We start from the raw sequence: 56,408 nt of genomic DNA on the forward strand, positions 1-56,408 counted from the left end.
TTACCCGCCGTAAGGGCGGAAAGGTGAATAAGCGTCGACATCACAAATGAATGCGCCTACAACTTTCAAAACCACCTAACAACAACCCTCAGATCACAAACCCCCAACGCCCCGCCAAGAACAGATAATCAACCCAAAACACCTGATGCACAAAAACAATCCCCCAGAACACCACCTGATAGGCAACCTTCCGCGTCTTGTGCCGAAACACCTGCTGCGCCAGCAACGCCCCCGGCCATCCCCCCAGCAGCTCGCTGGCATGCAGCACCTTCTCCGGCGTGCGCCAAGCCTGGTTCCGCGCCTGCTGCTTGTCCTGCCAGTACAACAGCAGGCTGACCAGGCTCACCAGCGGATACATCGCCAGTGGCAGCCAGGTCCCATCACTCAACCCCATTCGCAGGCCACCCACCACCGGCAACAGGCAAAGCACCATCAGTACCAGCCATTTCAGGCGTGCATGGTGCACGCCCTCCTCGCCCCGAGGCGCACGCTGCATACGGGCCATGTCAACCGTGCGCCGTCGACCAGTCGACCCAACCGAACTCCCAGGTCGCCAGGATCAGCAGGCCAAAGGCAATCCGGTACCAGGCAAACACCGCATAGCTGTGGTTGGCAATGAACTTGAGCAACCCACGCACGGCGATCATCGCGAAGATGAACGACACCACGAAACCGAGGGCGAACACCGGCAGGTCGCCCGGCTGGAACAGCTCACGGTACTTGTACCCCGAATACACCGCCGCGCCGACCATGGTCGGCATGGCCAGGAAGAACGAGAACTCGGTGGCCGCCTTGCGCGACAGGCCGAACAGCAGGCCGCCGATGATGGTCGAACCAGAGCGCGAGGTGCCCGGAATCATCGCCAGGCACTGGACGAAACCGATCTTCAGCGCATGGCTCCAGCGCATGTCGTCGACATGATCGACTTCCACCCGATGCTGGCGACGCTCGGCCCACAGCATGATCACCCCGCCCACCACCAGTGCGGCGGCCACGGTAATGGGGTTGAACAGATACTCGTGGATCAGGTCGGCGAACAGCACGCCAAGGACCACCGCCGGGAAGAAGGCGATCAGCAGATTGGCGGTAAAACGCCGTGCCGGCACCTGTGTGGGCAGGCCCAGCACCACGTCGAAGATCTTGCGTCGAAACTCCCACACCACCGCCAGGATCGCGCCCAGCTGGATGATGATGTTGAACGCCATGGCACGTTCGCCGCCGAAGTTGATCAGGTCGGCGACGATGATCTGGTGCCCGGTACTCGAAATGGGCAGGAACTCCGTCAGCCCCTCGACCACGCCCAAGATGATTGCCTGCAAGGCACTCCAAAAATCCATCTTTCCCCCAAGTGCGACGCTGCGCGTGGCAGGCCGCTTGTTTTGATTGACTCAATGATGCCGCACGCGGCGCGTGCTTTTTACAGCGACAGTGGCTCCCAAGGCCAGCTGAAAAGCCCAGCAGCCTAAAGGTTTCATCTGGCGCGGCCGAAATCCTAGCAGAGCCTGTGTTTCAAGGCTTGCGTTACCTGCTACACAGGATGTCAAGAAAGACTCATTAGCCGTTGGTCGAGTGGGGGCCGGCGGCAAAGCATGCTTGGATGCCCTGGATAAAAAGAACAAAGACTGGAGTAACGCATCATGAAGACCCTGAGGTCGATGTCGATCAGCCGCCGTCTGTGGCTGATCCTGCTGGTGGCCGTGGCCATGCTGCTGGTGTTGGGCCTGCTGATGCTGCGCCAGCTCCACGGCGACCTGTACCAGGCCAAGGCCGAAAAGACCCGCCACGTGGTGCAGACCGCCGCCGGCATCCTGACGTATTACCAGGGCCTGGAGGCCGCCGGCACGCTCACCCGCGAAGCCGCGCAGCAGCAAGCCCTGCAAGTGGTGCGCGGGCTGCGCTACGACCAGAACGACTACTTCTGGATCAACGACCTGCAACCGAAGATGGTCATGCACCCGGCCAACCCCAAGCTCGATGGCCAGGACCTCTCGGCCATCCGCGACCCGGATGGCTTTGCCGTGTTCAACGAGATGGTCGCCCTGGCCCGCAGCCAGGGTGCGGGGCCGGTCGACTATCGCTGGCCCAAGCCCGGCGCCAGCGACCCGGTGGAGAAAACCTCCTACATCCAGCTGTTCAAACCCTGGGGGTGGATCATCGGCTCGGGCGTTTACGTCGACGACGTGCAGGCCGAGTTCGCCCGCCAACTGCGCGACGCCTCGCTGCTCGGCCTGGGCATCGCCCTGCTGATGGCCCTGCTGGTGATGCTGATCGCCCGCAGCATCGCCCGCCCGCTGCAGGAGGCGGTACAAGCCATGGGCACCATCGCCAGTGGCGAAAGCGACCTGACCCGGCGCCTGGACACCCATGGCCGTGATGAAATCACCCTTCTGGGCGAACACTTCAACCGTTTCAACGGCAAGCTGCAGGGGGTGGTCGGCCAGTTGCAGGGCGCTGCCCATCACCTGGCCGAATCTGCCGGCCATGTCGGCGACAACGCAGGCGCCGCCCAGGCCCGCAGTACTCAGCAATCGCTGCAGATGGACCAGGTGGCCACCGCGATCAACGAGGTTTCCTACGCCGTGCATGACGTGGCCAAGCACGCCGAACAGGCCTCCAGCGAGATGCGCAACGCCCAGACCCAGGTCGGCCATGGCCAGCAGGCGATCCACGGCAGCCTGCAGCAGATCGACCGGCTTTCGGCAACCATCGAGCAAGCGGTGCAGGTGATCCGTGAACTGGCCAGTCACAGCACCAAGATCGGTGGCGTGCTCGAGGTAATCCGCTCGATCGCCGAGCAGACCAACCTGCTCGCCCTCAACGCCGCCATCGAGGCCGCCCGCGCCGGCGAGCAGGGCCGCGGCTTCGCCGTGGTCGCCGACGAGGTGCGTCTGCTGGCGCAGCGCACCGCTCAGTCGACCGCCGAGATCCAGACCATGATCGAGCACCTGCAGGGTCAGTCCGAGGCCGCAGTGCGGGCCATCGACACCAGCAGCGAAGCCTCGCGCCAGACGGTCGAGCAGGCTCGCGAGGCCGGTAGCAGCCTCGATGCCATCAGCCAGGCGCTGGGCAACCTCGGTGCGCTCAATGCCTCGATCGCCAGCGCCACCCTGCAGCAGTCCCACGTAGTCGAGGAGATCAACCGCAACGTCACCGAAACCGCCGACCTGTCGCAACAGACCGCCGAGGCCGCGCGCCAGTCCAGCGACGCCGGAGTAGCCCTGGCGCGGCTGAGCGAGGACCTGGAGCAACTGCTGCGCCAGTTCAGGGTTTAGTGGCGGCAAGCGACAAGCTGCAAGCGGCAAGAAAGAGCGCCCCAGCAGTGTCCCCGCCACTGCAGCTTGCTGCTTGCCGCTCGAAACTTGTAGCATCCCGCCCTTTCCCCGCCCAAGGATCGCCGATGTCCGGCCTCGAACTCTTCGCCGCCGCGCTCGGCGTCATCGCCGTCTGGCTCACCGTCAAGCAGAACCCCTGGTGCTGGCCGATCGGTTTGGTGATGGTGGTGCTGTACAGCTGGATCTTCTACGAGGTGAAGCTGTACTCGGACATGCTCCTGCAGTTGGTCTACGCGGTGCTGCAGCTGTACGGCTGGTGGCAGTGGACCCGACCTGACCGTATCGAGGATGCCCGCCAGGTGACCCGCCTGGCCCCTGCGCCGATGCTCAAGGGCCTGGCGGCCGGCCTGCTGGCCAGCTTGCTGCTGGGCGCGGGCATGGCGCACTGGACCGACGCCGCCCAGCCCTGGCTGGACGCCGCCCTCACCGGCTTCAGCCTGGTGGCGCAGCTGTGGATGGCGCAGAAGCGCCTGCAATGCTGGGCGTTGTGGGTAGTCGTGGACGTGATCTTCGTCGGCCTGTTCCTGTACAAGGGTCTGTACCTCACCGCCGCGCTCTACGCTCTGTTCACCCTGATCGCCGTGCGCGGCTGGCTGGAGTGGCGCCGCGACCCGGCGCTGGCAACGGTATGAAAGTGCTGGTGCTGTGTGGCCCGGAGTCCAGCGGCAAGAGCTGGTTGAGCGGCGAAATCCAGGCGCATTTCGGTGGCATGCTGGTCGGCGAGTACGTCCGCCATTTCATGGAGCGCGAACAACGCGACACCTGCTATGCCGACATCCCCACCATCGCCCGCGGCCAGCTGGCCTGGGAAGATCAAGGCCGAGAGCAAGCACCGGCACTGCTGATTCTCGATACCCACCTGCTCAGCAACATCCTCTGGAGCCGGGCACTGTTCGGTGACTGCCCCGCCTGGATCGAAGAAGCGCTGACGGCGCGCCATTACGACCTGCACCTGCTGCTGCGCCCTGAGGGCGTCGAATGGGTCGGTGACGGGCAACGCTGCCAGCCCCGCCTTGAGGAGCGCCAGGCGTTCTTTGACGACAGCCTGGCCTGGTTGCAACGCCATCAACAGAACGTGCAGGTCATCGACGGAGACTGGCCACAGCGCAGCGTCACGGTACTGGGCGCGGTGCAACGCTTGCTTGACGGAAAATGCCCGGCCATCCCCACTGAATGTTAAACCGCTGATACACATCGACTGGCCTTAGTCCCCGGATTTGCGCGTATTGCCGCAGATTCGGGGGCAGTGTCACATCGCTGATACACCGCCGTCGCCTCCCCTTCGAAGCCCGATAATACGGGCTTCGCCCCCTCCCTGGCCCGGGATCTGTCTCAGCACTGATACACCAACTCTCTGACGCACGAGCGCTTCCCACACAAGCTCCTGATTCTCAAGCAATAACAAAAACCGGCACAGCTTCTGCTCTCCTTCTGGCAACGCGGCCCCTGGCCCAAACGCCGAAGAAGGAATTGCCATCGTGGGGAAACCAGAAAAAGGCAAGATCTGTCACCTCCTGCTGCTTGGTTGCGCTTTGGGATCCAGCTTCAGCCTGCCCGCCCAGGCAGACAACGGCATCGTCGTCATCACCCGCGAAGTGCAGACGCGCAGCGCGATACGCGCCCCCATGATGCCCGACCCCAATCCGGTCACTGTCAACACCAACCCGTCCGCGCACATCCTCAGGCAGACCAGTGAGCTGAGCGACGGCGACTTCGCCGGCATCACCAGCGGCGCCGGGATCAACTCGCTGATCACCCAGCAGACCAACACCATCGGCAGCAACATCGGCAACCAGACCCAGTTGCCCAACATCGCCGGCGGACGTGGCTCGGGCTCGGGCGGCAACGGCATCGCCAACATGGTCAACTCCAACGTCCAGCAAGGCCTGGGCGCGTTGAAAGTGCTCGGCGGAGGCCAATGACATGAGGCATTCGCTGCTGATCCTGGCCACGCTGTGCAGTGCTTCGGCCTTCGCCCAATCCCCCGTGATCAACAATGCCACCATCGACAGTTCCGGCGCGCAATACCAAGGCAACCTGGGCGTCAACCAGGCAGCCGGCGACCAACAGCAACAGGTCAACGCCCGGGCCATCGCCATCGGCCACGACGCCAACGCCAGCACCCAGATCCGCCAGCGCCTGCGCACCCATGTCGACCCTGCGCTGGACGCCCAGTCCAGCATCCAGGGCACGGCCTTCAGTCATGGCAACGGCATCCTCGGGGTCAACCAGAGCGCCGGCGCCAGCAACCAGCAAGCCAACGCACTGCGCATCAGCGTCAGTGCCCAACCGCAAAGCATCGACGACAGCGTCCTTCTGCAACAGAACGTGGCGCTGGTCAACAGCTCGGATCCAACTGCCCAGACACCCGGCCATCGCCAGGTCAGCACCAGCGACCAGGCATTCACCGGTAGCCGTGGCGTGGTGCAGTTGAATCAGAGTGCCGGGGTGGGAAACCGAACGGCCAACACCCTGAGCATCCGGGTCGCGGATTGACCCAAACAGGTAACAACAACACTTAACCTAAAATAAAGTACGGAGAACCACCATGAAACCCTCGATGGCACTCAAGCCTCTGGTTTTCGCAATTGCTGCGATCATGGCTGTGGCTGTACAAGCTGGGCAGAATGATCGGCGTGGCAACGACCATCACAATGGTCATCACAACAACGGTCATCACACCCCTCCTCCTACCAAGATCCCGGTGTATGCAACCGCCAATGCCTGGGACAAGCAAAGCAGCACCAACAACCGCATCAGCAATGAAGGCACCGTGAACGAAGCCGAAATGAGCAGCTCGGCTTCCGGCACCAGCGGCAACGTCGGTGTCAACGTGGCCGCCGGCGCCGGCAACCAGCAGGACAACGCCGCCGCCATCGCCAACGCCGGTGCCGACTCGAGCCTGGATAACACCTTCGTGTTCGGCTCCGCCTCGGCCACCGCCGATGTGCGTCAGTACAGCAACAACAACAAGGTCAACAACTACGGCGTCACCAACTCCGGCATCATGAGCGGCTCGGGCAACAACGGCAGCGGCAACATGGGCATCAACATTGCCGGTGGCGACCTGAACCAACAGAAAAACACCATGGCCATTGCCAACTCCAATGCGCCACTGGGTAATGCCACCGCCACCGCCTCCGCCGACCAGAACGGCCCAGGCCTGGTCGTGAACAACAACGCCGACCGCACCTTCCGGGTCGATACGCTGACCTTCACCACCACGAAAAGTGGCAGCGCCTCGTACGACAAGGACTCCAGCTTCAGCAAGGAAGGCAGCTCCTCGTCGAGCTGGGAGGCCGCCGGTGCCAACAGCTGGAGCGCCAGTGGCTCGAAGAGCTCGGACGCCAGTGGTTCGCGTAGCCATGAGTCGAGCTCCTCGGCCAGTGGTTCTCTGAACGCTTCGCTGGATGCCTCGGCAAGTGGCAGCGTGACCCACACCCAGGACTTCGGCCGCCACGAGCGCAGCCGCACCGATTCGTTCGATGCGTCGCTGAGCGCCTCGATCGACGCCTCGTATGACAAGTCGCGCGACAAGTCTTCCAGCTCTTCGTTCGAGAAGTCCTACGACTCTTCGTTCGAGAAGGCCTACGACTCTTCGTTCGAAAAATCGGGTAGCAAAGCCTCCGAGTACGCCAAATCCGGCTCGAAGAGCTACAGCGAGTCCAGCTCGTACGACCTGAGCAACACCGTGTCCTTCCAGGTGCTGACGCCTACCGGCTGGGCTAACCCTGTGACCAACACCGCCACCCTGAGTGGCTCGGTGAATGGCGGCAGCGGCAACCTCGGTGTCAACGTGGCAGCCGGTGTGGGCAACCAGCAAAGCAACTCGCTGGCCATCTCCAACACCTCGTTCTGACAGCTGTGACCTTGAGGCCCCCTTCGGGGGGCCTTTTCCTCAACAGGATCGGGGGACAAGACCATGCGTATGATCGCCTTGGCGTTTTTGCTGTGCATGGCCAGTTACAGCGAAGCGGCGCAGATGCCGCTTTCGGTTTTGCCGGGGGGCGCGGTGATCTACAAGCCCATCCAGAGCATCCGCGAGCGCAAATTCGCCGACCTGGTACAACAGAAGACCGACTTCAGTTGCGGCGCCGCAGCGCTGGCAACCATCCTGCGCCAGGCCTACTGGTTGGACGTGGACGAACACACGATCATCGAGGGCATGCTGGCCCACGCCGACCAGGACCTGGTCAAGGTCCAGGGCTTCTCGATGCTCGACATGAAGCGCTATGTGGAAAGCCTCGGCATGCGTGCCCGCGGCTACCGGGTCGCCGCCGACACCCTGACCAGCGTGCGCATTCCCGTGGTGGTGCTGATGGACATCCGTGGCTACAAGCACTTCGTGGTCCTGCAACGGGTCGACAAAGGCTGGGTCTACATCGGCGACCCGGTGCTCGGCCACAAACGCTACAAGGTCGAAGATTTCCTCAAGGGCTGGAACGGCATCATCTTCGCCGTGATCGGCCAGGGCTACGACAAGACCAACGCCTTGCTCGACCCGCCCCTGCCGCTGAGCGCCAAGGACCGCATCAATTCCTTCACCCCGGTCAAGGATGCCGAACTGATGGACTTCGGCTTCATCCGCAGCGACTTCTTCTAATGATAATCGAGCGCGACGCGTCGGGAGCATCCCATGAAGACTCCAGCCTGGCTTACCCTGATCTGCCTGGCCACCGCCCTGCCCATCCAGGCAGAGACGTTCAAACCCATTGAACTGAAGGATCAGGAGTTGGCCAACCTGCGCGGTCGCTATGTGCTGCCGGGGCGGATAGTCAGCTTCGGCGTGGTCATGAGCAGCACCTGGCAGAACGCCAATGGCGATGTTATCGGCGCGAAGACCTCGATGCAGGTGCAGCAGTCGACCATCAAGCCGCAGTTCTACGTGTCCATGATCGACGAGAAAGGCAGTGGTTCGTCCAGTTCCAAGGGCACCGGCACCGTCACCGGTGGCGGTGGCCTGGACACCACCGTCGGCGTCACCCAGGTGGTGCGCGCGGCCGGTGACAACAACATGGCCAACAACAACGTCGACATCAACGTCACCAAGGCCAACCAGGCCCCCGAGGCGCCACAGCAAGGCCAGGTGCTGGCTGCGGGCTCGACATTGGTCGGCAGCAATGCCGCAGGCTCCCTGAGCGTCTCCGCGAGCGGTACCGGCGTGCAAATGAACGTCGTGGCCAGCAACAACCAGGGCAGCACCCTGCAGCAGATCGCCCAGGGCGGGCTGATGCAGAACGCCACGCTGCTCGGCAGCGGCAACCAGGTCAGCAACCTCACTTCGCTCAACGTCGTGTTGCGCGACAATGTCCCTGCCGCCGCGCTGAACGGCAATCTTGACCAGCTCAAAGGTCTTCGCGCCCTCGGATACTGATCTACGCTCAGTCTCATCGTATGTAGTCAGAAGGGACGGCTAACCCATGCAACGATCGTTGACGTTCAGAGCTGTAATCTGTTTGAGTACATTGGCCCCTGCGACAATGCTTAACGCGGCTCCGGACCCTCAGGTCGAGGCACTGAAGCAGGAATTACGCGAACTGAAGCAACGCTACGAAGCCCAGCAGAATGCCCTGATGGTGCTTGAGCAGCGTGTGCGCCAGGTCGAGGAAACCCCGGCAGCCCCGCCGCCCAAGCGCCTGACCAAATCCCCCTCGTCACCGGCCAAAGGCGCACAGACCGTGGCATCCGGCGCACCGGGCAGCACTGGCAGCTCCTACGGCCAGTCGCTCAAGGACGATTCGGAACCCGCGCAAAGCGTTTCCAACCTGTATGACGAGGCCAGTGGCTTCTTCGGTGGCGGCAAGTTCAGCGTCGAGACCGGCATCACCTACACCCACTACGATACCCGCGCCCTGACGCTCAACGGTTTCCTCGCCCTGGACTCGATCTTCCTCGGCAACATCAACCTGGACCGGATCAAGGCCGACAACTGGACCCTGGACCTGACCGCCCGCTACAACATGGATCAACGCTGGCAGTTCGATATAAACGTACCCATCGTTTATCGCGAATCGACCTATTCCTCCGGCGGCGCCGGCGGTGCCGGCCCGGTCACCTCCGATGCGTCGGTCACCCGCGACCCGGCCATCGGCGACGTCAACGTTGGCGTGGCCTACAAATTCCTCGACGAATCGGAGAACTGGCCCGACGCGGTGTTCACCCTGCGGGTCAAGGCGCCCACCGGCAAGGACCCCTATGGCATCAAGCTGGTCGAGGACCCGACCAACAACAACCTGTCGGTGCCGGAGAGCCTGCCGACCGGCAACGGCGTCTGGGCGATCACGCCGGGCATTTCGCTGGTCAAGACCTTCGACCCGGCGGTGCTGTTCGCCAGCCTGTCGTATACCTACAACATGCAGGATTCGTTCAGCGATATCAGCCCCCAGGTCAACAGCAAGGTCAAGGGGGACGTGAAACTGGGCGACTCCTGGCAGATCGGCGGCGGTATCGCCTTTGCCCTCAACGAACGCATGAGCATGTCGTTCTCGGTCACCGACCAGTTCGCCAGCAAGAGCAAGATCAAGCCGGACGGCGGCGACTGGCAGTCGATCACCAACAGCGACTACAACGCCGCCAACTTCAACATCGGCCTGACCTTCGCCGCCACCGACAACCTGACCATCGTGCCCAACCTGTCCATCGGCCTTACCGAGGACTCGCCGGACTTCTCGTTCAGCCTGAAATTCCCCTATTACTTCTGACCCTTCCGCCGGGCCCGATCCAGGGCCCGGGATTTGGTTACCGGTTTTGTAGCGACCGACTTTCCCGGCATCGGCCTGTTATCATCGCGCACAGTTTTGTGACGATTTAATGGCATTAAGGAAAGTTTCGTGAACAACCTGCTCGGTCACCCTCGCGCCCGCCTTGCCACGCTGGCAATCCTGGTGCTGGTGATTCCGCTGACCGCGCGTGCCCTGCTGGGCTGGTCCAACCCCTTCGGCTACCTGTCCGACCTGGCCATCGGCAGCCTGCTGTTGCTGCTCGGGCAGCGTCGCGCCTGGTGGCTGGCCCTGCCGCTGCTGCTGGCCTGGGGCGGCCTGTGGGTGGCCTCCGCCGAGCTGGTCAGTGCCGTCGGCCGGCTGCCCACGGTCGACGACCTGGCCTATCTGGTCGACCCGCAGTTCATGGAGAACTCCACCGCCGGCGCCCTGGCCCATCCCTGGCTGCCCGCCCTGTTGGCCGCCGGCCTTGGCGGCTGGCTGGCGAGCGTATGGCGCTCACCTGTCGGCGCGCCATTGCCACGACGCCTCTGGGCCGTGCCCGTGGTGCTGTTCGGCCTGCACTGGGGCGGCCAGCAGTTGACCCCCTCCGATGCCGACCAATGGCGCCAGTACGGTCTCACCCACCAGGCGCTGTCGGCGGCGGTGGGCAAACTCCAGCACCAGGCCCTGAGTGGCATGGGCCAGGCGCCAACGGTTACGGCGCTGTCCAGCGCCGGCCTGACCCAGTCCGACCTCAATGGCGTCAAACTGCTGGATGCGCCAGGCAAGGCGCGCAACCTGCTGATCATCACCGTCGAGGGCATCCCCGGCGCCTACCTGCGCCCCAACCGCGAGGCACTGGGCAGTCGCTTCGAGCAGGACCTGATGCCGCGGCTCAGCCAGTGGGCCGAGCGCGGCATGAACACCCCCGACTATGTTCTGCACACCCACCAGACCATTCGCGGTCTCTACGCGATGCTCTGCGGCGACTACGACAAGCTGGCCAACGGCACGCCCAAGGGCGTCGAGCTGCTGACCCAGCAGCGACGCAACCAGGCCTGCCTGCCGGCCCAGCTGCGCGAGGCCGGTTTCGCCACCCATTATCTGCAGGGCGCCGGCCTGCGCTTCATGGCCAAGGACCGGATCATGCCGCACATCGGTTTCGACTCGGTGCATGGCCTGGAGTGGTTCGCCAACGACAACTACCTGGAGTTCCCCTGGGGCAAGGACGACCGCGCCTTCTTCGAAGGCGCGCTCGACTACGTCGGTGAGCTGCGCAAGCAACCCCAGCCGTGGATGCTCACCCTGCTCACGGTTGGCACCCACCAGCCCTATTCGGCGCCTGACGCCTACCTGCAACGCTTCGATACGCCAAAGCAGGCCGCGGTGGCCTACCTCGACGATGCCTTGGGCGGCTTCCTCGACAGCCTCGAGAAACAGGGCGTGCTGGAAGATACCCTGGTGATCGTCACCTCGGACGAATCCCATGGCATCGATGGCGTGCGCCTGGCCTCGGCCTGGGGCTTCAACCTTACGTTGGCGCCGGAACAGGCCCAACTGCCCAGGCTCAAGCAGGGCACCTACGGCCATATCGACCTGAGCACTTCCCTGCTCGACTACTTCGCCCTGCCGATCCCGGCAGCCCTGGGCGGACGTTCGCTGTACCGCGATTACGACAGCGGCCGCGAGATGATCTCCTTCACCAATGGCATGCTGCGCTACCACGACGGCCAGGGCACCTTCAGCGAGTGCGACTTCCAGCAACGCTGCCGACGCTATGCCAGCAGTGGATTCATTGCCGACCAGGCCAAATTCCTCGGCCGTGGCGACGACAGCCTAGGCCCACAACTCAACCTGCTGGCCGCCAGCCTCGACCAGTCGCTGCTGCAGACCCCGCTCAACCTGCGCTACCAGTTCGGTGGGCCCTCGCCCATCGCCCTGGCCGAGCGCATCAAAGATGACTGGGCGGACAACCTGATCGGCGCGCAGTACCTGGAAATGCCTGAGGGCTCCCGCACCCGCGTACGCTTGAAGGTACGGGCGCTGGATCCCCGGCATGCGGCGTACATCCGCCTCAAGGCCAAGGAACTGGAGCAGGACGTGCAGCTCGGGCTGCCTGAAGAGATGCGGGTGACGGCCGACGAACCGCTGGAAATGGAGTTCGACTTCGACAACCCTACCGTCCGCAAGGCGTTTTCCTTCCACCTGCTGGGGTATGGCGGTGGCGAGGTGGAGGTCAGTGACTTCAGCGTGATCACTGCACTGCCGGATGAGCCGGAGACGGTGGAGGAACTGGCGGATGGGCATCTTGCCCAGTCGAGTTGAGGGATGGTTGTAACGGTCATCCCTTCAAGGATTTTGCATTTATTGCCGGGGTCGCTTTGCGACCCTTTCGCGGCACAAGGCCGCTCCTACAGAGGACCGCGCCCCCTGTAGGAGCGGCCTTGTGCCGCGAAGAGGGCTGCAAAGCAGCCCCTGGCGTCAACGAATCTGATGCTTGTGCAACAACCGATAAAACGTCGGCCGCGACACCCCAAGCACCTTGGCCGCGATGCTCAGGTTGTCGCTGTGCCGGTTCAGCACATCGCACAGCGCCTGACGCTCGGCCCGGTGCTTGTAGTCCTCCAGCGTGCCCAATGGCTGGTCCTGCTCCTGCAGCTCTTGCAAGCCCAGGTCCTGCGCTTCAATCTGCCGCCCCTCGGCCAGCACCAGACCGCGTCGTACCCGGTTGGCCAGCTCACGAACATTGCCCGGCCATTCATGGCGCCCCATGGCCGCCAGGGCACCGTCGCTGAACGAGCGCGGCCGCCGGCCCGTTTCGGCGCTGTAGAACTGGGAAAAGTGACTGGCCAGCATCGACAGGTCGCCATGCCGATCGCGTAGCGGCGCGGTCACTACCTGCAGGACATTGAGCCGGTAGTACAGGTCTTCACGAAAGCGCGCCAGCGCGATGGCCTTCTCCAGGTCCACATGGGTAGCCGCCAGAACCCTGACGTCCACCGCGATAGGCTGATTCCCCCCTACCCGCTCAATGTGCTTTTCCTGGAGAAAACGCAGCAGGTTGGCCTGCAGCTCCAGCGGCAGGTCACCGATCTCGTCGAGAAACAGGGTGCCGCCATTGGCCGCCTCGATACGCCCCACCTTGCGCTGGTGCGCACCGGTGAACGCGCCTTTTTCATGGCCGAACAGCTCGGACTGGATCAGGTGCTCGGGGATGGCGCCGCAGTTGATGGCGATGAACGGCTTGTCGCGCCGTTGCGATTGCCGATGCAGGGTACGCGCCACCAACTCTTTACCCGTACCGCTTTCGCCACGGATCAGCACCGGCGATTCGGTTGGCGCCAGCTTGCCCAGCAGCTTGCGCAACTCGCGGATCGGCCGGCTCTCACCCAGTAGTTCATGCTCGGGCTCATCCACCCGTACCGCGCCCTTGCCGCGCAGCCGCGCCATGCCGAAGGCGCGGCCCAGGGTAACCTGCACTCGCGAGACATCGAACGGCAGGGTGTGGAAGTCGAAAAACCACTCGCAGACGAAATCGCCGACATTCTGCAGGCGCAGCTCTTCGGCGCTGAGCACGGCGATCCATTCGGTATTGCTGCGCTTGATCAGGTCCTTGAGCGCTTCGGGGTGCAGCAGGTGCGAGGCCTGCAGGCGTACCAGGCCGACGTCGCAGGGCTGCTCCATTGCCGCCTCGAGCGTGCTACTTCGCACATCCCAGCCGACACTGCGCAGGCCCGGTAAAAGGCGGTGGCAATCATCGCAGGGGTCGACAATCAGCAAGCGGCGTAGGGATGCGGTATCGAGCATGACCTTTCCTTGGCGCCAGATTTAGGTTTTTTAACTATAAACAGACAGTTGCGACGCCCGAATTAACAGTAGCAATGAACTTGACGCCCCCCACTACCGTTGGTCAGCCCGCTAAGAAAGCGTCATGCCGCGCCGGGAATTTTCCAACTCAATTGCCGTCTTAGGTGCGCTGGGCAGGCAGGAAAACATCATCGATATAAAAAAATTTCAACGGCCATGTGACTTGAACCCTGATCTGGAGCATCAGTACAAATAACCCCGCGCTGTACACTTTTGTGGAATAACACCGCGGCACCTTATTTCGCTGTTTGGGACCATGAGAGAGACCGAACCATGAACGCCCCGCTCCGTGTCAACGAAGCACTGCTGATCGCCGACCACGCCTTCGAACCCTTCCAGTGCGTAGCCTGGGATGCACCCAACGGTACTGGTGAACTGAGCCTGGCAGTGATCGACCGGACCAGCACCCGTATCGGCAGCAAACAAGTGTCCTCGCGCGTCTATTCCGACCCGGCGCAATGGGCCAGCCTGATCGAGGAAGTGCGCGCCGAACTGTCCGGCAAAGGTTACGACCTGCAACCCTGGTCAATGCCGAAGTAAAAGAGCACTGTGCCGCCAGTGCGTGGTTGCCACGCACTTGTGCAAGTTTCCCCACTTTCGGGGATAACTTTTTCTATTGCGACATCCTGTCGCAGTTACATCCTTATTTGACCACCGCGAACTGCTCGATATGCCGATAGTCGGCCTGCAGTTGTTCGGCAATTTGACGTGCCCGGCCCACGCGCACCGCCGCTGTTTCCATATCCACCAGCAACGTCACGCAAGGTAGTGGCTGCAACACAGGGCCCTGTTGCAGGCGACCATCGGTCAACACCAGGCAGCGCTGGGTTTCATGGGGAAGGCGCTTGCTCCGGGCCAGCAACCACTGACGCGCCTCTTCCAGTGCCGCCGGCAACGGTGTACCGCCGCCCGCCCCCAGCGCCTGCAACCAGGGCTGCAAGGCCGCCGAGGCTTTCAGGCCGTGGCGTTGCCATTGCGGACGGTTGCCACTGGCTGTCAGCAAGGCCAGGCGTGCGCGCTGACGGTAGGCCTCATCGAACAACCCGGCCAACAGGCCCTTGGCCTGGGCCAGCGCCTGATTGCGCCGGGTCGAAGCCGACGCATCGACGATCACCAGCCACAGTTCCGGCGCCTGTGCCTGGCGCTGCTGCCAACACAAGTCGCGGCGCTGGCGTGGCCGCCCTTTGAGCAAGGTTGCCAGCCAGGCGATGCGCCCGCTATCGCTGGTGCGCGGGCGGCCCTGGGAAGTCCCCGTCAAATGACCGACGCAAGGCCTGGCATCCGCCACCCGATCATGGGGCGAACGGATGCTCAGGGCTTTTTTGCCCAGTTCGGCACCTCGCGCCGAGCTCCCGTGGCCACTGGCTGGGCAGGTAATGCCCCCCAGTCACCCTGACCGCCCGGTGCCTCCTGCGCACTCGCCTGCCCGCCCGCCGAAGTGGCCTGGGGTGGCGGTGCCTCAGCACGGCGCCGATGGCGCAAGGCAAACTCGGCAACCGTCTGTACATCCACCTCCTCGATCACCGAATTACCCCGCCAGGCGGCGTGGGCCCGCGCCGCGCGCAGCCAGACCAGGTCGGCACGCAAACCGTCCACACCGGCGGCGAAGCAGCGCTCGGTGATCCACGCCAGGGCCTGGTCGTCCAGGGCGATAGATACCAGGCGCTCACGGGCCGACCGGCAGCGTTCGCGCAACGCCGCCTGCTGCCCGGCCCATTGTTCGCAGAACGCCATTGGATCGCTGTCGAAAGCCAGCCGGCGACGAATGATCTGCTGACGCGCCTCCGGCGCCGGCAAACCTTCCAGGGCCACGTTGAGGCCAAAGCGGTCGAGCAGTTGCGGGCGCAGTTCACCCTCCTCCGGGTTCATGGTGCCGATCAGCACGAAACGGGCCGCGTGCCGGTGGGAAATGCCGTCGCGCTCGATGCGGTTGGTGCCGCTGGCGGCCACGTCCAGCAGCAGGTCTACCAAGGGGTCGGGCAACAGATTGACCTCATCGACGTACAGCACGCCTCCGTCGGCATGGGCCAGCACGCCCGGTGAGAACCGCACTTGGCCCTGGCCGAGCGCGACATCCAGGTCGAGGGTGCCGACCAGGCGCTCCTCGGTGGCCCCCAGCGGCAGGGTCACGAACGGGCCGTCGCCAAGCAGATCGGCCAAGCCCCGGGCCAGGGTGCTCTTGGCCATGCCACGTGGGCCTTCGATCAGCACGCCGCCGATCTTCGGGTCGATGGCTGTCAGGCACAGGGCCAGCTTGAGGTCGTCGGCGCCAACCACGGCGGCCAGGGGGAATTGCACGGGTTCGCTCATGTTCAGCTGTCTTCCTCGCCGGCGAGCAACTGCTGCTCGAGGCTTTCACGATAGTCGCCCGGCTCCTGCCACAACCCGCGCTGCTGGGCTTCCAGCAGGCGCTCGGTGAGGTCACGCAGGGCTTCGGGGTTGTGCTCGCGCATGAAATCACGGGTGGCCGGGTCGAGCACATAGGCATCGGCCAGCCCTTGGTAATGATGATCGTCGATCAGGTGGGTGGTGGCGTCGAAGGCGAACAGGTTGTCGACCGTGGCCGCCAGCTCGAACGCACCTTTATAGCCATGGCGCTTGGCGCCGTCGATCCACTTGGGGTTGAGCGCCCGGGCGCGAATGACCCGGTTGAGTTCTTCCTTGAGGGTGCGCACCCGCGGCCGGTCGGCCTGGCTATGGTCGCCGTGGTAGCTGGCCCGCGAGGTGCCGGCCAGGGTTTCGGCGGCCGCCAGCATGCCGCCCTGGAACTGGTAGTAGTCGTTGGAGTCGAGCAGGTCGTGCTCGTGGTTGTCCTGGTTTTGCAGCACTGCCTGCACCTGCGCCAGGCGCTGGGCGAACGCGGCGCGGGCCGGGGTGCCTTCGTCGGCGGCGCCATAGGCGTAGCCACCATGGTTGAGGTAGACCTCGGCCAGGTCGTCGCGGCTGTGCCAAAGGCGCCCGTCGATGGCGTTCTGCACACCGGCTCCGTAGGCGCCGGGCTTGGCGCCGAACACCCGCCAACCGGCCTGTCGCGCCGCCTGTTCGGGCTCGATGCCAGCGCCGAGCAGCGCTTCACGCTCGGCGCGCACCCGTGCGGCCAGTGGGTTCAGCTCGCCTGGCTCGTCCAGCGCCGCCACCGCCTGCACGGCGGCATCGAACAGGCGGATCAGGTTGCCGAAGGCGTCGCGGAAGAAGCCCGACACCCGCAGCGTCACGTCCACCCGTGGCCGGTCGAGCAGGCTCAGCGGCAGGATCTCGAAGTCATCGACCCGTTGGCTGCCGGTGGCCCACACCGGGCGCACGCCCATCAACGCCATGGCCTGGGCGATATCGTCGCCGCCGGTGCGCATGGTCGCCGTGCCCCACACCGACAGGCCCAGCTGGCGCAGGTGATCGCCATGGTCCTGCAAATGGCGTTCGAGGATCAGGTTGGCCGAGGCGAAGCCCAGGCGCCAGGCCGTGGCCGTGGGCAGGTTGCGTACATCGACGGTATAGAAGTTGCGCCCGGTGGGCAGCACGTCCAGCCGCCCGCGGCTGGGCGCGCCGCTGGGTCCGGCGGGGACGAAGCGCCCGGCCAGGGCCGCCAGCAGGCCATCGATCTCGGCAGCGCCGCAGGCATCCAGGTCGGGGGCGACCTGCTCGACCAGTGTGCGCAGTACCGCGCGCACCGCGTCCCACCCTGCTTCGTCCGGCAGCGCGACAGCACCCTGCAGGGCCTGCTCGATCAGTGACAAAGCCAACAACTCCAGGCGCTCGCGGGTATCGCCGCAGGTTCGCCAGAGGCTGGCGTCGAGTTGTGCCAGCAGGTCCGGGCGTGCCCCGTTCCAGGTCTGCCCCAGATCACAATCCAGCGGATCGAAGCCCAGCCCCAATGCCCTGGCCAGTTCACGGATCAGGCTGGCGTTACCGCCCTTGCCATCGCCCCGTGCCACCCGCAGCAACGCCAGCAGCGTATCGCTGCGCAAACGCCCCTGCGGCGATTGGCCGAACACGTGCAGGCCGTCGCGGATCTGCGATTCCTTCAGGTCGCACAGGTAGGTGTCCAGCCGCGGCAGCCACACCGCCGCGTCCTCCATCTGCCCTTCGAGCTGCAGCTCGCGGTCGATATGATGGGTCTTGACCAGTTCAAGGATGTCCCGTTGCAGCTCGCGGGCGCGGCGCGGATCGAGCAACTGCGCCTCGTAGTATTCGTCGGCCAATTGCTCCAGGTGGCGCAGCGGGCCGTAGGTCTCGGCACGGGTCAGCGGCGGCATCAGGTGGTCGATGATCACCGCCTGGGTGCGGCGCTTGGCCTGGGCGCCCTCGCCCGGGTCGTTGACGATGAACGGGTAGATGTTGGGCAACGGGCCGAGCAAGGCATCCGGCCAGCACTCGGCGGACAGGCCCACGCCCTTGCCCGGCAGCCATTCCAGGTTGCCGTGCTTGCCCACATGGATCACCGCGTCGGCGGCATAGCCGTTGCGCAGCCAGAAGTGGAACGCCAGGTAGCCATGCGGTGGCACCAGGTCCGGGTCGTGGTACACCGCGCTGTGGTCCACCTGATAGCCCCGCGCCGGCTGTATGCCGACGAAGGTCAGGCCGTAGCGCAGGCCGGCGACCATCATGCGCCCACTGCGGAACATCGGATCCTGCTCGGGCGGCCCCCAGCGCTCCAGCACGGCGCGTTGGTTGGCCTCGGGCAAGGCGGCAAAGGCGCGCTGGTAGTCGGCCAGGGCCAGGCTCTGGGCGCAGGGGCGCTGGTCGAGGTGGTCAAGGTCGTTGGTAACCCCGCCGAGCAGTTGGTGAATCAGCTCGGTGCCGCTGTCGGGCAGCCCGGCCACCGGGTAATCCTGCGCTTGCAGGGCCCTGAGGATATTGAGCGCCGCGCCCGGCGTGTCCAGGCCGACGCCATTGCCGATGCGCCCGTCGCGGGTCGGGTAGTTGGCCAGCACCAGGGCCACGCGCTTTTCCTGGTTGTCCAGACGCGCCAGGGTCACCCAGCGCCGTGCCAGTTCGGCGACGAAGTCCATGCGCTCGGGATGGGCCCGGTAGCAGACCACATCGGACTGGCTGCGCTCGCTGCGCCAGGCCAGGTCCTTGAAACTCACCGGCCGGGTGATGATGCGCCCGTCAAGTTCCGGCAGGGCGATGTGCATCGCCAGGTCGCGAGCGCCCAGGCCCTGTTCGCTCTGCTCCCAGCCAGGCTGGTTGTCCTGGGCGCAGATGGCCTGCAGCACCGGTACATCGCGGCGCAGCGGGCGCAGGTTGGGTTGCTCGGGGCTGGACAGGGCGAAACCGGTGGTGTTGATCACCACTTCGGCCTGCACCTCATCGAGCCAGGCCTCGACCTGGTCCAGGCAGGCGCGCTCCTTCAGGCTGGCCACGGCGATGGGCAATGGGTTCAGACCGCAGGCCTGCAGGCGCTGGCAGAACACATCGATGAACGCGGTGTTGGCCGCCTGCAGGTGCGAACGGTAGAACAGCAACGGCGCCACCGGATGCTCCGGGTTCCACTCGGCGTACCAGTCCTCGGGACAAGCCGTGCCCTTGGCTGGATGATAGACCGCCGTGCGCGGCAAGGGCTGTGGCTCGTCCCACGGGTAATCGCGCCCCAGCCACTGGCTGGCCAGGCAGTTGAACAGGTTCACCGCGTTGGCCTTGCCGCCCTGGCGCAGGAAGTGCCAGAGGCGTTCGGCCTGTTCGCCGCGAACCGTGCCCAGGTCGGTGAGCTCAGGGTCGGGGCGGTCGTCGCCGGGCACCAGGATCAGCTGTACCCCTCGCCCCGCCAGTTCGACCAGTTGCTCGACACCATAGCGCCAGTAGCCGACGCCGCCATGCAGTGATATCAGGATCACCTTGGCGTGGCGCAGCACCTGGTCGACATACAGGTCGACCGAGGCATGGTTCTGCACCTGCATCGGGTTGGCCAGGCGCACGCTGGGGAAATCCGCCGGCAACTGCTCGGCGGTTTCGGCGAGCAGCGCCAGGTGTGAATCGCCGCTGCAGAGGATCACCAGGTCGGCGGGGGTCTGGCCGAGATCGGCGATGCTGTCGTCCGGCACGAAGCCGCCGGGCTGGGTCCGCAGCAGGTGCATGGATCAGGCGCCCAGGGCCTGGCGCAGGCGCGCTTCCAGCTGCGCCGCGTCGAGATCCTGGCCGATCAGCACCAAGCGGGTGATCCGGGGCTCGTCGCTGCGCCAGGCACGGTCGAAATGCTTGTCGAAGCGGGTGCCCACACCCTGGATCAGCAGGCGCATCGGCTTGCCGGGGATGGCGGCGAAGCCCTTGGCGCGCAGGATGCCGAACTCGGTGACCAGCTGGGTCAGGGCATCGAGCAGCAGGCTCTCGTCGGCCTCGGGCAGGTCGATGGAGATCGAGTCGAAGGCGTCGTGGTCATGGTCGTCATGGTCATCGCCGTCGTGATGCGAGTCGTGATGGGTACGGCGACCGTCGATATGCGCCTCGGATTCGGCGCCCACGCCCAGCAACACTTCCAGCGGCAGGCGGCCGCTGCTGGCCTCGATCACCTTGACCGCCGGCGGCAGTTCCTCGGCCACCTCGGCACGGACCTTGGCCAGGCCCTCGGCGTCGATCAGGTCGGCTTTGTTCAGCACCACCAGATCGGCGCTGGCCAGCTGGTCGGCGAACAATTCATGGAGCGGCGACTCATGGTCGAGGTTCGGGTCGAGCTTGCGCTGGGCGTCGACCTGGTCCGGGTAGGCAGCGAAGGTGCCGGCGGCCACGGCCGGGCTGTCGACCACGGTGATCACCGCGTCGACGGTGCAAGCGTTGCGGATTTCCGGCCACTGGAAGGCCTGTACCAGCGGTTTGGGCAAGGCCAGGCCGCTGGTTTCGATAAGGATGTGGTCGAGGTCGCCGCGCCGGGCCACCAACTCGCGCATCACCGGGAAGAATTCTTCCTGCACGGTGCAGCACAGGCAACCGTTGGCCAGTTCGTAGACGCGGCCATTGGCCTCTTCCTCTGTGCAACCGATGCTGCACTGCTTGAGGATCTCGCCGTCGATGCCCAGCTCGCCGAATTCGTTGACGATCACCGCGATGCGGCGGCCCTGGGCGTTGTCGAGCATATGGCGCAGCAAGGTGGTCTTGCCTGAGCCGAGGAAGCCGGTGACGATGGTGACGGGAAGCTTGGCCAGTGTTTTCATGTCGCGATGCCCTTGGCAGCAATGGCGCGGGCATGCAGGACGACAGCCACGGCCATGCCGGCCTGGCGCGTTCGCCACCGGATCACCCCGCCCGGTTGAAAGTCGAAAACGTCACGAGGCAGGTCTCCTGGCTTGCACCGCTGCGGCTCGCTGGCCGGTGGGCCGGCGCCTTCCCGCGCGCCTGCGCAGTGGCTGTGCCGAACCCTTCAGTGCTTACAGTTGCGGGGGCAGCCGCGGCTTGTACCGCGTTCCCGTCTTAGCTCGGGCCAACGCCCGAGAACCTCGCAGCGGCAAGGCTACGCAGTGCCTGCCTGGCGGTCAACCGCCGCGGCGATTGACGCGGGCCCGGCCCCGTGATTTGCTAGCGCATTGCGTTCAGGTGCCCCCACGGGGGTGAAACGGGAAACCGGTGCGTCGCGTCTCCATTCCAGGAGCCGACAAGGCCGGTGCTGCCCCCGCAACGGTAAGCGAGAGAAGCGTCCGGACCACTGTGCCAGCCTCAAGGCATGGGAAGGTGACGCCATGGAAGGAGCCTTGCTCCACCTCGCGAGCCCGGAGACCGGCCTGACGTGCTCACAGTACACCCCGCGGTGGGCGGGCGTCGTCGTATCACTCGGGCCAGCCGTGCCCGGGGTCGTCGCGCATGCCCGTTGCCACAACAAAAGCAGCAGAGGAACGCGTCATGCCCATCACCAGCGCCAAACACAGTATCGCCACCCCCGTCAGCCTCAGCCAGCGACTGATCGTCGCGGTCGGCGCCAGCCTGCTGGGGCTGTGCCTGGTGTACTTCGCCGGTTTCTCGCACATCGAGGCGGTGCACAATGCCGCCCACGACACCCGCCACAGCGCCGCCTTCCCTTGCCACTGAGTAAATCCGCATGATTACGCGCATCGCCCGTACCGCGGGTTTCAGCGGCCTGCTCGCGGCCCTGTTGCTGACCCTGCTGCAAAGCTTCTGGGTCGCCCCACTGATTCTCCAGGCGGAAACCTACGAATCCACTGCCCCGGTCGCCGAACAGCATGAGCACGGCGACGCCGCAGCGCCCCATGAGCATGAACACAGTGCCGAGGCCTGGGCGCCGGAGGACGGCTGGCAGCGCGTGCTGTCCACTACTGGCGGCAACCTGGTGGTCGCCGTCGGTTTTGCCCTGATCCTGGTCGCCCTCTACAGCCTGCGCGAACCGAACCGCGTGGCCACCGGCGCACTGTGGGGCCTGGCCGGCTTCGCCGTGTTCTGCCTGGCACCGACCCTGGGCCTGCCACCGGAACTGCCCGGCACCGCCGCAGCCGACCTTGGCCAGCGCCAGACCTGGTGGATCGGCACCGCCGCAGCCACCGCCGCCGGCCTGGCGCTGCTGGTGTTCGCCCGGCACTGGTTGTTCAAGGTGCTTGGTGTGGCCCTGCTGGTGATCCCGCACCTGATCGGCGCGCCGCAACCCGCAGTGCATGAAAGCCTGGCGCCGGAAGCCCTCGAGACCCAGTTCAAGATCGCTTCCTGGCTGACCAACGCCGCGTTCTGGCTGGCCTTGGGCCTGCTCAGCGCGTGGCTTTACCGTCGTTCCAGCCAGGCCTGATGCGCGATCTGCCCGTGCAGCCGGCGATGTTCGCCGGCTTTGGTTGCCGCCGTGGTTGCCCGGTCGAGACACTGGCGGTGCTGCTGCGCCAGACGCTCACCCGCCACGCCCTGCCCCTCTCGGCCCTGCGCGCCATTGCCAGCATCGAGCCCAAGGCTCGCGAACCCGGCCTGCTGGCATTGGCCGAGCGCCTCGGGCTGCCTTACATCTGCTTCGACGCCACGCACCTGACGGTCTTCGAGCCGCTGCTCAGCCATCGTTCGGCCACGGTGTACGCCCAGACCGGCTGCTGGGGCGTCGCCGAAAGCACCGCCCTGGCCCTGGCTGGTGAAAACGGCCGCCTGCACGTGCCCAGGCAGGTACTCGGCGGCGCTACCCTCGCCTTGGCGATCGGCGGATAATCCGCGCCATATTTCTGCAAGGAACCCCCATGACGGTTTATTTCATCGGTGCCGGACCCGGCGATCCGGAGCTGATCACGGTCAAGGGCCAGCGCCTGATCCGCCAGTGCCCGGTGATCATCTACGCAGGCTCCCTGGTCCCCGCCGCTGTACTGGAAGGTCACCAGGCGCACACCGTGATCAACAGTGCCGAACTCCACCTGGAACAGATCGTCGAGGTGATGCGCCAGGCCCACGCCAATGGCGAGGATGTGGCCCGCGTGCACAGCGGCGACCCCAGCCTGTACGGCGCCATCGGCGAACAGATCCGCCACTTGCGCGAACTGGGCATCGGCTACCAGATCGTCCCCGGCGTCACCGCCACCGCCGCCAGTGCCGCGCTGCTCGGTTGCGAGCTGACCTTGCCCGATGTGGCACAGACCGTGATTCTCACCCGCTTTGGCGACAGTTCGCCGATGCCGGCCGGTGAACAATTGGCCGACCTGGCCCGCCACGGCAGTACCCTGGCCATCCACTTGGGCGTGCGCCACCTGGCCCGCATCGTCGAGGAGCTGCTGCCACACTATGGTGTCGACTGCCCGATCGCGGTGGTCCATCGTGCCACCTGGCCGGACCAGGACTGGGTCAAGGGCACCCTGGCGGACATCGGCGAACGCGTGGCCGCCAAAGGCTTCCGACGCACCGCGCTGATCCTGGTCGGCCATGTGCTGGGCGACGCGCCGTTCGCCGACTCGGCCCTGTACCGCGCCGGTCATGCCCACCTCTATCGCCCAGGCTCGTGAAACGATTGCCGACCGGGGGCGCGGCGTAGCACACTGGATTTTCCAACTGGACGGAAACCAAGCCCATGCTCGAACTGCGCCCCAACTGCGAATGCTGCGACACCGACCTGCCCGCCAATAGCCCGGATGCACTGATCTGCTCGTTCGAATGCACCTTCTGCCGTGCCTGCAACGACCAGCACTTCCACAACCGCTGCCCGAACTGCGGCGGCCAGCTGGTGATCCGCCCCACCCGTGTCGGCAAGGTACTGGACAACAATCCCGCCTCGACACAACGTGTGCACAAGCCGCACGCACCCTGCGCCTGAACCTTCCTTGTAGGACTTTTCTACAGGTTGGTGCAGGTATTTCAACACACCTATACTCGCCTATTACCAAGGCTCCTGAATATCCGTAAGGTGCGCGCTGCCCAGCAAGTCCGCTGCCCAGCGCCTGTAATCGTAGGCTGGAAGCGCGCTGCACTTTGACAGGAGTTACCTGAATGACATCCGTGCTGTTGGTCGATGACCATCACATTGTTCGACTTGCCGTACGCATGCTGCTCGAACGTGAACGCTTCACCGTCGTGGGGGAAACCGGTAAAGGCAAGGAAGCCGCCCGTTTGGCCGAGCAGACCAAGGCGGATGTGGTCATCCTCGATATCGGCCTGCCGGACCTCGACGGCATGGAGGTGATCAAGCGCCTCAAGCTGATCGACCCGCCGCCGCGGATCATGGCCCTGACCGGCCAACCCGCCGACCTTTACGTGCGCCGCTGCATGGACGCCGGCATCTCGGCCTTCGTCAACAAGGACGAAGACCTCGACGCCCTGGTCTTCGCCCTCAAGGCCCTGGTCAAGGGTTACTCGACCTTCCCGCAGATGGCGGTCAACAGCAACACCCTGGAAAGCGAGACCGAGCGCCTGAGGCTACTGTCCAACCGGGAAGTGGAAGTGCTGCGCCGGCTCAGCGCCGGCCAGAGCAACAAACTGATCGGCGAGCAGATGAACCTCAGCGCCAAGACCATCAGCACCTACCGCGGCCGGATCATGGAGAAACTCAAGGTCGAGTCGCTGGTGGAAATGGTCGACCTGGCCAAACGCAACAACGTGGCCTGAGCCATGCACCAGGGGACATCGCTTTGCCTGCTGCTGGTCGCGCTGCTGTCGCTGCCCACCCAGGCGCAAGTGCACAGCGAGCCCCGCCACCTGCTGGCCCGCGCCCTGAGCGTGGCGCCGCCGCTGGCGGTGGCTGCTTCCGACCGCCAGTGGCTCAATGAACGCAGGCGCCTGGTACTGGGCAGCTCGCACCCGGACTACCCGCCCTTCGACATCAACATCAGCCAGGCCGACTACGAGGGCCTGAGCGCCGACTACGCCGGTCTGATCGCCGAACAACTGGGTGTGCCGATCGAGGTGCGCCGTTATACCAGCCGCGCCCAGGCCCTCGACGCGCTGCGTGCGGGCGAAATCGACCTGCTGGGCAGCTCCAATGCCTTCGAAGCCAGTGATGCCGACCTGGTACTGAGCACGCCCTATGCCGACGACCTGCCGGTGATCGTGTCGCGACAGAACCAGAGCCTGCCCGAGGGTGACGACCTGGAAGGCCTGCGCCTGGCCATGGTCGACCATTACCTGCCCATCCACACGGTGCAGCAGCTCTACCCACGCGCGCAGTTGAACCTCTACCGCTCCACCCTCGCCGGTGTCGCCGCGGTGGCACTGGGGCAGGCCGATGTCTACCTGGGCGATGCGATCAGCGCCGACTACGCGATTGCCAAGGGTTTCCAGGAACGGGTCAAGGTCGATCACTTCGTCAAGGCGCCAACCAGCACTTTCGCCTTTGCCCTGGCGCGCGACAACCAACGCCTGCTGCAACTGGTCGACCTCGCCCTGGGACGCATCGCCGACAGTGAGCGACTGAACATCCTGCGACGCTGGACCGGAGGCAGCACCAGTGTCCTGCTCGACCGTCGCCTGGACGCCCTGACGGCCGAGGAGCGCGACTGGATCGCCCGACACAGGCAGATCAAGGTGATGATCAACACCTCTCTCGCGCCGCTGAGCTTTACCGATGCCCAACAGCAACCACGGGGCATCGCCCTGGACTTGCTGGAGCGTATTGGCCTGCGCACCGGCCTGCGCTTCCAGGTCGTCGAGTCGGAATCGTTCGAGGACATGGTCGAGCAGGTTGCCCAGGGCAAGGCCGACATGATCGCTGCCATCGGTTACGGTGTGCTTCGCGCCCAGCGCATGCGCTACAGCCGCCCCTACATGATCAGCCCACGGGTCCTGGTCACCCGCCAGGACGCGCCAGCGCTGGACGCCGTGCAACCTCTGCAAGGCCAACGGGTGGCGTTGCTGCGCGGCTCGCCTTCGCTCGAAGGGCTCGAACGCCAGTACCCAGGCCTGCGCACCGTCGAACGGGAAAACCCCCTGCAACTGATGGAGGCCGTGGCCAACGGTGACGCCGATGTCGCCCTCAGCTCGCAGATCAATGCCACCTACTTCATCAACCAGGTGTTCAACGGCCGGCTCAGGATTGCCGGGTTGCTGGGCGACGAACCGGCGCTGGCGACCTTCGCGGTAAGCCCGACGGAACACCAGTTGCAGGCGATCCTCGACAAAGCGTTGCTGAGCATTCCACCCGACGAGTTGGAGCAACTGGTCAATCGCTGGCGCACCAACACCGTGGTCAGCGACAGTCCCTGGCGCAACTACCGCACCCTGGCCCTGCAGGTCCTGGTACTGGCCGCCCTGCTGCTGACTGGCGTGGTGTTCTGGAACACCTACCTGCGCAAGTTGATCCACCAGCGCAGCGAGGCCCAGCGCGCGCTGCAGGAGCAGCTGGCGCTCAGCCGCGGCCTGCTCGAACAATTGCGCCAGGCCAAGGACGATGCCGAACAGGCCAGCCGGGCGAAGAGCACCTTCCTGGCGGTCATGAGCCATGAGATCCGTACGCCCATGAACGCCGTCATCGGCCTGCTGGAAATGGCCCTGGAGGACAGCCGGCACGGTCATAGCGATCGCCAGGCCCTGGAGGCGGCCCACGACTCGGCGATCGGCCTGCTCGAGCTGATCGGCGATGTGCTGGACATCTCACGCATCGAGTCCGGCCACATGACCCTGCAACCGGTGGCCATCGACCTGGTCGAGCTGATTCGCTCCACCCTGCGGATCTTCGAGGGCAGCGCCCGCCTCAAGGGGCTGGCACTGCGTGCGGTGCTGCCTGCCGCCCCGGCCTGGGTGCTCGCCGACCCGCTGCGCCTCAAGCAGGTGCTGTCGAACCTGCTGAGCAATGCCATCAAGTTCACCGACCACGGTCAGGTCGACGTGTCGTTGCTGATGACCTCGCTCGATGGCGGCCTGCAGCAGGCCAGCTTGCAGATCAAGGACAGCGGCGTAGGCATCGGTGCCAGCGACCAGGCGCGGCTGTTCACCACCTTCTCCCAGGTCGATGGTCGACAGGCGCGCCAGGGTGCCGGCCTGGGGCTGGTGATCAGCCGCGAGCTGTGCGAACTCATGGGGGGCGAGCTGACCCTGCACAGTATCGAGGGCCTGGGCACCCAGGTCGATGTCCGCCTCACCCTGCCCGGCGCCGAGCCCAGCGCCGACGCGATGCCCGACAACGCGCTGGTCGCAGCCCTCAGCGGGCCGCTAAAGGTCCTGGTGGTGGACGACTACCCGGCCAACCTGCTGCTGCTGGACAAACAGCTGCGCTTGCTGGGCCACCAGGTGAGCCTCGCCGACCAGGGCAAGGCGGCGCTGGCACTCTGGCAGGCGGATCATTTCGACGTGGTGATCACCGACTGCAGCATGCCGGTCATGGATGGCCATGAGCTGGCCCGCGCCATTCGGGCGCAGGAGCGCGAGACTGGCTCATCGGCCTGTCGCATCATCGGCGTCACCGCCAACGCCCAGGCCGAAGAGCGTCAACGCTGCCTGGACAACGGCATGGATGAATGCCTGTTCAAGCCGATCGGCCTGCAGGCGCTCAAGGCCTGCCTGCCACTGGCTGCCGCGCCCCAGCCTGACCCGGCTGGGGAAGCGCCGCGCTCCAGCGGCTTCGACCTGGCCGAGCTGCGTCACCTCACCCAGGACGACAACCAGCTGATCAGGCGCCTGCTGGAGCAACTGGCACGAAGCAGCGCCGAAGACCTGCAAGCACTGCAGGCGCTCGGCGCCAATCCGTTACCCGAGGCCCTGGTGCCCGTGGTCCACCGGGTCAAGGGGGGCGCCAAGATGCTCAAGGTCAGGGGCGTGAAACAGGACTGCGAGGCCCTGGAGCAGGCCATCGCCCAAGGCGAACCGGTGGACCGGCTGCTCGCCCGGCTCCAGGCCAGCCTGCGCAGCCTGGAGCTGGAACTGCGCCAGAGCCTCAGTGCAATTGAAGGGTCGAACTGATCTGGCTGATGGCGTCCACCACGTGCCGCGAACCCTGCTGTATCTCCATGATCACCGTGCCAGCCTCGTTGGCCAGCTCCACGCCAAGCCCCGTACGGGTCAGGCTCGATTGCATGCTGGCCACTGCGGTCAGTGACAGGTCATGATTCTGTCGCACCACCTCGACGATCTCCAGGGTCGCCTTGCTGGTACGCGCCGCCAGGTTACGCACCTCGTCGGCGACCACGGCGAAGCCCCGGCCATGCTCGCCGGCCCGGGCCGCCTCGATGGCGGCGTTGAGTGCCAGCAGGTTGGTCTGGTCGGCGATGCCGCGAATGGTCAGGACGATCTGGCCGATCACCTCGGACTGCTTGCTTACCGCGTCGATGGTGCGGGCGGCATCGTTCAGCTCGGATGAAATCTGCTCGATCACCTCCACCGCCTGCTGCACCACCTGGGTGCCCTTGCGCGCGCAGGCGTCGGTCTGCATCGAACTGGCGTGGGCGGCGTCGGCGGCGGTCTGCTGGGTGCTGATCTGACGGGTGATGTCGCTGGCGAACTTCACCACCTTGTACAACCGGCCCTTGTTGTCGAAGATCGGGTTGTAGGACGCCTCCAGGTATACGGTCTGGCCTTGCTTGTTGACGCGTTCGAAGCGGTGCGAATGGTACTCGCCGCGATTGAGCGAGGCCCAGAAGTCGCGGTACTCGGCCGACTCGCGCTCATGGGGCAGGCAGAACAGCCCATGGTGGCGCCCGACCACCTCCTCCAGGCGATAGCCCATGGTGTCGAGGAAGTTCTGGTTGGCCTTGATCACCCGCCCGGCCGGGGTAAACTCGATCACCGCCATGGAGCGGCCAATGGCCTTGAGCAGGCTTTCGCTCTCATGCTCCTCGATCACGTGGCGGGTGATGTCGGAGGCCACCTTGATCACGCTGGTGACCTGCTGGCGCTCGTCGATCACCGGCATGTAGCTGGCCTCCAGCCACACCTCGCGACCGGCCTTGTCCAGGCGTTCGAAGGTGCCGCTGATGGCCTTGCCCTCGCCCAGCTCGCGCCAGAGCTGCTGGTACTCGGCGCTCTTGGCGTAGGTCGGGTCGCAGAAGATCCGGTGGTGCTTGCCACGGATCTCGTCGGCGTTGTAGCCCATGGTCTTGCAGAAGTGCTCGTTCGCCTCGAGGATCGTGCCATCCGGCGCGAACTCGATCATCGCCATGGAACGGCTGATCGCGGCCAGCTTCGCCTCCATGCCCGCCAGGGCCTGCCGGGCGCGCTGAATTTCGACCAGATCGGACTTGCGATGGTATTCGAACATGGGCCGGGGCTCCTGTATCCACGGGATGCCCTGAGCATAGATCGGCCCAAGCGCCATGCAAGCGATCTGATATCACTTTTGGATTAGGCATTTGTACCGTTTGTCTGCCCGTAGCTTTTCTGTGCGATTACGCCTCGACTTACGTGCGACCCAGGCAGATGTGCATCGCCCGGCAACCGACAGTCCAATGCGGACCTGCCAGGTAATAACGGCATTCCAGGCCCTGACTCTTGGTTCAGTGCCAACCAGCTTCGGCAGAGGTATCATGCATGCCTCCCTGATACATGAGGCAAGTCCACACCGTGACCAACGAAAAGGAAGTCAAAGCTAAAACCATCGTCGCACAGGGCTTGCGTGACTGGCGAGGCACATACACTGCATTTCAGGAGTTCGCTGCACAACTGCTCGGCAGCAGGAAACGAATCACCACTGTCGATAAACGAGAGGATGCGGTCCGTAAAGCGCTTAAGGCCCGAAAAAGTGATTTCTTCGTTCAAGAGGTCGCCTTTAACTTCAGCCGAACAATGCCCATTGAAGGCATCTCGAATGCGCCTGACGATACGCCAAGCTCCAAGGCGCAACAGCAACGCTCAGCGGAAAACGAGTACAAGCTCAATCGGCATCTGCACCAAGTCAACACCCGTAGGACCCATGCCTTCGTGGTCAAAAACGACTCGCCGACGCCAGCCAACGTCCTGCTGGTCATGATTTTCAAGACGCATGGCACCAACACTCGGGAGTTGTTAAGCAACCACAGTGTCGCCACTATCAGCTTTCACTGCTTGGAACGCATCGTCGAGCGCCTGGGTGTGGAAACCATTGAAGCGGCAATCAAGGAAATCCTTCCCGCACTCGTCTGGCTCGAGAGTTCGGGAAGCGAACTCGCTGTTCGTCCCGCTTACAGTTTTGCCGCAGGTGGCATGAAGAGGCACATCCCAACGCCAAACGGCGCTCTGCTGCTAACTACAGCAGTTGCGCCCAGCTATCACGGCAAACCGCAACAGGACTGCACGCTGGTCACCTGGATACATGAGAAACAGTTCAAGAAGTCTCAGCGAGTTACGCGCCGAGAGTTCATTTTCACCCATATGGTCAATTATTGGCTCTCTGACCCCAATCGCACCGGGTCCCTTGAAGGATTGCGCAATGACATCCTTGCTATCGAGTCGAGCCACGGTGTGGAGGAAGTGACTATCAACCTTCACGGCGAAAGATTCCCGGCCAGAGAGTTCTTGGCGGCACTCGAAAAAGGGGAGTATCTGGACTATGTCATCGACTTCGAGCGAGATGCCCCGGCGAAACGCACTGCTTGACCGGCATCCTGCACAGCAGATCACCTGAAGTATGCTTTGCTTGAAAGAGGAATAAACGGAGCAAGTCTGATGAAGATCGTGGTCACCAGCATCCTCGTCGACGATCAGGCCAGGGCCCATGCCTTCTACCACCATGTCCTGGGTTTCGAACCCAAGCACGACATCCCCATGGGCAAGCACCGCTGGCTCACCCTCACCTCCCCCAACGACCCCAACGGCGTCGAGCTGCTGCTCGAACCTGACGCCCACCCTGCGGCGAAGACCTACAAGGCCGCGCTCAAGCAGGCCGGCATTCCCGCCACCTCGTTCGGCGTGCGCGATATCCAGGCCGAGTATGAGCGGCTGTGCAAGGCCGGCGTGAAGTTCACCCAGCCGCCCACGGCCATGGACGCTGTCACCGTGGCCGTGTTCGACGACACCTGCGGCAACCTGATCCAGATCGCCCAGCGGCATTGATCAGCCCTGCTTCACCGGAAAACGCAGCGTGGCGCAAAGGCCCCGTGGCGAGCCATTGCGCAACTGCACGCTAGCGTCCAGGCGCTGGACGATGGTGCGCACGATCGACAGTCCCAGGCCGGCGCCATTGGGCGCATCCTTGCTGTAGAAGCGTTCGAACACGCGCTCAAGATCCGCCGCCTCGATACCCGGCCCTTCGTCCTCGATCACCAGGACCAACGCATGGTCCTCGCAGCGCAGCGTGACACGTACCCGTCCACCCGGCGGCGAATGGTCCACCGCATTGGTCACCAGGTTCTGCAAGGCAATGCCCAATGCGCCGGCATCGCTGTACAAGCGGTAATCAGCACCCTCGGCAATGTCCAGGGATGGCTCCTGGCCGCGCTCGAGCATCCAGGGTGTCAGCTGCGCCAAGGTCTCGACGACCAGCGCGGCCAGGTCGAGCTCGGCCCAGTCGCGCTGCGCCAGACGCGGCTCGAGCCGCGCCAGGGTCAGCAGCTGGTTGACCACCCGGGTCAGGCGATCGACGCCGCCGATCAGGAATCCCAGGGCCTTGTCGCGCTCGGCCGCGCTGGTGGCGGCCTGGGCGTTCTGCGCATGCAGGCGCAGGATCGCCAGTGGCGTGCGCATTTCGTGGGCGGCGTCGGCAATGAACCGGTGCTCGCGGCGCAGCAGTTCGTCGATCTGCGCCAATAACCGGTTGATCGCCGCCTGCATGGGCTCCAGCTCCTTGGGCAGCGGCACCAACTGCAGGGGCTCAAGGGACTCGGCATGTCGCCCGCGGATCACCCGGGCCATGTTCTGCAGCGGCTGCAGGCCCCAGCCGATCGCGGCCCAGACCAGCAGGGCCAGGGCCAGGCTGCCGAGCAGGAACGGCATCAGGGTATGGCGCACGATACGGTCGATGAGGTCGTAGCGCACGTCATTGCGCTCCCCTACCCAGATCAGCCAGCGCTTCTCCGGCACCGGCAGCACGAAGCCGCGCCAACGCTGACCCTGCACCTGCATGTCGGCAAACCCCGGCGTGCTCGGTGGCGTGGTGAATGCAGGCGCACTGGGCGTGTGCACCAGCAGGTTGGCGCGGTCGTCCCAGACCTGGAAGGCCAGCTTGCTCTCATACGGGTGGCCGACCCGATGGCGCCCCGCCTTGCTCAAGGCCTCATCGAATGCCTGGTACAGCGCCTGACGGTTCTGCTCCTGCACCGGCAGGCTCATGACCCCTTGCAGCAGGCGTGCGTTCTGCGCCAGGTGGGCGTCGTAGACTTCGGTGATCTCATGACGGCTGTCGTGGTAGTTGTACAGCGCCAGCAGGCCACTGCCGACCAGCAGCAACAGCATGACCCGCCAAAGGGTTCGCTGACGCAGCGAACTCATGCACGCCCCTCCACCAGGTAGCCGATGCCACGCACGGTGCGGATCAGGCCATTGAACAGCTTCTTGCGCAACTGGTAGATGTTGACCTCCAGGGTATTGCTCTCGGGCTCTTCGTCCCAGCCGTAGAGCAACCGGGTCAGGCGCTCGCGGGTGAAGACCTTGCCCGGCTGGGCGAGCAGTTCATGCAACAGCAGGTATTCCTTGGGCGTGAGCACCACCGGCTGGCCCTTGTAGCGCACCTGCTGGGTGGCCGGGTCGAGGCTGACGCCGGCATGTTCGATCAGCACCCTGGCGCGGCCGGCGCTGCGCCGCAGCAAGGCGCGCAGACGGGCCTTGAGTTCGTTGAGATCGAAGGGTTTGACCAGGTAGTCGTCGGCGCCGGCATCGAGTCCGGCGATACGGTCCTCGAGCGCGTCGCGAGCCGTGAGGATCAGCACCGGCATGGTGTTTTCGGTCGCCCGCAGGCGTCGCAGCAGCTCGAGGCCGTCCAGCCGCGGCAGGCCCAGGTCCAGGACCAGCAGGTCGAAGGTCTCGACGCCCAGGGCGTGCAGCGCGCTCTGGCCATCCTGCAGCCAGTCGAGGGTATAGCCCTCCAGGCGCAAGCCATCGCAGATCCCCTCGCCAAGGGCGGGGTCGTCTTCAACCAGCAGCAGGCGCATGCTCAGTCCTGTTTGTCCCTGATGGCCTTGAGTAAAGCATCGATTTCCCCGCGCCGACCCTCGTCGGCCAGTTCGCGCCCCGGACGTGGCGCGGCGCGCAGCGCCTTGTCCAGGGCGGCGCGGGCCTCGGCGTAGCGGTTCTGCCGGTACAGGTGGTCGGCCCAGAAGTAGTTGCTGTCGATACCGTCGGGGTTGATCGCCAATGCCTGGCGCAGCATGGCTTCGGCCTTGTCCTTGTCGCCGAACCCCAAAGGCCAGCCCGGCACCCGGTCGTACAATGCGCCGAGGCTGGTGTAGGCCGAGCCTTGCAGGGCCTTGGGGTCCATCGCCAAGGCCTTCTCCAGGCTGGCGCGGGCGGCCTTGACCTTGCCCAGTGCGCCGAGCCCACCCGTGGCACCGGCCCAGCTGCTGTCGACGATACCTTCCCAGATCAGCGGCTGCGCCGAGCCCGGGTACTGACGAACCAAAGCCGCCGCGTCCGCCGCCAGGGCCTCGAAGGCTTTGCTGCGCTGCGCCTCGGGCAGTTTGTACTGGATCTGCGCCCAGCGCTGCTGCACCTCGTTCAGACGTTGGCTGCCGGCCTGGTCCAGAGCCCAGACAACCGGCGAGAAGGCCAGCACACCGGCCAGTAACAGACGTTTCATTTGCCTGACTCCTTGCCCGAGTGGGCGCTGTAGCGACGAATCAGCGGCAGTTGTTTGCGCAGGGCACGATCGACCAGCCCGGGCAACATGCCGTTCAAACGCACGAAGAGTTTTTCCGGCCAGCCCAGGTACAACTCGCTGCGGTCGGCCTGGACCGCGGCAAGCACGGCCCGGGCCACATCCCCCGGCTGATCCACGCCGACCTTCAACGCCTGGTTGAGCGCCGTCGCGGCACTGCTGTTCATCGCCGTGCGCGTTGCCCGTGGCGCGGCGTACAGCACGTTCACCGAGGTGTCGGCCAATTCGCGGCGCAAGGCCTCGGAGAAGCCGCGCAGGGCGAACTTGCTGGCACAGTAGGCGGCATAGCCGGGGTAGCCGATCGAGCCGTAGGTGGAGCCGACGTTGACCACCAGCGCCCGAGGCTGCAGGCGCAGCAATGGCAGGCAGCCACGGGTGAGCTGCACCGCGGCCTTGAGGTTGATGTCCAGCAGTTCGTCGAGGGCGGCCTCGTCGAGCTGGTCGAGCAAGGCGAAGCGGTTGATCCCGGCGGCATTGATCAGCACATTGACCCCGTCCATGGCCCGGGCGGCGCTCAGTACCGCCTGGCGACCCTCGGCGCCGCGCAGGTCGGCCGCCTGCCAGCGCAACTGTTGCGGGTAGCGGTTCATCAACTGCGCCAGCCTGCCCATGTGCCGGCTCACCGCCAGTACCCGCGCACCGGCGGCGCACAGCTGTTCGGCCAGTTCCAGGCCGATGCCGCCACTGGCACCGGTCAGCACCACCACGCATTCAGGCAAGCGCATGGCGCACCTCGGTCTGGCCGGCCCGCGGCAAGCCCTGGAACATTTCGGTGTACAGTCGGTACACCACCTTGGCGGCGTGGATCACCGCCTGCTGGTCGTCGCTGTCCTCCAGGCGGTCCATGAGGCCGCGATACGTCAGCATGTGGTCCTGGTCGAGGGCGCCATGGGAGCTGAGGTAGCTGAACGCCTTGTCCGGCAGTCCCAGGCTACCCTGGATCCTGCCGGCGGCCTGGGTGGCCAGGGCGATGCTGGTCCCTTCGAGCACATTGACCATGCCGAACAGCCCTACCGGATTGCCCCGGGCAATCAGGTCGTAAAGGTAGGCCACCATCAGTTCGATCGGCAGTGCCGGCCGGCCGTCACGGGCAGTGGCCGGGTCGGCGCCGCAAGCGGCGATGTCGTCGAGGATCCAGCGCTCATGGCCGTACTCCTCCTCGATGTACTCGCACACCGCGCCGCGCAGCCATTCCAGGCGCGACGGCATCCGCGCGCCGCAGGCCATCATCAGCGGCACGGTATGGCGAACATGGTGGTAGGCCTGGGTCAGGAAAGCCACGTAGCCCTCAAGGCTGACCACCCCGCCCAAGGCATCGCGGATCACCGGGACGCTGAACAAGGCTTCACGCTCCCTCGCAGTCTGCGCTTGCAGGATTTCGAAAAAGGACATGGCGTACCTCACGGATGCTGAAGGTCGGACAACAGTGATTGGTAATGCCGCAGGATCACGTCGCGGCGCGGACGGCCATTGGCGGTCAGGGTGCCCGCCTCGGCGCTGAAAGGTTCGGGCAGGCGTCGCCAGGCATGCACCCGGGCGTAATCCGGCAGGCCGTCATTGCACTGGCGGAGCGCCGTCGCGATCTGCCCATCACTGGCCTGCGGGTCCAGGGGCCAGAGCAGGGCCAGGTTGCCCGGCAGGCCCTCGCCGTGCACGAAGGCCTGGCCAATCACCCCACCCTGGGTCAGTTCGGCCTCGACCCATTCCGGGTTGACGTTGCGGCCGAAGCTGGTGATGAACTGGTTCTTCTTGCGCCCGGCCAGGTGCAGGTAGCCGTCACGGTCCAGCTGGCCGAGGTCGCCGGTCGGCCACCACTGGCCGGTGAACGCAGGCTCGCCCAGATAGCCGAGCAGCGCCGTACCCGCCACCAGCACCTCGCCATCCTCGGCGATGCGCACCTGCACATGGGGCAGCGGTCGTCCGACGCTGCCCGGGCGCAGCGCCCCAGGCCGGTTCAGGCACACCACCGATGCGCACTCGGACAACCCGTACCCCTCGTACACCGGCAACCCCACCGCCGCGGCGCGCGACAACAGGCTGTCGGCCACCCGGGCGCCCCCCACGGCAACAAAACGCAGCGGACCGACCCGCATCGCCCCCCGTTCGATAGCCGTGACCAACCCCAGCAGCAGCTGCGGAACCAGGATCAGGCTCTCGGCACCGCTCAGGGCGATGGCCCCGAGCAGACGGCTGAAATCCACCTGGCTGGCGCCGCCAATGCCCAGCTGTGCCTGTGGGTAGAGCACTACGCTGGCGCCTGCCAGAAGCGCCGCGTACACCCCCAGGTTCTCCAGCAGTACCGCCAGCGGCAGCACCGCCAGGTATTTGCCCGGCGCCGCCGCGCGGCTGGCGACCTCCAGTTCGTGGGCCACCCTGACCAGGGCCGTCGCGCCCAGGCACACGCCCTTGGGCGCCCCGGTGCTGCCGGAGGTGTAGGTAATCTTGGCGGTGCCGTCCGGCAGGGGCGGCGACGCGACGCTGTCCCGGCTCCAGAATCGCGCGTCCCGGGTGAATCCGCAGTCGCTCAGTTCCGCCGCCAGGCCGGCATCGGCCAGCACCCGTGTCACGCCACCTTGCACCAGGCAGTGGCGTCGCTGGGCCGCACTGAAGAAGCCCGGAAGCAGCAGGCACGGACGCTCGGCCATCAGTGCCGCCAGATCCCACAGCAGGGCTTGCGGGCCGTTTTCCAGGGCCAGGGCGAAGGTACCGGGCGGTTGTTCGCGCAGCCAGCCCGCCCGCTGCCGAACCTCGCACAGCAGTTGCTCATAAGTGAAACTTTCGCCAGCGCCCTGTACCGCTGGCTGGGCACCGCGGTGTCGGCCATGGACCTGCAGCGTTTCGAAAAAGCTCTGGATGTCATGCGGCATGACCGGCCTCCTGGCGGATTGTCGGCAGGCCCAGCCGCTCGAACACGCCGGCATGGGCCAATGCCGCATGGCCCTGGTCGATGCTGCCGACGAACACCTGCGGGTGATGTGCGTAATAACTGCCCCAAGCGCCGGAGTCATCGTCGATACGCCGGGGGTCGGCTTGAGCAACTACCGTAGGTTCCAGGCCCAGTCGGCGAAAGCTGTTGAGCAACGTCGCCGCACCGGTGAAGGCCACCCAGCTCAGACCGCGGGCAGCCAGCAACCAGGTCACGGCGATGATCATGATCCGCGCGCTGCCGGCACTGAGTGCGGCCAGGTTGCCCACCTCCACCAGTTGCTCGCGGGGCACCGGGCTCCCCGCCACACCCGCCACGGCGCGTTCCAGCGGCATATCGAGGTAGCGCTCCAGAAACAGCGGCGCAGCGGCGGCCAGGCGCAGGCCGGCGGCGGCCATCAGCCGGCCATGGCGGTCCTGCAGGCCCAGCAGCTGCGGCAGGTAGTGATGGACATCGGCATGGTGGACACAGGCGAAGCGTGCGTGGATGAACTGCTCTATGGCAGCGCGACCGGATGTTTCCGGGTCGTGCAGCGTGAGCCGCGCCTGGTGGGGCGCATGGTTGCCAATAGGCAAGGGGAACAGGCTGTTCCAGGTCGGCTCGGTCATGACAGGCCCCCGCAGGTTACAGTGCAGGCAGTATCGGCGGCGAATCTGAAGGCAGCCTGAAGTGACCCACTCGATAGGTGATGGCGGGCCTTGCCAGGACTGCTACATTGCTGACTTCTCCGGCGCAGCCAGAACAAGGACTACCCATGCGCTACGAATTCAGCGAAGTGCTCAACGACCTGATCGACTATTTCCTGCTTGGTGATATCCAGTTGCTCGAACAGTTCAAGGAAGACCACGACCTGCCCGACGACCTCGCCCGCGCCTTCACCCGCACCGACAGCGGCGACCTGGCGGTGGCGCAAGGGGTGATCCTGCCCCTGGCCGGAATCGATAACCTGCCTTATCGCATCCTGTTCACCCTCGACGAGCGCACGCCGGCACTGCTGGAGCCCGGCAGCCGTCTCAAGCATCGTCGTGCGGGGTATGTGCTGCGGGTCGAGAACCGTGCGCTGATACTGTTCACCTGGCGCGTCCTGCAGCACTTCACCAACAAGACCCTGGGCGACCTGCTGGCGCGCTACCAGGAGCCGGGGCGGCCGATCATCGAGCTGGACAACGGCTGGTACGTGGTGGAGGTACTGGCGGGCGCCGTGGTGCGCGACGGGTTGTACGAACCGGCGATCGAGTTCGTGCTGAAGAGAACCTATGCCAAACCGCAGATGGCGGCGGTGGATGTCGGGTACCGATTTACCTTGCGTGGGTACTTCGACTGATCAACCGTCATCGCGGGGCAAGCCCGCTCCCACGAGCGTGTGGAGCGGGCTTGCGGGCGGTCAGGTGTGGTTGATGTCGCGATCCTTGGTTTCCGGCAGGAAGAAGATCCCCAGCACCGCGGTCATCACCGCGATCACGATCGGGTACCACAGCCCGTAGTAGATGTCCCCGGTCGCCGCGACCATGGCGAAGGCCACCGTCGGCAGGAAGCCGCCGAACCAGCCGTTGCCGATGTGGTATGGCAGCGACATGGAGGTATAGCGGATCCGCGCCGGGAACAGCTCCACCAGCCAGGCAGCGATCGGGCCGTAGACCATGGTCACGTAGATCACCAGGATGCTCAGCAGCAGCAACACCATCGGGTAGTGGATCTTCGCCGGGTCGGCCTTCTCGGGGTAGCCGGCTTCCTTGAGAGCCGCCGTCAAGGTGGCGGTGAAGGCATCGCCCTGGGTCTTCAGGTCCGCCGCAGCCAGGCTGCTGCCCTCGAAGCTCGGGATCACCCGCTCACCGATGCGGATCTGCGCCACGCTGCCAAGCTCGGCTTTCTCGTTCTCGTAGGGGATTGCCCGTTTGGCCAGCAGGCTCTTGGCGATGTCGCAGGAGCTGGTGAACCGGGCCTTGCCCACCGGATCGAACTGGAACGCGCACTGCCCGGGGTCGGCCACCACTACCACCGGGTTCTGCTCCTGGGCGACGAACACGTCCGGGTTGCCGTACTCGGTCAGTGCCTTGAAGATCGGGAAGTAGGTCAGCGCGGCGATGATGCAGCCGGCCATGATGATCTTCTTGCGCCCGATGCGGTCGGACAGGCTGCCGAAGACGATGAAGAACGGCGTGCCGATCAGCAGCGAACCGGCAATCAGCAGGTTGGCGGTCTGCGGGTCGATCTTCAGCGTCTGCAGCAGGAAGAACAACGCATAGAACTGCCCGGTGTACCACACCACCGCCTGCCCGGCGGTGCCGCCGAGCAGCGCCATGATCACCACCTTGAGGTTGTCCCAGCGGGCGAACGACTCGGTCAGCGGCGCCTTCGACGCCTTGCCTTCGGCCTTCATCTTCATGAATACCGGCGACTCGTTGAGCTGCAGGCGGATGTACACCGAGATCGCCAGCAACAGGATCGACAGCAGGAATGGTATGCGCCAGCCCCAGGCCTCGAACGCCTCGGTACCCATGGTGGTACGACAGGCCAGGATCACCAGCAGCGAGAGGAACAGGCCAAGGGTGGCGGTGGTCTGGATCCATGCGGTGAAGAAGCCGCGCTTGCCCTTGGGCGCATGTTCCGCCACATAGGTGGCGGCGCCGCCGTACTCGCCGCCCAGCGCCAGCCCCTGCAGCAGGCGCAGGCTGATGAGGATCACCGGCGCGGCCACGCCGATGGTCGCGTAGCTGGGCAGCAGCCCCACCACCGCCGTGGATATACCCATGATCACGATGGTGATGAGGAAGGTGTACTTGCGCCCGATCATGTCGCCCAGGCGCCCGAACACGATGGCGCCGAATGGCCGCACGGCAAAGCCGGCGGCGAAGGCGAGCAAGGCGAAGATGAACGAGGTGGTCTCGTTGACCCCGGCGAAGAAGTGCTTGGCGATGATCGCCGCCAGTGATCCGTAGAGGTAGAAGTCGTACCATTCGAACACGGTGCCCAAGGACGAGGCGAAGATGACTTTGCGCTCCTCCCGGGTGATGCCACGTTGGGGCGCGCTACTGCCCGTGGATGCGCTGTCTAGGACCGCCATGGGTCGCCTCCGTCTGGTTGTGGTAGACCGGAGTGCTCCAGCAGATCCCAAAGCACGCACCCAGGCCCAAGGGCATTGCAGGCTGCGCGAAGCACGACGAGGCATCGGCCTCGGATCGCGGCAAGTCACCTCAAGCATAATCGGCCTTTGAACGATATCCACTCGCATGAGTGTTTATGGGCCAATTTGGATAGGAAGCAGGGATGAACGAACGACAGGACGGCGCTTGGCGAGGTCGACTCTGGCTGGCCGATGACCATTGCCTGCTGTTCGGCACGCCGGGCCGTACCAGTGCACACGCCCACTATGCCCATCAGGTGCTGCTGCCCCTCGAGGGCAAGGTGTGCGTTGAGATCGCGGGCGAGCAGCGCAGCGGCAGGTTGCTGGCCATCGGGTCGCTGCAGCCCCACGCCATCCTCGCTCATCAGCCGCCTTGCATCACTCTGTTCGCCGAACCTCTGGCGTTTTCCCTGGAGACCTTGCTCGACGTCTGCCAACAGGCACCCCGTAGCATCCCCGGTCTGGCCCAAGCACTGCGTCTGACACCGCGCCGTTCGCTGGACCCTCGCCTGAACCGGGCACTGGCGCGGATCCGTGCGCTGGACGACCAGCGTCTGCCTGCCACGGCGCTGGCGCAGGAGGCCGCGCTGTCGATCAGCCAGCTGGAACGCTTGTTCAGCGACAGCCTCGGCCTGTCGGTACGACGCCTGGTGCTGTGGCAGCGTCTGCGCCAAGCCCTGCGCCAAGCCCTGACCGGCGCCTCCCTGACCGAAGCAGCCATGGCCGCGGGCTTTGCCGACTCGGCGCACCTTTCACGCAGCCTGCGTCAGCAGTTCGGTATCCGCGCCAGCGAGGCCCTGCGCCACCTGCGCTCAGATTCGCTGGTCTAGGGCCTGGCGCAGGCCGCGTGGCAGTGGTGCCGGCGGCTGCGCCGTGGCTGCCGGGCGAAACGGCTCACGCAGCTGTGCCAGGTATGCTTGCGGGTAGTCCGGGCGATCACCAATGCCCATGTCGTCATCGGCCAGCCCATAACCAGGCAGATGCAGCGCGGTCCCCAGCAGGCGATCCCACAGCGGGAAGAACAGGGCGAAATTGACGTCACCCAGCGTGCCGTACTTCAGATGGTGCAGCCGGTGCACGGGCGCCCAGGCGAACAGATGGCGCAGGCCGCCGATGCGCATGTCGACATTGCTGTGCTGCAGCAGCAACTGCACCGAGATGCTGAAGGCCAGCAGCGCCGCGATATCCTGCGGCAAGCCCAGCAACAGCAACGGCAGCACACCGCCGAGGGCCTCGGCCAGTTGGTGCAGCGGGTGCTTCATCAGGCCGTTGAAGCCGTACAGCCGGGTCACGCTGTGATGCACCGCGTGCAGGCGCCAGAGCAGCGCGCTGCGGTGGCTGGCGTAGTGCACCAGGGTGATGCCCAGGTCGGCCAGGGGTATGGCAAGCAGCAATTGCCACAGCACCGGCCAGTGGCTGGGCCACAGCCCGCTGGCCGGCAGCCAGCCGGCGAACAGTGGAATCGTGGCGATGCTGGCGACATTCAGGGTTTCGTTGACCAGCGCGTGCAAGCCATCGCGCCCGCCCTCCCCGTCAGCCTCGCTCCAGGCAGGCTTGTACGGATACAGCGCTTCGCAGGTGAACGACAGCAGGATGGCCACGCCGAGCAGGGGCAGCAGCCAGAGAATGTCGGCGCCGAGGTTGATCAGGTAGACGGCTGTGCCGATGAAACCGAGGAAGAAGCATGGGGCATAGAGGATGCGCATGGAAGGCTCCGGTCATGGATGGAGCCGCGAGTGTTGCCTGGTGCCTGAACGTGACGCTTGAACGAACGGCGCATTTCCTGCCTCAGGCCTGCACACGTCCCTGTAGGAGCGGCCTTGTGCCGCGAAAGGGCCGCAAAGCGGCCCCGGCGATCTTTGCATCGACGCTGAAATCCTGGGGCCGCTACGCAGCCCTTTCGCGGCACAAGGCCGCTCCTACAGGGGACCGTCGATCGCGCCTTGGATTCGTGCCGCCAACTGACGACGCATCTCGTCATTGGCGCCCTGGGCCTGGGCCAGTATCGCCCGCAACCCTTGCACCTGGGCGTCACGCTGCTGCAATTGCTCGTCCAGCAACCTGCTCTGTGCCGTCGCCTGGCGCTGCTCGGCCAGCAGGCGCTCATTGTCGCGGTGCAGGCGGGTCAGCTCATCCTGGCGGGCGATGGCGCCCTGCTGCAGGGTCTGCAACTGGCCCTGCAACTGGCGCACCTGGGTCTCGCTCCGGCGTTGCTCCTGCTGGCGCTGTTCGAGGCTGGCGCGCAGTTGCTCGTCCTTGTCGGCCAGGCGCGCCTGCAGTTCGCCCTGGGACTGGCTCAGACCGGCACTGCGCAATTGTTCGGCCTGCAGGTTGGCCTGGCTGGCGGCCAGGCGTTCGGACTCGACGTGCAGCGCACCACTCAAGGTCTCGACCTGGCGCAGCGCGCCGGCCAGTTCGCGCTGGACCCGTTGCAGCTCAGCCTGCATCGCCGCGCAATGGGCCTGTGCGGCAGCCTCGGCGGCATCGATGCGTGCCTGCCCTTCCTCCTGCAATTGCGCGGCCAGTCGCTCGACCATCCGCCCCAGCGGTTCGCTCAGCGCCGTACTGTTGCCCAGCAGCGACACAGGCTGGCGATCGAGTTCCTTCAGGTAGCGGTGGATGGTGGTCTTCGACCCGGTGTTGCCCAATTCGATACGTATCGCATCGATACTCGGATTCTCACCCCGGGCCATCAGCGCCTGCCGCGCTTGCTGAACAGCTGCCTTGTCGATGCCTATGCGGGCCATTGCTCACTCCACCATTACATACCATGGCATGTACCATGTAATTTGCTGAATACTGCACGTCCCGCGCCGCCTTTTCAAGCGCGTCGGTTGCAGGTCGTCCATTACGGTCGCTTTGATATAGTACAGCCCGCTTGAACACCCGCCCTTCATAGATGATATCTATCACCTCATCCAGCCTATCGATTTGACCGCGTCAAATTGCCTCAGCTAACGTGCCGCCCGCTTCGAAGCCTTCCCCGCTGCTGCCAAACCCCGATCCACGGCCTGAGCCGTCGTCCTTGCGTTCGAGTTGTTGAAATGTCTGTGAATACCCCCTCCCGGATCACCGAGCTGGTCATAGAAGCCGGCACCCGTAAAGCCCATCTACCCACCCGCGCCACCCTGATCCTCGGTTTCCTGGCCGGGGCGTTCATCTCCCTGGGTTTCCTGTTGGCGATCCACGTCAGCACCATGATCCCCGCACCATGGGCCTCGTTCGGCACCTTGCTGGGCGCCGCGGTGTTTCCCATCGGCCTGATCCTGGTGATCCTGGCCGGGGGCGAACTGCTTACCGGCAACATGATGAGCCTGCCCCTGGCGATGTTCGCCGGACGTATCCGCCTGTGGGCGGTGGCGCGCAACTGGGCCCTGGTGACCCTGGCCAACCTGCTGGGCGCGCTGTTCGTCGCCTACTGCTTCGGCCATCTGCTCGGACTGACCGAGGGGCCGTACCTGGGCAAGACCCTGGCGGGCGCCACCAGCAAGGTCAGTGCCGATTTCCTGCATGCCTTCGTCTCCGGCATCGGCTGCAACTGGCTGGTGTGCCTGGCGGTGTGGCTGTCGTACGCCAGCCGTGAGATGAGCGGCAAGATCCTCGGCATCTGGTTCCCGATCATGGCCTTCGTCGCCATCGGCTTCCAGCACGTGGTGGCCAACATGTTCCTGATCCCGGCGGCGATCTTTGCCGGCTACCTGAGCTGGGGGCAGTTGCTGGAAAACCTGGCGGCGGTGTTCCTGGGCAATGCCGTGGGTGGGGCGATCTTCGTCGGCTTGGCCTACTACGTCTCGTTCGGCGCACCGGCTCAGGAACAGGGCGCGCTGCAGTAGCTGGCCTCAGCCGGCCACCGCCTTCGCAGCCTGGGCCAGACGCTGCACGGCCTGGCGGATCTCGTCCGGATCCAGCGAGGCGAACCCCAGGCGCAGGGCATTCTCGGGTTGGCCGGCGGGTGAAAACTGCCGGCCGGCACGCACCACCAGGTCCAGTCGCAGCGCCTCGACCGCCAGCCGACCCACGTCGATCGACGGGGCGAACCTCACCCACAGCGCCAACCCGCCCTCCGGCACCTGCACTGCGATACGCTCGCCAAAGGCCTCCCGCAGGCAAGCCAGCAACATATCCCGGCGCTGCCGGTATTCCCTGGATACCCGCCGCAGATGCTTCCTGAGCTCACCAGCCTCGATCAGGTCGGCGAGCATCCGCTGCATCACCGCATCACCCTGCCCCAGGCTCAGCGCCGCGGTGCGGCTCAGCGTCTCGACCACCGCCGGCGGCGCGACGATGAAGCTGCAACGGAAGGTGCTGCCCAGCGACTTGGACAACGAGCCGACATAGATCACATGGCGCTGCAGGGGATCACTGGCCAGCGGCAGGTAGGGCCGCCCGGCAAAGTGGTACTCGTGGTCGTAGTCCTCCTCGATCACGCAGAAATCATGGCGCCGCGCCAGTTCCAGCAACTGCCGCCGGCGACCGGCGCGCAAACTGACGGTGGTGGGAAACTGGTGGTGGGGCGTGACATACAGAAAGCGCACCGGATGCAGCCGACACAGCGCTTCGATCTGCTCGACGCGACAACCCTCCTCGTCCAGGTCCACGGTCTCCAGCCGGGCACCCAGCTGGCGAAAGATCTCCCAGGCCGGCGGATAGCTCAGCCGCTCCACCAGCACCACATCACCGGGCCTGAGCAACACGCTGGCGGCCAGGTACAGCGACATCTGCGTGCCCTGGGTGAGGCAGATGTGCTCGGCCCCCACGTTCAGCCCGCGCTCCTGGCGCAGCATGTCCGCCAGCACCCGGCGCAGGTGATGGCCGCTGCCGTCGCTGCCATGGCGCACGGTATTGGTGGCGAAGCTGTGACGCAGGGCCTTGCGGTAGTAACGGTGCAGGACCGCCTGGGGCAACAGGCGATGGTCACAGGCGCCATTGTCGAAGAACAGTGCCCCGGGGCGATGGTGCCACGCCGTTGCCTGCTCGCTCGCCGCGAAATACGCAGTGGCAGGCGCATCGCGCAATTTCGGAGCGAATGGCTGCGCCACCTGGCGCGCCGGCGTCGCCTGCGCGGCGAGCTGCTGGCTGACGAAGGTTCCCCGGCGCGGCACGCTGTACAGCCAGCCCTTGGTCGCCGCTTCCTCGTAGGCAAGGATCACCGTCTTGCGATTGACGTCGAGCAGTTGCGCCATGTCCCGGGTACCCGGCAAGGGGGTTCCGGGAAGCAGGCGGCCATCGCTGATCGCGCTGACCAGTCCTTCGACGATCTTTCGATAGGAGGCCTGCGGCTCGCCCCCGTCCAGGTTGAGCAACGGCCGCCATTTGCGTAACTGGACCATGTGAATTATCCAAAACTGGAGGTTTTCCTGGTCCAAGTCTACCGCAACAATTACCGCTCCCACTGCCGCGAGGTCGCCATGCCCAACCACCATGTCATTGAATTGTCGCCCTCGGGCAGAACCTTCGAGGCCGGCGACGAGCTGCTGCTCGACGCCATGCTCGCCAGTGGCCTTGCCGTGCCCTTCTCGTGCCGTCGAGGCGCCTGCGGCTCGTGCAAGGTCAAGGTCGTCGCCGGCCAGTATCGCGACAGGCAGCGCGACGCGGATACGCCCGCGCCCTCCTATCCCCTGGCCGCCGACGAACTGCTGTTGTGCCAGAGCCACGCTTGCGGCGACATGCGCCTGGCGATTCCTGGCTGGTCACTGGACACGCCGACGCTGGCCTTCAGCGCGCGGGTACTGGACAAGCGCTCCCTGAGCGTCGATATCACCGAACTGGTGCTGCAACCCGAACAGCCCGTCGAGGTACGTGCCGGCCAGTACCTCAGGTTCCGCCTCGATAACGGCGACAGCCGCTGCTTCTCCATCGCCAACCTGCCGGCGCAGGATCAGGGACGGATGCTGTTTCATATCCGCAAGGTCGCTGGCGGCCTGTTTTCCGAGCACCTGCTGCCATCACTCGGCATAGGCGACGTGCTGAACCTCGAAGGCCCGGTGGGGGCCTGCACCTGGCAACATGAAGATGAACGCCCCGTTGTACTGTTCGCCACCGGAACCGGCTATGCCGGCATCAAGCCTCTGCTGCTGATGGCCCTGGCACGCGATGCCGAGGTCACGCTGTATTGGGGCGGCGCCTCGCCGGCCGATTTCTACGACCGTGCGTTCCTCGACCAGTGCAGCCAGGCGCACCCTCGGTTTCGCTGGCATCCGGTCCTGGCCACCCAGGCCCGCGTGCAGCAGGTGGCGCTGGCCCAGGCGCATCGCTGGGCCGATACCCAGGTCTACGCCTGTGGCAACGCCACGATGATCCAGCAGGTCCGCGAGCAATGCCTTGGCGCAGGCGTGCAGGCCCATCGCTTCATCGCCGAGGCCTTCGTGCCCAGCGGCGCAGCGCTGCCGCCGACCGCACTGGACCCGCAACTGGAGAAAGTCGGCCCGCGCTACTCGCTGGACGGCATGCTCGCCGCCCGCGAACAGACGGTACGGGCCCTGGCCGCCATCGCCAGCCAGCTGGAGGTCGGCATGACCACCGCCCAGGCCTTGGCCATGGCCGAGCGCACCTTGCGGGGCATGGGCGCCTCGCACACCTGGCACCCGACCTACATCCGCTTCGGCGACGACACCGTGCGCACGCCGCGCCAGGGCATCGACCCGCAGCGCAGGCTGCGCGCCAGCGATATCGCCGTGGTCGATCTCGGCCCGGTATGGGACGGCTACGAGGGCGATTATGGCGATACCTTCGTGTTCGGCGACCATCCCCTGCACCGGGCCTGCGTCGAAGCGCTGCACGCCGTGTTCAACGAGACGCGCCTGGCCTGGCGCCGCGGACTGACCGGGCGCGAGCTGTACAACGTCGCCGAGCGCAGTGCCCAGGCCAAGGGCTGGTGTCTGGAGCGCAACCTGGCCGGGCATCGCATCGCCGACTTCCCCCATGTCCTGTACGGGCAGGAGAAGCTGGCCGACCTGCAGATCGTGCCGGGGGAGATGGTCTGGGTGCTGGAAATCCAGCTGTGCCATCCCAGCGAACCGGTCGGGGCGTTCTTCGAGGATATCCTCATCGCCAGTTGACCCTGCCGGGCTGATCATCAGCTGCACTGCTGGATGTTAATGATTTGCATTGAGGTTTTACCGTACTGGGTCGGAAAGCCTAGTGAATGCCTTCACTCACTTGCGAATCGAAAGGAATCCAGCATGTCGCAACAGCGTGTCAGCCCGGCGCAGCAGCCGGCTGTGCCCCACTTCGACCTCAATCGCACCTTCGCCGCCGTGCACATGGCCTTGTTGCTCGGCCTGGGCGGTGTCTCCATGAGCGTGACCGCGGCGCAGACCGTGGAACGGGCCGAGGAAGTGGAAAAAAACCGCCAAGGCCAGGCCAGCGGCAGCCTCGAGCTGACCGAGACCCGGGTCGAAGGCGACCTCGACGCCCCGAGCGCACTGCCCCCCGCCTACGCCGGCGGCCAGGTGGCCTCGGGTGGCCGGGTCGGCCTGCTGGGCAACAAGGACTTCATGGAGACGCCGTTCAGCACCATCAGCTACACCGACCAGTACATCCAGGACACCCAGGCCCAGACCGTCACCGACGTGATCGCCGCGACCGACCCCGCAGTCTTCAGCAACGGCCTGAAGGGCACCTACAGCGAGAACTACTCGATCCGCGGATTCAACTCCAACATCAACGATGTGAGCATCGGCGGCCTGTACGGCATGGCGCCCTACTACCGGATCTCGCCGGAGATGTACGAGCGCATCGAGGTGCTCAAAGGCCCGTCCGCCCTGCTCAACGGCATGCCGCCGGGCGGCTCGGTGGCCGGCAGCATCAACCTGGTGCCCAAGCGCGCCGGCGCCGAACCGCTGACCCGGATCACCACCACCTACATGTCCGACGCGCAGTTCGGCGGGCACCTCGACGTCGGCCGCCGCTTCGGCGAGCAGCAGCAGTTCGGCGTGCGCTTCAACAGTGTCTATCGTGACGGCGACACCGCGACCGACCATCAGCGCATGAAGGCCGAGCTCAACGCCCTGGGCCTCGACTGGCGCGGCGAGCGGGCGCGCCTGTCCGCCGACCTGTACGAAAGCGAGGACCGGGTCAGGGGCCAGAACCGCGGCATCGGCCTGGCCGCGGGCGTGCCCGTGCCCAGGCCGCCGAAATCCGAGACCTTGCTCAACCCGGACTGGGGCTTCGTCCAGACCCGCGACAAGGGCGTGATCGTGCGCGGCGAGTACGACCTCAACGACAACCTCATGGCCTATGCCGCGGCCGGCACCAGCAAGACCGACTATGCCTACAGTGGCACCATGCTTGCCGAGGTGTTCAACACCGCTGGAGACATGGAGACGAACATGGGCCAGTTGAAGATCGACCTCAAGAAGACCTCGGGCGAGGCCGGCCTGCGCGGCCATTTCGACACGTTCGGTGTCGGTCACCAATGGTCGCTCAACGCCACGCACTACTCGGACAAGCAGCACGATTATGGCCGACGCAACGTCCCGGGGGCCGAGTGGATCAACAACATCTACCACCCGGTCTGGGGACCGGAGGCCGCCAGGAGCTACCCGGCCATCGCCCACACCGAGTCGCGCCTGAGCAGCTACGGCCTGGCCGACACCCTGTCGTTCCTCGACGAGCGCCTGCAACTCACCTTGGGCGTGCGTCGCCAGCAGGTGCTGACCGACAGCTTCAACGTCAGCACCGGTGCGCACACCACGCGCTACAACGAAAGCGCCACGACGCCAGCGGCAGCGGTGCTGGTCAAGGTCACCGACGAAGTGTCGCTGTACGCCAACTACATCGAAGGCCTGAGCAAGGGTGCCATCGCCCCGATTACCGCGCCCAACGCCGGCCAAGTGTTCGCCCCCTACAAGTCCAAGCAGAAGGAAGTCGGCATCAAGCTCGACCTTGGCGACTTCGCCCACACCCTGAGCCTGTACCAGATCGAACGCCCCAGCAGCTTCACCGATCCGGTGACCAAGGTGTTCTCCTTCGGTGGTGAACAGCGTAACCGCGGGCTCGAGTGGAGCTTCTTCGGCACCCCGCTGACCGATGTGCGCCTGATGGGCGGCGTGGCGCGCCTCGACCCCAAGGTGACCAAGGCCGAGAACCCCGCCGAGGAAGGCAAGACCGCCACCGGCCAGCCGAAATTGCAAGGCAAGCTGGGCGTGGAGTGGGACACCCCACTGCTCGATGGCCTGACCCTGACCGCCAACGCCACCGCCGTGTCGAAGCAGTACATCAGCGACGACAACAGCCAGTCGATTCCTGGCTACACGATATATGACGTCGGTGCCCGCTACCGGCTGCAGGTGGCCGACCACCCGGTGACCTTGCGCGGCACAGTGGAGAACGTGACCAACAAGGCCTACTGGGGTATGCCGTTGCTCACCAGCCTGGGGCTGGGTGCGCCGCGTACGGTACAGCTGTCTGCCAGCATCGATTTCTGACCTCAGTCCGCCTTGCCTACCGGCATCGGTTGCCCCGCCAGGACACTGGCGGGCGTGACCACCTGCCCCAGGTCGATGTGACGGAAATCCGGCTTGGCCCCCAGCCGCGCATTGAAACGCACGTTGAAGGTGAACGGGTCGTCGGTCGGCATGTCCAGCGAACGGCCGTAGCGCGCGCTCACGGCCGTGCCGTCATAACCCATCAGCTTGAGCAGCGTGGGGAACAGGTTGTAATGGCTGGAAGCGTTGCGGTTGGCCTGCAGATGGGCCTGCCAGTCCAGCGTGCGCAGGCCCTCGCCCTGGATCACCACCAATGGCACCAGGCCCTCTTCCGGCACAGGATCGCTGTCGCAATGGGTGTTCAGGCCAGGATTGCCGCGCTCATGCAGGTCCTGGCCATGGTCGGAGGTGTAGAGCACCACGGCCTGGCTGAGATCACCCTCGGCGAACAGCCGGCGAAAGAATTCGCCGACATTCCACAGCACGGTGTTCTGGTAGGCGTTGCGATACAACACCCAGTCCTGCGGACGGCCATCGAATCCATCGCGGGTGCCGGTGTCGGCGATATCGACGTAACGCCCCCGAGGCAAGGCGGGCTGGTACTTGAGGAAGTCATCCGGATACTTGTCATGCACCGGGAAGTGGGCGCCGACCTTGTTCACCACGATCAGCTGCGGCCTGCCGTCCTTGAGCAACGCCACCAGCCGCTCCAGCGCCGCCATGTCGCGCTGCACCACGGGGGTGTCGTCGAACTGGATGAACTGGTCGATATCACGCTTTTCGGTCTCGGTCATCAGGTTCTGCAGGTTACCGCCGGTGCGCTGGCCATCGATATACACCGTTCCCAGGCCCGCGCGTTTGGCGTACTGCCAGATCGACGGCTGGGTCGAGTTGATGCGCAGGTAATCGGTGCGGGTGCCGCCATAGCGCAGGGTGACGTTGGTGTCGGCACTGCAGTTGGCGATGGACGCGGCATAGCCGAAGTTGACGATGGACACGCCGGACTGGGCCTGGCCCAGGTGGCTGGTGACCCCGGCCGGGGTGTTCAGGTCCAGGTAGTTGCCCGAGATGCTCTCGTCGATCAGCAGCACGATATCCCGCGCCATCGCCGGCCCCGCCTGGGCCAGGGTCACTGGCTGGCGCGGCCCGACATGGTCGTGCAGGGTCTCGTAGCCGAACAGGCTGAGATAGGCCAGTGGCGTGTACATCACCGGCAGCCCGCGGGCGCCCTCGCCGGCGCGCACGAACAGGATGGCGATCAGCACCAGCAGGCCCAGCACCGGCGCCACGGGTGGCAACAGCCACGGTAGCCGAAGGGTCGGCCCCGGGCGCAAGCCAAGACCAAACAGCAGCAACAGCGCCCGTGCCGCGGCCAGGGTAATCGCGTAGTGATATTGCTGCAGGGCCTCCTGGACGAAACCGCCGGCATAGACCATGGACACGAATGCACTATAGGTCAGGTAGGAGTCGGTGATGCGGTTATAAGCGTCGAGGAAGATCGCGCTGACCGTGAACGCCAGCGCCAGCGACCAGCGCAGCCAGCCGGGGCGGCTGAACGCGGCCAGCAGCAGGGCCAGAGCCAATACAGCGAACACCCCCAGGTACAGCACCAGTGGCAGGCCAATACCCAGGGCTTCTATGCGCTCGCGGTAATAGGCATGAAAGCTGGCCAGATAGACCAGCAACAGCAAAAGCTTGATCCATCCGCGCATGTTTCGGCCACTCCGGTCATGGGAATCTCCTCAAACCGTAGCAGCTGTGAAACAAACTACAACGCAAAAAAGTCAAAATTCCGACGACATACCGACACCAGAATCTGGCACCTGCCGCAAGTTGTTGTTGATTCTCCCTATCGTCTGCAACCCGCTTATTTCGGTGCGTCCAACCGTTCATCGGTTCGTCGAACGGCCAATTGCCACTAGCTATGCGCGCTAACACACGGATTGGAAACAGGTTGGTGGCAGAACGCCCGTTTCGCCAGGGTCTGTAAATTCGACGAAACATGCCATTGCTTTGACGCAAATCCACCGGGCTGAGCTATACCCAATTCACACCACTGTTTCATCTCCCTTACTCATCCATACGAGGCACCGCGCATGGACGTGAGCGTTTTTGGCACCGGTTATGTCGGACTGGTACAGGCAGCAGCCCTGGCGGACGTAGGTCACCGGGTCCTGTGCGTGGATGTCGATACCCACAAGATCAACCAGTTGCGCCAGGGTGTGCCGCCGATCAGCGAGCCGGGCCTGTCGGACCTGCTCGAGGACAACATCAAGGAAGGCCGCCTGCTGTTCAGCACCCAGGCCAGCGACGCGGTCAGCCACGCCGAACTGATCTTCATCGCCGTCGGCACGCCGCCCGACGAGGACGGCTCGGCCGACCTCAGCCATGTGCTCAACGTCACCCGGCAGATTGCCGCGCTGATGGAGACCGACCATACCCTGATCATCAAGTCCACCGTGCCGGTGGGCACTGCCGACCAGGTCATGGCCCTGGCCCGCGACGAACTGCAGCGCCTGGGCAAGGGCCAGCTGCAGGTGCGCGTGGTGTCCAACCCCGAGTTTCTCAAGGAAGGCAGCGCCCTGGCCGACTGCATGCGCCCGGACCGGATCATCGTCGGCACCCTCGACGAAGTCGCCCATGACCAGCTGGCAGAACTGTACGCGCCGTTCTGCCGTAACCACGAAAAGCTGATGTTCATGGACAACCGCAGCGCCGAGCTGACCAAGTACGCCGCCAACGCCATGCTCGCCACCCGCATCAGCTTCATGAACGAGCTGGCCAACCTCAGCGAACACCTGGGCGCCGATATCGAAGCGGTGCGCCGCGGCATCGGCTCCGACCCGCGCATCGGCTACCACTTCATCTATCCAGGCTGCGGTTTCGGCGGTTCGTGCTTTCCCAAGGACATCAAGGCCCTGCTGCACACCGCCGCCCACAGCGGCATGCCGCTGCGCCTGCTGCAGAGCGTCAACGAGGTCAACGATCAGCAGCGGCGCATCCTCTTCGCCAAGCTCAAGCAGCGCCTGTCGGGCCTGGCCGGCAAGTCCATCGCCCTGTGGGGCCTGGCCTTCAAGCCCAATACCGACGACATGCGCGAGGCCCCCAGCCGCTACCTGATGGAGGCCCTGTGGGCTGAAGGCGCCACCGTGCGCGCCTACGATCCTGAAGCCATGGACGAGTGCCGGCGCCTGTACGGCTACCGTGACGACCTGCACCTGTGCGCCACCCGCGACGACACCCTGCAGGACGCCGATGCCCTGGTGATCTGCACCGAGTGGAAGAACTTTCGCGTGGTCGACTTCTCGATGCTGGCCAGCAAGCTGCGCGAGCGGGTGATCGTCGACGGGCGCAACCTGTACAACCCCGAACAGGTCGCCGCCCACGGCCTGCACTACAGCGGCATCGGCCTACGTCAGGTCGCCCCGCAGGTGGATGCGCCATGAAAGTGCTGGTCACCGGCGCGGCCGGCTTCATCGGCGCCCACACCTGCCGTCAGCTGTTGCTCGAGGGGCACCAGGTGGTGGGGCTGGACAATTTCAACGACTACTATGAGCCGGCGCTCAAGCACGCCCGCGTGCAATGGGTGCGCCAGACAGTCGGTGACTTCCCGCTGCACTGCCTGGACCTGGGCGACCGCGACGGCATGGCCCGGCTGTTCGCCAGCGAGCGCCCCGAGGTCGTCGTGCACCTGGCGGCCCAGGCCGGCGTGCGCTACTCGCTGCAGAACCCGCAGGCCTACCTGGACAGCAACCTCGCCGGTTTTCTCAACATTCTCGAAGGTTGCCGCCGCCATCCGGTCAAGCACCTGCTGTACGCCTCGTCCAGCTCGGTGTATGGCGCCAACCAGCAGACGCCCTATCGGGTGCAGGATCCGGTGGACCACCCGCTGTCGCTGTATGCCGCCACCAAGAAGGCCAACGAGGCCATGGCCCACAGCTACAGCCACCTTTATGGCATTCCCTGCAGCGGCCTGCGCTTCTTTACCGTGTACGGCCCCTGGGGTCGCCCGGACATGTCGCCGATGCAGTTCGCCAAGGCGATCAGCGAAGGCCGGCCGATCCAGTTGTTCAACCATGGCCGTCACCAGCGCGACTTCACCTACATCGACGACATCGTCGAAAGCCTGGTGCGGCTGATCCCCCTGCCCCCGGTCGCCGACCCGCAGTGGAACGCGCTCAACCCGGACCCGGCGAGTAGCCACGCGCCCTGGCGCCTGTACAACATCGGTGGGCAGCGCCCGGTGGAGCTGCTCGACTACCTGGCCCTGCTGGAAAAACACCTGCAGCGCAACGCGGTGATCGAACTGCTGCCGCTGCAACCGGGCGATGTGCTGGCCACCTGCGCCGACGCCAGCGCCCTGGCCAGGGTCACCGGTTTCACCCCACAGATAGGCCTTGATGAAGGGCTCGGGCGCTTCGTCGCCTGGTTCAAGAGCTACCACTCGCCCGCCGCCAGCGAAGCGGCGCCCACGGGCGAGCAGCCAGATCAGCGGAGGGCGGTATGACAGGACAACCCAAGAGCGCGCAACTGCAGGCGCTGTACCAGGACAAACGCATGGACCCGGCGCACCGGCAGCGCATCGATGCCGCCATCCACATGCAGGGCCGCGGTTGGATGACCGGCCGTGCCGGGGGCCGCCCGTGGACGCTGTCGCGGACCAACCGCGTGCTGTCGTGCCTGGCCGCGCTGACCCTGCTGCTGCTGCTGTCGCCGGTCTTCCTGGTGCTGGCGCTGCTGATCAAGCTGTCGAGCAAGGGCCCGGTGTTCTTCGTGCAGAAGCGCACCGGCTACCGGGGCCGCGCCTTCGGCATGTACAAGTTCCGCACCATGGTGGCCAACGCCGAGGCGCTGAAGGACTCGCTGCGCCACCTGAACAAGCACGGCGCCGAATCCATCGACTTCAAGATCGACAAGGACCCGCGCATCACCTCGATAGGCGGCTGGCTGCGCCGCAGCAGCCTGGACGAGCTGCCCAACCTGATCAACGTGGTTACCGGCGACATGCGCCTGGTCGGCCCGCGCCCCACCTCGTTCAACGCCTACCGCTACCACGACAACCACCTGGCGCGGCTGTCGATCTACCCGGGCATGACCGGCCTGTGGCAGATCTCCGGGCGCAGCAATATCGACTTCGACCAACGCGTAGAGCTGGACCTGAGCTACATCAACGAACAGAGCCTGATGCTGGACCTGAAGATCCTGCTCAAGACCCCGTTCAAAGTGTTCACTGGCCACGGAGCAAGCTGAGATGGACGGTTCATCCTCAAGAAGTCTGACCATCGCTACCCCAAGCGAGACCAACCTGACCTCCACCGTGCTCGACCTCGACCAGCGCACCCTGCTGCTGACCGCGGCCAACACCGGCAGCGGCACCAGTACCAGCGCCCTGGCCTTTGCCAGCCAGCTGGCATTGATGAGCGCGGGCAACGTGCTGCTGATCGACGCCAGCCTCAGCCCCGGCGGCCTCAGCCAGCAACTGGGCCTGGGCAAGCTGCGCGGCTACAGCGACCTGCTGTTCAACCAGGACACCCCGCCGCTGGCCCAGGACTGCATCGTGCGCCTGTCCGACCAGCCGTTCGACGTGCTGCCGGTGGGCACCTGGAAACGCGGCCGCGACCGCCTCGACCACGAGCAGTTGCGCGTGCTGCTGCACCAGCTGAGTAACCAGTACCGCTTCGTGGTGATCGATGGCGAAGCCATCTACGCCAGCGCCGACAGCCTGGTGATCGGCACCCTGGTCGACGGCGTGATCCTGGTGGTCTGCGCCGAGGAGACCCGTTGGGAAGTCGCCCAGGCCGCCAGTCAACGCCTGACCCAGGCCGGCGCGCGACTGATCGGCAGCGTGTTCAACAAGCGCAAGTACTACATGCCCAAGTGGCTGTACGAAAATCTCTGAGAGGCCGCACAGGATGAACGCCATGAGATACCCATCGATTGCCCTGTGCGTGCTGGCCCTGGCCGGCTGCGCCAGCCAGGAAGACCGCCAGATGCCGGTGCAGATCCTTACCGCGCCACCGGCCGAGAGCCAGGCCACCGAAGTCGCCCGCCGCGAGCAGGTGCTGCGCCCGCAGGACGTGCTGGAGGTGATCTTCCACGTCAGCAACCGTTCGGCCGGGGTCTACCGCATCCAGTCCGGCGACACCCTGGACCTGAACTTCATGGCCGCCAGCGGCCTGAACGGCAACCAGCTGGTGCAGCCCGACGGCAGCATCACCCTGCCCAGCACCAACGCTGCGGTGCGCGTCGAGGGCATGACCCCCGGCGAGGCCGAGAACGCCATCCGCCAGGCCTACCAGGACAAGCGGGTGTTCAAGCCCAACCGTGACCAGGTCACCGTGCGGGTAATCAGCCCGATGACCGACGAGGTCAACCTGAAGAACGCCCTCAACCACCCCGGCACCGGCATGAGCCGCGACATCACCGTGGGCAACGACGGCCGCGCCACCTTCCCGGAAATCGGTTCGGTGCCGCTGCAGGGCATGACCGTCAACCAGCTGCGCGACTACCTCAACGAGCGCTACGCCACCCTGCCCGGGCGCATGAGCGTGGACGTGCTGCTCAAGTCCACCGCCGCCAACGAGATCTATGTGCTCGGCGAAGTCGGCCAGCCCGGCGCCTTCCAGATCCGCCGCCCAATATCGGTGCTCGAAGCGCTGACCCTGGCCCGCGGCCCGACCCTCAAGGCCAAGCTCGGCTCGGTGGTGATCATGCGCCGTGAAGGCAACACCGTGCACGCGGTCAACTACGACGTCGACCAGGCGCTGTCCGGTGGTACCCAGAAGCTCGCCTACCTGCAGCCCGAAGACATGCTCTACGTGCCCAAGACCAAGCTGGCCAGCGCCGCCGAGCTGTCCCGGCAACTGGCCGACGTGGTGCTGTTCCAGGGCTTCGGCTTCAGCTTCAGCTACCGCGTCGACAACAAAGAA

50 protein-coding genes and 2 riboswitches (1 of these 52 running past the window's edge) are annotated in these 56,408 nt (G+C 65.2%); of the genes, 30 read left to right on the top strand and 20 right to left on the bottom strand.

Going from position 1 to position 56,408, the window contains the following annotated elements:
• Positions 1–88: 88 nt before the first annotated feature.
• A complete protein-coding gene (locus NMG10_RS18585) occupies positions 89–496 on the bottom strand; it encodes a DUF1294 domain-containing protein (RefSeq protein WP_254464897.1) in 408 nt (135 codons plus the stop codon).
• Between the two features lie 10 nt (positions 497–506).
• Positions 507–1,337 carry an undecaprenyl-diphosphate phosphatase gene (locus tag NMG10_RS18590; protein ID WP_203646402.1) on the bottom strand — a complete coding sequence of 277 codons (831 nt, stop codon included), beginning with the start codon at positions 1,335–1,337 and terminating at the stop codon, positions 507–509.
• A gap of 300 nt (positions 1,338–1,637) precedes the next feature.
• Between NMG10_RS18590 and NMG10_RS18595 the strand changes: the two genes are divergently transcribed.
• The 10 genes from NMG10_RS18595 (at position 1,638) to NMG10_RS18640 (ending at position 12,358) form a co-directional block, all read left to right on the top strand.
• Positions 1,638–3,272 carry a methyl-accepting chemotaxis protein gene (locus NMG10_RS18595; RefSeq protein WP_254464861.1) on the top strand — a complete coding sequence of 545 codons (1,635 nt, stop codon included), beginning with the start codon at positions 1,638–1,640 and terminating at the stop codon, positions 3,270–3,272.
• A gap of 125 nt (positions 3,273–3,397) precedes the next feature.
• Entirely contained in the window at positions 3,398–3,964 is a 567-nt protein-coding gene (gene pnuC / locus NMG10_RS18600) for a nicotinamide riboside transporter PnuC (protein ID WP_203646398.1), read from the top strand.
• Positions 3,961–4,512 (top strand): AAA family ATPase, encoded by a 552-nt coding sequence (locus NMG10_RS18605; protein WP_203646396.1) that lies wholly within the window; start codon positions 3,961–3,963, stop codon positions 4,510–4,512. The genes pnuC and NMG10_RS18605 overlap by 4 nt, the downstream gene beginning before the upstream one ends.
• Positions 4,513–4,810: 298 nt before the next feature.
• On the top strand, positions 4,811–5,254 hold the full coding sequence (locus NMG10_RS18610; protein WP_203646393.1) for a hypothetical protein: 444 nt from the start codon (positions 4,811–4,813) through the stop codon (positions 5,252–5,254).
• A 1-nt stretch (position 5,255) separates the two neighbouring features.
• Positions 5,256–5,828, top strand: a complete 573-nt coding sequence (locus NMG10_RS18615) for an adhesin (protein WP_203646392.1) — start codon at positions 5,256–5,258, stop codon at positions 5,826–5,828.
• A gap of 52 nt (positions 5,829–5,880) precedes the next feature.
• Positions 5,881–7,191, top strand: a complete 1,311-nt coding sequence (locus NMG10_RS18620) for a heme utilization protein (protein WP_232856976.1) — start codon at positions 5,881–5,883, stop codon at positions 7,189–7,191.
• Positions 7,192–7,254: 63 nt separating this feature from the next.
• Entirely contained in the window at positions 7,255–7,935 is a 681-nt protein-coding gene (locus NMG10_RS18625) for a C39 family peptidase (protein WP_203646390.1), read from the top strand.
• Between the two features lie 33 nt (positions 7,936–7,968).
• Positions 7,969–8,706: a hypothetical protein gene (locus tag NMG10_RS18630; protein WP_203646389.1), complete on the top strand. Its 738-nt coding sequence runs from the start codon at positions 7,969–7,971 to the stop codon at positions 8,704–8,706.
• A 46-nt stretch (positions 8,707–8,752) separates the two neighbouring features.
• A complete protein-coding gene (locus NMG10_RS18635) occupies positions 8,753–10,033 on the top strand; it encodes a hypothetical protein (protein ID WP_203646387.1) in 1,281 nt (426 codons plus the stop codon).
• 129 nt (positions 10,034–10,162) lie between these two features.
• Positions 10,163–12,358, top strand: a complete 2,196-nt coding sequence (locus NMG10_RS18640) for an LTA synthase family protein (RefSeq protein ID WP_254464862.1) — start codon at positions 10,163–10,165, stop codon at positions 12,356–12,358.
• Positions 12,359–12,514: 156 nt separating this feature from the next.
• Here the strand turns inward: NMG10_RS18640 and NMG10_RS18645 are convergent, their stop codons facing one another.
• Positions 12,515–13,840 carry a sigma-54 dependent transcriptional regulator gene (locus tag NMG10_RS18645; protein WP_110739696.1) on the bottom strand — a complete coding sequence of 442 codons (1,326 nt, stop codon included), beginning with the start codon at positions 13,838–13,840 and terminating at the stop codon, positions 12,515–12,517.
• A gap of 333 nt (positions 13,841–14,173) precedes the next feature.
• Here NMG10_RS18645 and NMG10_RS18650 point away from each other — a divergent pair, with 333 nt between their 5' ends.
• Positions 14,174–14,440, top strand: coding sequence for a hypothetical protein (locus NMG10_RS18650; RefSeq protein ID WP_028690802.1), 267 nt, complete (start codon positions 14,174–14,176; stop codon positions 14,438–14,440).
• Between the two features lie 103 nt (positions 14,441–14,543).
• Here NMG10_RS18650 and NMG10_RS18655 read toward each other — a convergent pair whose 3' ends face one another.
• From NMG10_RS18655 to cobW, 4 genes are all read right to left on the bottom strand, one after another.
• Positions 14,544–15,110: a VWA domain-containing protein gene (locus NMG10_RS18655; RefSeq protein WP_337994568.1), complete on the bottom strand. Its 567-nt coding sequence runs from the start codon at positions 15,108–15,110 to the stop codon at positions 14,544–14,546.
• A 101-nt stretch (positions 15,111–15,211) separates the two neighbouring features.
• On the bottom strand, positions 15,212–16,210 hold the full coding sequence (locus tag NMG10_RS18660) for an ATP-binding protein (protein ID WP_254464864.1): 999 nt from the start codon (positions 16,208–16,210) through the stop codon (positions 15,212–15,214).
• A 2-nt stretch (positions 16,211–16,212) separates the two neighbouring features.
• On the bottom strand, positions 16,213–19,974 hold the full coding sequence (cobN, locus tag NMG10_RS18665) for a cobaltochelatase subunit CobN (protein ID WP_254464865.1): 3,762 nt from the start codon (positions 19,972–19,974) through the stop codon (positions 16,213–16,215).
• 3 nt (positions 19,975–19,977) lie between these two features.
• Positions 19,978–21,045, bottom strand: coding sequence for a cobalamin biosynthesis protein CobW (gene cobW, locus NMG10_RS18670; RefSeq protein ID WP_203646376.1), 1,068 nt, complete (start codon positions 21,043–21,045; stop codon positions 19,978–19,980).
• A 99-nt stretch (positions 21,046–21,144) separates the two neighbouring features.
• Positions 21,145–21,345: riboswitch (cobalamin riboswitch) on the bottom strand.
• A 60-nt stretch (positions 21,346–21,405) separates the two neighbouring features.
• Positions 21,406–21,628: riboswitch (cobalamin riboswitch) on the top strand.
• Positions 21,629–21,727: 99 nt separating this feature from the next.
• Between cobW and NMG10_RS18675 the strand changes: the two genes are divergently transcribed.
• The 7 genes from NMG10_RS18675 (at position 21,728) to NMG10_RS18705 (ending at position 28,183) form a co-directional block, all read left to right on the top strand.
• A complete protein-coding gene (locus tag NMG10_RS18675; RefSeq protein WP_028690797.1) occupies positions 21,728–21,913 on the top strand; it encodes a CbtB domain-containing protein in 186 nt (61 codons plus the stop codon).
• 10 nt (positions 21,914–21,923) lie between these two features.
• Positions 21,924–22,619 (top strand): CbtA family protein, encoded by a 696-nt coding sequence (locus tag NMG10_RS18680; protein ID WP_203646375.1) that lies wholly within the window; start codon positions 21,924–21,926, stop codon positions 22,617–22,619.
• Positions 22,619–23,020, top strand: a complete 402-nt coding sequence (locus NMG10_RS18685; RefSeq protein WP_232856971.1) for a cobalamin biosynthesis protein — start codon at positions 22,619–22,621, stop codon at positions 23,018–23,020. The genes NMG10_RS18680 and NMG10_RS18685 overlap by 1 nt, the downstream gene beginning before the upstream one ends.
• Before the next feature lie 29 nt (positions 23,021–23,049).
• Positions 23,050–23,802: a precorrin-4 C(11)-methyltransferase gene (gene cobM, locus NMG10_RS18690; RefSeq protein WP_203646373.1), complete on the top strand. Its 753-nt coding sequence runs from the start codon at positions 23,050–23,052 to the stop codon at positions 23,800–23,802.
• Between the two features lie 65 nt (positions 23,803–23,867).
• Positions 23,868–24,110 carry a DUF1272 domain-containing protein gene (locus NMG10_RS18695; protein ID WP_203646372.1) on the top strand — a complete coding sequence of 81 codons (243 nt, stop codon included), beginning with the start codon at positions 23,868–23,870 and terminating at the stop codon, positions 24,108–24,110.
• A gap of 173 nt (positions 24,111–24,283) precedes the next feature.
• Positions 24,284–24,898, top strand: coding sequence for a response regulator transcription factor (locus NMG10_RS18700; RefSeq protein ID WP_203646370.1), 615 nt, complete (start codon positions 24,284–24,286; stop codon positions 24,896–24,898).
• Between the two features lie 3 nt (positions 24,899–24,901).
• A complete protein-coding gene (locus NMG10_RS18705) occupies positions 24,902–28,183 on the top strand; it encodes a transporter substrate-binding domain-containing protein (RefSeq protein ID WP_254464867.1) in 3,282 nt (1,093 codons plus the stop codon).
• Here NMG10_RS18705 and NMG10_RS18710 read toward each other — a convergent pair.
• Entirely contained in the window at positions 28,158–29,477 is a 1,320-nt protein-coding gene (locus NMG10_RS18710; protein WP_203646366.1) for a PAS domain-containing methyl-accepting chemotaxis protein, read from the bottom strand. The genes NMG10_RS18705 and NMG10_RS18710 overlap by 26 nt on opposite strands.
• A 302-nt stretch (positions 29,478–29,779) precedes the next feature.
• Between NMG10_RS18710 and NMG10_RS18715 the strand changes: the two genes are divergently transcribed.
• Both NMG10_RS18715 and NMG10_RS18720 read left to right on the top strand, forming a co-directional pair.
• The gene (locus tag NMG10_RS18715; RefSeq protein ID WP_254464869.1) at positions 29,780–30,790 is read left to right on the top strand and encodes a hypothetical protein; all 1,011 of its coding nucleotides are present in this window, start codon (positions 29,780–29,782) and stop codon (positions 30,788–30,790) included.
• Between the two features lie 69 nt (positions 30,791–30,859).
• Complete coding sequence (locus NMG10_RS18720) at positions 30,860–31,246, top strand: VOC family protein (RefSeq protein ID WP_232856966.1); 387 nt, start codon at positions 30,860–30,862, stop codon at positions 31,244–31,246.
• Here the strand turns inward: NMG10_RS18720 and NMG10_RS18725 are convergent, their stop codons facing one another.
• Genes NMG10_RS18725 through NMG10_RS18755 form a run of 7 tightly spaced genes read right to left on the bottom strand, consistent with a single transcriptional unit; the run spans position 31,247 to position 37,535 of the window.
• A complete protein-coding gene (locus NMG10_RS18725) occupies positions 31,247–32,620 on the bottom strand; it encodes a sensor histidine kinase (protein ID WP_254464871.1) in 1,374 nt (457 codons plus the stop codon).
• Positions 32,617–33,279, bottom strand: a complete 663-nt coding sequence (locus NMG10_RS18730; RefSeq protein WP_203646354.1) for a response regulator — start codon at positions 33,277–33,279, stop codon at positions 32,617–32,619. Before NMG10_RS18730 ends, NMG10_RS18725 begins: the two co-directional genes overlap by 4 nt.
• A gap of 2 nt (positions 33,280–33,281) precedes the next feature.
• Positions 33,282–33,923: a tetratricopeptide repeat protein gene (locus tag NMG10_RS18735; RefSeq protein WP_232856962.1), complete on the bottom strand. Its 642-nt coding sequence runs from the start codon at positions 33,921–33,923 to the stop codon at positions 33,282–33,284.
• Positions 33,920–34,726 carry an SDR family oxidoreductase gene (locus tag NMG10_RS18740; protein ID WP_198742919.1) on the bottom strand — a complete coding sequence of 269 codons (807 nt, stop codon included), beginning with the start codon at positions 34,724–34,726 and terminating at the stop codon, positions 33,920–33,922. The genes NMG10_RS18735 and NMG10_RS18740 overlap by 4 nt, the downstream gene beginning before the upstream one ends.
• Positions 34,713–35,393 (bottom strand): TenA family transcriptional regulator, encoded by a 681-nt coding sequence (locus tag NMG10_RS18745; RefSeq protein ID WP_203646348.1) that lies wholly within the window; start codon positions 35,391–35,393, stop codon positions 34,713–34,715. Before NMG10_RS18745 ends, NMG10_RS18740 begins: the two co-directional genes overlap by 14 nt.
• Before the next feature lie 8 nt (positions 35,394–35,401).
• Positions 35,402–36,868, bottom strand: coding sequence for an AMP-binding protein (locus NMG10_RS18750; protein WP_232856960.1), 1,467 nt, complete (start codon positions 36,866–36,868; stop codon positions 35,402–35,404).
• The gene (locus tag NMG10_RS18755; RefSeq protein WP_232856959.1) at positions 36,858–37,535 is read right to left on the bottom strand and encodes a thermostable hemolysin; all 678 of its coding nucleotides are present in this window, start codon (positions 37,533–37,535) and stop codon (positions 36,858–36,860) included. The genes NMG10_RS18750 and NMG10_RS18755 overlap by 11 nt, the downstream gene beginning before the upstream one ends.
• A gap of 146 nt (positions 37,536–37,681) precedes the next feature.
• Here NMG10_RS18755 and NMG10_RS18760 point away from each other — a divergent pair, with 146 nt between their 5' ends.
• Positions 37,682–38,251, top strand: coding sequence for a hypothetical protein (locus tag NMG10_RS18760; RefSeq protein ID WP_232856958.1), 570 nt, complete (start codon positions 37,682–37,684; stop codon positions 38,249–38,251).
• A gap of 60 nt (positions 38,252–38,311) precedes the next feature.
• Here the strand turns inward: NMG10_RS18760 and NMG10_RS18765 are convergent, their stop codons facing one another.
• Positions 38,312–39,991: an MFS transporter gene (locus NMG10_RS18765; protein WP_254464872.1), complete on the bottom strand. Its 1,680-nt coding sequence runs from the start codon at positions 39,989–39,991 to the stop codon at positions 38,312–38,314.
• A 203-nt stretch (positions 39,992–40,194) separates the two neighbouring features.
• On the opposite strand from NMG10_RS18765, the gene NMG10_RS18770 reads away from it, so the two are divergent.
• Positions 40,195–40,881 carry an AraC family transcriptional regulator gene (locus tag NMG10_RS18770; protein WP_203646339.1) on the top strand — a complete coding sequence of 229 codons (687 nt, stop codon included), beginning with the start codon at positions 40,195–40,197 and terminating at the stop codon, positions 40,879–40,881.
• On the opposite strand, the gene NMG10_RS18775 is transcribed toward NMG10_RS18770, so the two are convergent.
• Positions 40,864–41,757 carry a sterol desaturase family protein gene (locus tag NMG10_RS18775; RefSeq protein ID WP_254464873.1) on the bottom strand — a complete coding sequence of 298 codons (894 nt, stop codon included), beginning with the start codon at positions 41,755–41,757 and terminating at the stop codon, positions 40,864–40,866. The two genes, NMG10_RS18770 and NMG10_RS18775, sit on opposite strands and share 18 nt — an antisense overlap.
• 213 nt (positions 41,758–41,970) lie before the next feature.
• Positions 41,971–42,798, bottom strand: coding sequence for a DNA-binding protein (locus NMG10_RS18780; RefSeq protein ID WP_203646335.1), 828 nt, complete (start codon positions 42,796–42,798; stop codon positions 41,971–41,973).
• A 297-nt stretch (positions 42,799–43,095) separates the two neighbouring features.
• Between NMG10_RS18780 and NMG10_RS18785 the strand changes: the two genes are divergently transcribed.
• Positions 43,096–43,884 (top strand): formate/nitrite transporter family protein, encoded by a 789-nt coding sequence (locus NMG10_RS18785; RefSeq protein WP_254464874.1) that lies wholly within the window; start codon positions 43,096–43,098, stop codon positions 43,882–43,884.
• Positions 43,885–43,890: 6 nt separating this feature from the next.
• Here NMG10_RS18785 and NMG10_RS18790 read toward each other — a convergent pair whose 3' ends face one another.
• Positions 43,891–45,381 carry a PLP-dependent aminotransferase family protein gene (locus tag NMG10_RS18790; protein ID WP_254464875.1) on the bottom strand — a complete coding sequence of 497 codons (1,491 nt, stop codon included), beginning with the start codon at positions 45,379–45,381 and terminating at the stop codon, positions 43,891–43,893.
• Between NMG10_RS18790 and NMG10_RS18795 the strand changes: the two genes are divergently transcribed.
• Both NMG10_RS18795 and NMG10_RS18800 read left to right on the top strand, forming a co-directional pair.
• A complete protein-coding gene (locus NMG10_RS18795) occupies positions 45,382–47,109 on the top strand; it encodes an NAD(P)H dependent flavin oxidoreductase family protein (RefSeq protein WP_254464877.1) in 1,728 nt (575 codons plus the stop codon). It abuts the gene before it with no gap.
• A gap of 123 nt (positions 47,110–47,232) precedes the next feature.
• Positions 47,233–49,479, top strand: coding sequence for a TonB-dependent siderophore receptor (locus NMG10_RS18800; protein ID WP_254464878.1), 2,247 nt, complete (start codon positions 47,233–47,235; stop codon positions 49,477–49,479).
• Positions 49,480–49,481: 2 nt separating this feature from the next.
• On the opposite strand, the gene NMG10_RS18805 is transcribed toward NMG10_RS18800, so the two are convergent.
• Positions 49,482–51,191: a sulfatase-like hydrolase/transferase gene (locus NMG10_RS18805; RefSeq protein WP_254464880.1), complete on the bottom strand. Its 1,710-nt coding sequence runs from the start codon at positions 51,189–51,191 to the stop codon at positions 49,482–49,484.
• Between the two features lie 384 nt (positions 51,192–51,575).
• On the opposite strand from NMG10_RS18805, the gene NMG10_RS18810 reads away from it, so the two are divergent.
• The 5 genes in view from NMG10_RS18810 to NMG10_RS18830 are tightly spaced (at most 22 nt apart) and all read left to right on the top strand, a layout consistent with a single transcriptional unit that may run on beyond the window.
• A complete protein-coding gene (locus NMG10_RS18810; RefSeq protein ID WP_254464881.1) occupies positions 51,576–52,925 on the top strand; it encodes a UDP-glucose/GDP-mannose dehydrogenase family protein in 1,350 nt (449 codons plus the stop codon).
• Positions 52,922–53,986: an NAD-dependent epimerase gene (locus NMG10_RS18815; RefSeq protein WP_254464882.1), complete on the top strand. Its 1,065-nt coding sequence runs from the start codon at positions 52,922–52,924 to the stop codon at positions 53,984–53,986. The genes NMG10_RS18810 and NMG10_RS18815 overlap by 4 nt, the downstream gene beginning before the upstream one ends.
• A complete protein-coding gene (locus NMG10_RS18820; RefSeq protein WP_050705463.1) occupies positions 53,983–54,729 on the top strand; it encodes a sugar transferase in 747 nt (248 codons plus the stop codon). Before NMG10_RS18815 ends, NMG10_RS18820 begins: the two co-directional genes overlap by 4 nt.
• 1 nt (position 54,730) lies before the next feature.
• Complete coding sequence (locus NMG10_RS18825) at positions 54,731–55,378, top strand: CpsD/CapB family tyrosine-protein kinase (RefSeq protein ID WP_050705462.1); 648 nt, start codon at positions 54,731–54,733, stop codon at positions 55,376–55,378.
• A 22-nt stretch (positions 55,379–55,400) separates the two neighbouring features.
• On the top strand, positions 55,401–56,408 hold the 5' portion of the coding sequence (locus NMG10_RS18830; protein ID WP_232856948.1) for a polysaccharide biosynthesis/export family protein. It continues 12 nt past the right edge of the window; the window shows 1,008 of its 1,020 coding nt (coding positions 1–1,008); the start codon lies at positions 55,401–55,403; its stop codon lies beyond the right edge, outside the window.

This window comes from Pseudomonas sp. DVZ6, from assembly GCF_024259445.1.
Taxonomy (GTDB): domain Bacteria; phylum Pseudomonadota; class Gammaproteobacteria; order Pseudomonadales; family Pseudomonadaceae; genus Aquipseudomonas; species Aquipseudomonas peradeniyensis.

What these genes read in the sequence shown, in the direction of transcription:
- NMG10_RS18735 (WP_232856962.1), bottom strand. Translation starts at nt 33,923, where the DNA reads ATGAAACGTCTGTTACTGGCCGGTGTGCTGGCCTTCTCGCCGGTTGTC.
- NMG10_RS18760 (WP_232856958.1), top strand. Translation starts at nt 37,682, where the DNA reads ATGCGCTACGAATTCAGCGAAGTGCTCAACGACCTGATCGACTATTTC.
- NMG10_RS18675 (WP_028690797.1), top strand. Translation starts at nt 21,728, where the DNA reads ATGCCCATCACCAGCGCCAAACACAGTATCGCCACCCCCGTCAGCCTC.
- NMG10_RS18695 (WP_203646372.1), top strand. Translation starts at nt 23,868, where the DNA reads ATGCTCGAACTGCGCCCCAACTGCGAATGCTGCGACACCGACCTGCCC.
- NMG10_RS18730 (WP_203646354.1), bottom strand. Translation starts at nt 33,279, where the DNA reads ATGCGCCTGCTGCTGGTTGAAGACGACCCCGCCCTTGGCGAGGGGATC.
- NMG10_RS18750 (WP_232856960.1), bottom strand. Translation starts at nt 36,868, where the DNA reads ATGCCGCATGACATCCAGAGCTTTTTCGAAACGCTGCAGGTCCATGGC.
- NMG10_RS18815 (WP_254464882.1), top strand. Translation starts at nt 52,922, where the DNA reads ATGAAAGTGCTGGTCACCGGCGCGGCCGGCTTCATCGGCGCCCACACC.
- NMG10_RS18590 (WP_203646402.1), bottom strand. Translation starts at nt 1,337, where the DNA reads ATGGATTTTTGGAGTGCCTTGCAGGCAATCATCTTGGGCGTGGTCGAG.
- NMG10_RS18700 (WP_203646370.1), top strand. Translation starts at nt 24,284, where the DNA reads ATGACATCCGTGCTGTTGGTCGATGACCATCACATTGTTCGACTTGCC.
- NMG10_RS18625 (WP_203646390.1), top strand. Translation starts at nt 7,255, where the DNA reads ATGCGTATGATCGCCTTGGCGTTTTTGCTGTGCATGGCCAGTTACAGC.
- NMG10_RS18660 (WP_254464864.1), bottom strand. Translation starts at nt 16,210, where the DNA reads ATGAGCGAACCCGTGCAATTCCCCCTGGCCGCCGTGGTTGGCGCCGAC.
- NMG10_RS18605 (WP_203646396.1), top strand. Translation starts at nt 3,961, where the DNA reads ATGAAAGTGCTGGTGCTGTGTGGCCCGGAGTCCAGCGGCAAGAGCTGG.
- NMG10_RS18755 (WP_232856959.1), bottom strand. Translation starts at nt 37,535, where the DNA reads ATGACCGAGCCGACCTGGAACAGCCTGTTCCCCTTGCCTATTGGCAAC.
- pnuC (WP_203646398.1), top strand. Translation starts at nt 3,398, where the DNA reads ATGTCCGGCCTCGAACTCTTCGCCGCCGCGCTCGGCGTCATCGCCGTC.
- cobM (WP_203646373.1), top strand. Translation starts at nt 23,050, where the DNA reads ATGACGGTTTATTTCATCGGTGCCGGACCCGGCGATCCGGAGCTGATC.
- cobW (WP_203646376.1), bottom strand. Translation starts at nt 21,045, where the DNA reads ATGAAAACACTGGCCAAGCTTCCCGTCACCATCGTCACCGGCTTCCTC.
- NMG10_RS18725 (WP_254464871.1), bottom strand. Translation starts at nt 32,620, where the DNA reads ATGAGTTCGCTGCGTCAGCGAACCCTTTGGCGGGTCATGCTGTTGCTG.
- NMG10_RS18710 (WP_203646366.1), bottom strand. Translation starts at nt 29,477, where the DNA reads ATGTTCGAATACCATCGCAAGTCCGATCTGGTCGAAATTCAGCGCGCC.
- NMG10_RS18745 (WP_203646348.1), bottom strand. Translation starts at nt 35,393, where the DNA reads ATGTCCTTTTTCGAAATCCTGCAAGCGCAGACTGCGAGGGAGCGTGAA.
- NMG10_RS18810 (WP_254464881.1), top strand. Translation starts at nt 51,576, where the DNA reads ATGGACGTGAGCGTTTTTGGCACCGGTTATGTCGGACTGGTACAGGCA.
- NMG10_RS18825 (WP_050705462.1), top strand. Translation starts at nt 54,731, where the DNA reads ATGGACGGTTCATCCTCAAGAAGTCTGACCATCGCTACCCCAAGCGAG.
- NMG10_RS18770 (WP_203646339.1), top strand. Translation starts at nt 40,195, where the DNA reads ATGAACGAACGACAGGACGGCGCTTGGCGAGGTCGACTCTGGCTGGCC.
- NMG10_RS18650 (WP_028690802.1), top strand. Translation starts at nt 14,174, where the DNA reads ATGAACGCCCCGCTCCGTGTCAACGAAGCACTGCTGATCGCCGACCAC.
- NMG10_RS18620 (WP_232856976.1), top strand. Translation starts at nt 5,881, where the DNA reads ATGAAACCCTCGATGGCACTCAAGCCTCTGGTTTTCGCAATTGCTGCG.
- NMG10_RS18785 (WP_254464874.1), top strand. Translation starts at nt 43,096, where the DNA reads ATGTCTGTGAATACCCCCTCCCGGATCACCGAGCTGGTCATAGAAGCC.
- NMG10_RS18585 (WP_254464897.1), bottom strand. Translation starts at nt 496, where the DNA reads ATGCAGCGTGCGCCTCGGGGCGAGGAGGGCGTGCACCATGCACGCCTG.
- NMG10_RS18805 (WP_254464880.1), bottom strand. Translation starts at nt 51,191, where the DNA reads ATGCGCGGATGGATCAAGCTTTTGCTGTTGCTGGTCTATCTGGCCAGC.
- NMG10_RS18800 (WP_254464878.1), top strand. Translation starts at nt 47,233, where the DNA reads ATGTCGCAACAGCGTGTCAGCCCGGCGCAGCAGCCGGCTGTGCCCCAC.
- NMG10_RS18685 (WP_232856971.1), top strand. Translation starts at nt 22,619, where the DNA reads ATGCGCGATCTGCCCGTGCAGCCGGCGATGTTCGCCGGCTTTGGTTGC.
- NMG10_RS18630 (WP_203646389.1), top strand. Translation starts at nt 7,969, where the DNA reads ATGAAGACTCCAGCCTGGCTTACCCTGATCTGCCTGGCCACCGCCCTG.
- NMG10_RS18780 (WP_203646335.1), bottom strand. Translation starts at nt 42,798, where the DNA reads ATGGCCCGCATAGGCATCGACAAGGCAGCTGTTCAGCAAGCGCGGCAG.
- NMG10_RS18790 (WP_254464875.1), bottom strand. Translation starts at nt 45,381, where the DNA reads ATGGTCCAGTTACGCAAATGGCGGCCGTTGCTCAACCTGGACGGGGGC.
- NMG10_RS18595 (WP_254464861.1), top strand. Translation starts at nt 1,638, where the DNA reads ATGAAGACCCTGAGGTCGATGTCGATCAGCCGCCGTCTGTGGCTGATC.
- NMG10_RS18740 (WP_198742919.1), bottom strand. Translation starts at nt 34,726, where the DNA reads ATGCGCTTGCCTGAATGCGTGGTGGTGCTGACCGGTGCCAGTGGCGGC.
- NMG10_RS18705 (WP_254464867.1), top strand. Translation starts at nt 24,902, where the DNA reads ATGCACCAGGGGACATCGCTTTGCCTGCTGCTGGTCGCGCTGCTGTCG.
- NMG10_RS18775 (WP_254464873.1), bottom strand. Translation starts at nt 41,757, where the DNA reads ATGCGCATCCTCTATGCCCCATGCTTCTTCCTCGGTTTCATCGGCACA.
- NMG10_RS18645 (WP_110739696.1), bottom strand. Translation starts at nt 13,840, where the DNA reads ATGCTCGATACCGCATCCCTACGCCGCTTGCTGATTGTCGACCCCTGC.
- NMG10_RS18765 (WP_254464872.1), bottom strand. Translation starts at nt 39,991, where the DNA reads ATGGCGGTCCTAGACAGCGCATCCACGGGCAGTAGCGCGCCCCAACGT.
- NMG10_RS18720 (WP_232856966.1), top strand. Translation starts at nt 30,860, where the DNA reads ATGAAGATCGTGGTCACCAGCATCCTCGTCGACGATCAGGCCAGGGCC.
- NMG10_RS18615 (WP_203646392.1), top strand. Translation starts at nt 5,256, where the DNA reads ATGAGGCATTCGCTGCTGATCCTGGCCACGCTGTGCAGTGCTTCGGCC.
- NMG10_RS18680 (WP_203646375.1), top strand. Translation starts at nt 21,924, where the DNA reads ATGATTACGCGCATCGCCCGTACCGCGGGTTTCAGCGGCCTGCTCGCG.
- NMG10_RS18820 (WP_050705463.1), top strand. Translation starts at nt 53,983, where the DNA reads ATGACAGGACAACCCAAGAGCGCGCAACTGCAGGCGCTGTACCAGGAC.
- NMG10_RS18635 (WP_203646387.1), top strand. Translation starts at nt 8,753, where the DNA reads ATGCAACGATCGTTGACGTTCAGAGCTGTAATCTGTTTGAGTACATTG.
- cobN (WP_254464865.1), bottom strand. Translation starts at nt 19,974, where the DNA reads ATGCACCTGCTGCGGACCCAGCCCGGCGGCTTCGTGCCGGACGACAGC.